Here is a 57,671-nt window from a genome sequence, read left to right as displayed (position 1 = left end):
ATGCCAAATGCTTTAAAATTGATACATCTCTCCACCTATGTTATCAAGCCAATACAAGCAATCACATTTACACCTAATTAATGCTATTGCAGCTCCGATTATTCAACTCACAGCAAAGGCGGCTCCTCCTGTTGTGGACTATGACTACGTCAGAATTCCAAACTAATAAACCCCCGACATGGATCATGCTGATCCATGTCGGGGGTTCGTTATGTCAACTTAACTGATCAAATGATCGACGATCATGCTCGTCGGTTAGTGCGGATAAGCCGTATCGAAGTCAATTCCGCAAGGGCCGCCGTCCGTATTGATCTCCAAATCAACAGGTGTGCCATCCTGCCGAAAGAGCGGACGGTAGTGATTGCTAATATGAGTTGCTGATGCATTAGCATAATGGCAAATGAACGCACGACGGAATTGATCCTTCGTTTTATTTCTGTAAGAGCCGTGGATCAGATTCCCGTTGAAAAATAAAACGTCTCCCTTATCCATAATAACCGGCATCGCCTTCTGATCCTTCGGTGGCTTAACGTAATGTGTCGTGAATGATTCAGAAGAATCTGCAAGCTCAGGGCAGCTAATCTCATGCTCACTCGTCTTCGGAACGACAAGCAAGCTGCCGTTCTCCTCATTCGCCGCATCGATTGCAGTCCATGCCGCTATGCAATTGCCCGGCTCCACCTGCAAATAAAAGTTATCCTGATGCAAAGCCTGACCGCGTGAACCTGGTGGCTTGTAATAAAACATACTTTGAGCTGCAAGCGCCTCTTCACCATAAAGATCAGCTAATACGTCCATGACTGGCTGATGCAGCAAATATTTTTTGGACGTCTCATTAAAACGATGGGGATGCATGACGCGTGGAAACCGTTTTAACGGATCATCTGTCGATCCTGACAGATCCGGCTCGAAATATCCCGGTACCGTTCTATGACTCATTTCCTCGAATGTATCCTCAATGGCTCGAATGTCCTCTTGTGAGAAAAGATCTTTTATAATAATAAAGCCCTCTGTACGAAATTGATGAATCTGCTCCTCCGTTAGTGCATTCAATACTCTAGTCATCTTGCAGCACTCCCTTACTGAAATATTCGTTACTCTTGACATAATCATAGAGCTTTCGTTATTTTAAAGGAAGAATGATTAATGCTAAAAAGTACTTGTATTATGCTAAGTGACTTTCAAGGAGTGTGCTGATATGCTTCCAGATAATAATACCGAAACGGCAATTGAAACGAATGGAGGCATATTTTTAAGCGGTCTTTTTGATGCATCCGACTCCTACCGATGCCGCAGGCCAAATGGCATCAGTGATTGGCTCATCTTTTATACATTAGAAGGTGAGGGCTATTTACGCACACCTGCAGGAGAAAAACGCTGCACCAGCGGGCAAATCGTACTGCTGCAATCCGGCATTCCCCATGAGTACGGGACGGTCTCAGGTGGCAGTTGGCTTTTTTATTGGACTCATTTTCAGAAACTACCTGAAATCGACTATTTACCCAAAGAAGAAATCATCGTAATAACGATACCAGATAGCAATATGCGAAGCAGAGTGCAGCAAATCTTCGATCATATTATAAATGATTCTAGAGAGCAGGCAAGCTTCTGGCATATGTTATGTGAGAACGCGCTGCGCCAAGTAATTCTGCTCACAGCCCAGCAGTTCGATAAACGGCTTGATCCTCGCATCGAGCTTGCTCTTCAGTATTTATCGCGGCATATGGCTCAATCGATCCGTCTTGAAGAATTAGCCAGCTCGGTTGGCTTATCTCTCTCACGGCTATCCCATCTTTTCAAGCAGGAAACGGGAACAACTGTGGTCGAGCATCTAAATCGATTACGACTCCAGCAAGCAGCTCTATTAATGGAGCATATGGGCCGCACGGCTACCGAAGCCGCGCTCGATGTCGGCTTTAACAATTACAATCATTTTGCCGCTTTATTTCGCAAGGCGTATGGAGCAAGCCCGAGAACGTACAAAAAGGACAAAGCTGCTCTTAGGGAGTAGCTTTGTCCTTTAGAACTATCTATTTCGTTACGACGCTTATTAAACCTTCTGTACAGTTAGATCAAGAAAGCTCATCTCTTCCTTGGTCAATGAAATGAGTGAACCCTCATCGCAGGAATGAAGCTCTTCCGCTGATTGCGCACCGATCAAAGCACAGGTCGGAAACGGCTGATTAAGCACATAGGCGAGAGCAATTTGAATAGCGCTAACGTTTTTCTCAGCCGCCAGCTGCTTAGCACGTTCAAACCTCTCCCAGTTATCATCACTGTAGAACACACGTACCAAGTCTGCATTGTCACGAACCTCAGGGGAGAATCTACCCGTGAAGAAACCTCTTGCTTGTGATGACCAAGATAGCAGCGGCAGCTGTTCTTCCTCATGCCATGCACACGTTTCTTCATCCGCAGATACGCAGCCGGACCAGAACGGCTCATTCGCTTTCGCCAGACTAAGATTTGGACTGCTAAACGAAAAGCCAACGAGTCCATTCGCTGCTGCATATTCATTCGCTTCCTTAATCCGCTGCCATGACCAGTTTGATACACCTATCGCTCTGACCGTGCCTGATTGCACATATTCATTAAGAATATCGATAGCTACTGTTACAGGAATCGAAGGGTCATCTCGGTGCAGCGCATAAAGATCGATATAGTCAGTCTGAAGGCGCTTAAGGCTTGCCTCCAAATCCTCGCGTATCGCCTCCTTGTTCACCCGTGGACCGTTATGATCATGATGGGCACCCTTAGTCAAAATGACTAGTTGCTCCCGATTTCCTCGTTCCTGCATGTAACGGCCGATAACTTCCTCACTTTGTCCGCCGCAATAAATATGTGCCGTGTCTAAAGAATTACCGCCAATTGCTAGAAAAGCATCAAGATTAGCTGCAGCTTTCTCATAGGAATCATGGAAAAAATAATCCGTGCCCTTCATTAAGCGAGATACCTGCTTGGGAGAACCTTCTATTTGAATGTATTCCACCGTCATATTCCTCCATAGGTTTATTTTGTTATTAGATCACAACTCGTGTACGTTCATGAGCGGAGAGCAGACAAGCGTCAATAACCTTCATATTATTTACAGCATCAGTTCCGCCGAACTGCAGCTGTGTTCCATTGTTAATCGCCTGAGCAAAATGATCAGCCTGAGCCGTATAAGCGTTTACATGTGGAACCTCAACCTCTCGGCGTTCTCCTTTTGCATTTACGAAGAAATTACCACTGCCCGGAGCACCAGTCACAAATGCAGATGGAACCTCGATAATACCATCCGTACCTAGAACCTCAAGCGGGTTCCGGAACGCTGCCCACATGCCGCAATCGAATGTCAGTGATACTGCTCCTTCAAACTCTATTAATCCAGATGCCATCATATCGACATGATCATGCTCTGGTGAGAATAATGCCTGAACCGTAACAGCTTCAGGTTCCTTCCCAAGCAGCAGCCGAGCGGCATTAATTGGATAACAGCCCACATCGTAAATCGAGCCGCCTCCCCATTCCTTACGGTATCTCACATTCTCTTTATGTCCCGCATTGTTGAAGGTAAAAGCGCTGCGAATGCCGCGAACTTCACCGATATCTCCAGCATCAATAATTTTCTTAATCATGTCATACCTTGGGTGATATCTGTACATAAAGGCTTCTGACAACAATACGCCTGCTTTCGCAGCTGCTTCTACCATCTCGGCTGCTTCTTTCTCGGTCAAAGCAAGCGGCTTCTCGCACAAAATATGCTTTCCCGCTTCAGCCGCTCGAATCGTCCACTCTCTATGCAAATGATTTGGGAGCGGAATGTACACGACATCAATAGAAGCATCTTCCAGCAATTCTTCATAGCTGCCGTAAGCAGTCGGTATATTTAGCTCTTCTGCCGTCTTCTTGGCTTTATCTCCATTTCGGCTGGCAATCGCTGCCACCTCATTTAGTTCAGAAAGATGAAGGCCTGGTATAACTGCCCCTTTTGCAATTCCAGCGCAGCCCAAGATGCCCCATTTCAATTTTTTCATCGTCATCCCATTCGTCACCTCAACAATAATTTTTATTAATATATTGTGATTAAAAACTGAAATATGTAGCACCATCAGTTCTAATCAGAACTTCTAAATCGCGAGTTGAGAATTATCAAAACCCGATTATCGTGTACTTGCCTATAGTTTAAAGTAGAATACTCAAAAATAAAATGATATTATTTTGTTATACATTAAAACAATATTGTCATTGAGGTGAATGAATTGAAAAGGCAAAGCCTCCTGCTTACATTACCGGATAATCCCTTCTTTTGTTTTCCTGAATCAGTCGGCAATTATTGGGACGACCCAGAGCATTACACGTTGCGGCTCGCTGGAGCACTGAACAATTTCAATATCCATTACGTTGTTTCAGGCAAAGGCTACGTGGAATGGGATGGGGAGGTTCATACGCTTGAGGCTGGGGAGGCCGTTCTTTATTTCCCTCTGCAGCGACAGCATTATTACAGCAGCAATGAAGATCCGTGGGACATTAGATGGGTTCATTTCTATGGCAGCGGACTTCAGGACTATATGATTGAAAGAGGCTTTCACAAAAGCCAACTCTGGACAATTCGACAACCATCCGCATGGAAACAGGTACACGAGGAGCTGCTAGTTGAGGCTGAAACTCATCGTATGCTGCGTCCAACCAAACTTTCTGCGCTAACCTATGCCATACTCGCAGTATTTATCGAGCAGGCTGTTCCGATATCAGGAAGCAAAGCAAGCACGGCTGGCAATCGCATATTGAATCTGCTCCCTCTAATGCAGCAGGACGCGGCTAAGCCATTTATCCTTGAACATTGGGCCGAGCAGGCTGGAGTCAGCCCATACTATTTCTGCAAATTGTTCCGAAACGTCATGGAAATGACACCCATGGACTTCATTACACGCTGCCGGCTACAGATGGCGAAGCAATGGCTTCTGGAACGCAAGGATCTCAACATTGGCCAAATTGCCAGCGATGCCGGCTATCCAAGCGTCAGCTACTTCAACAAAAGATTTATGGAACATGAAGGGATGACGCCAACTGTATATCGTCAGCTGTACGGAGTGTGAATTAGAAGTTACCTTCAGCGCTGTAAGAACACATATGTGCTTAATTCCCTCTTTCGCGGGTAACCAATCTGACTTGGGACTCTGTAAGAACCTATGTGTTCTAACAGCCACTCGGGGATGTTACTTTCGGCGCTGTAAGAACACATATGTGCTTAATTCCCTCTTTCGCGGGTAAGCAATCTGACTTGGGGCTCTGTAAGAACACATATGCGCTTAACTCCCTCTTTCGCGGGTAAGCAATCTGACTTGGAGGCTCTGTAAGAACCTATGTGTTCTTACAGCCACTCGGGGATGTTACTTTCAGCGCTGTAAGAACACATATGCGCTTAATGCACTCTTTCGCGGGTAACCAACCTGCCTTGGGGCTCTGTAAGAACCTATGGGTTCTTACAGCCACTTGATTAGGTTACTTTCAGCGCTGTAAGAACACATACGTGCTTAGCTCCCTCTTTCGCCAGTAACCAACTTGCGCTTCGGGCTCTGTAAGAACCTATGGGTTCTTACAGCCACTTGAGAATGTTACTTTTGGTGCTGTAAGAACACATATGTGCTTAATTCCCTCTTTCGCCAGTAACCAACCTGCCTTGGGGCTCTGTAAGAACCTATGGGTTCTTACAGCCACTTGATTAGGTTACTTTCGGCGCTGTAAGAACACATATGCGCTTAATGCACTCTTTCGCGGGTAAGCAATCTGACTTGGGGCTCTGTAAGAACACATGTGTTCTTACAGCCACTTGATTAGGTTACTTTCGGCGCTGTAAGAACAAATATGCGCTTAATGCACTCATTCGCGGGTAACCAACCTGCCTTGGGACTCTGTAAGAACACATGTGTTCTTACAGCCACTTGAGAATGTTACTTTTGGTGCTGTAAGAACAGATATGCGCTTAATTCCCTCTTTCGGCAGTAACTAACCTGCCTTCGGGCTCTATAAGAACCTATAGGTTCTTATAGCTACTTGATTAGGTTACTTTTGTCGCTTGGCGACGGCGAAAAGCTTATTGAACGTTTTGATCGAGTAGGCAAGGTCGAGGAGATGGAAGGTTTTCTTGGACTTGAGGTACTTCTCACGCAAAATCTAAAAGAATATGATGAGGTTTCTATCGTTACAAGGTGGCAATCAAGAGATGATTTCAACAACTGGACGAAAAGCGAAGCGTTCCGTGAATCTCATTCACACCGTAAAACACCAGAATACATTTTGAACAACAAAATTATGTTTCAGGAAGTCAAGGTAAAGCGAACCCCTCTCCCCGCTGCTCAATAATAATTATCTCTTCCATAACAAACAAGCAAGACAGCAATCGCCCCTATCAATCGGGTCCTTGCCGTCTTGCTCTTTTCTGTTAAATTCCGTCTATAATGTTACGAAAGTTCCGCCTTCATTTGCGGAGCGAAGCTCAGCTTCGATAATTTCGAGCGTTCCAACAGCACTTTCCGGCAAGCAGACCGATACTGGCTTCCCTGCATGAACGGATTCAATGAAATATTTAATTTGGTGATAATAACCCATGTCTTCCGACAATTCGACGATAAAACCTGGCTCATTATTTGGGTTCACTTTCAGCTGTCCATTTTCGAATACAAGATTGCCGCCTTCAAAATTAACACGATACGTCATAGAGAAGCCGTAATCTCCTTCTAGCGTCCAATCCGCTTGTGCGTTCAGCACTTTGCCATCGGGATAAACATAGTGAGTAGATACGACATCATAACCGCTGCCAGGAATGACGTTGCGTGCAAGCGTCGACACCTTATCCGGTTTGCCGAACAGCCAGTGCACCATATCCACATCATGAATATGCATATCTAGCAGACAGCCTCCGCTTTTGCTTCCATCTAGGAACCAGCCCTTTGGCGCACCTGAGCCTCTGTAGAAATAACCGCCCGTCACTGCTCCATAACGGTTATCCTCAACGCAAGCCTTCAAGTATTCATATGCTGGCCAGAAGCGCAAGCATTGACCGATCATTAAAGTCTTCCCTGTACGCTCTGCTGTTTTTGCCATGCGCCAGCCATCCTCTGAACTGCCTGCTACAGGCTTCTCACACAAGACATGCATACCTTTCTCCAGCATCGAGCACGTAAGGTCAGCATGCAAATAAGTAGGCAACGTAATATCGACAATATCTAGTTCTTCATTTTCAAGCATCGCATCAATATTATCGTACAAACGATATGGCGTAAGATCATACACGTCCTGCTCTGTAGCGATGTTGCCAGACGCCTTGCCTTCCTTCAGCTCTTGAATCAATAGATCGCAGATTGCTACAAGCTGAATCGGCGCTCCCTCTGCCGCAAGGCGAACATAATTGTCAAAGTGCATGCGTCCCATAAATCCAAAACCGATTAATCCAACCTTCAACATTTAAATAACCTCCTAGTCATTTTAAAAAAAGATATATTTTAACGGCCTAATATAGCATCCATAGCTTTTGATGTATTGAAAATAATTTGTTCCGAATGGTGATTGTAAGGCGGGATCATTTCTCCCGTAACATAGTTGTTGTACCCAATCGCGCGAAGCGCCTGCATTACAGCTGGATAATCAACGTCTCCTGCCAAAAGATCAACAAAGCCGTGCAAGCCGCCAGCTTGACGACGATAATCCTTGAAATGCACTTTCTTAATGCGATCACCCAAAATGCGAATCCATTGCTCCGGATAACCGTTATGCAGCGTGTTGCCCACGTCAAAGTAAGAGCCTACATAACTCGAACCATGTGCATCGATAAAGGAACGCATCTCAAGCGGAGATAATAAAAACTTGTTCCAAACGTTCTCAATACCAATCGAGACACCTGCACTCTCCGCAAACGGAACAAGCTTCCCGATCGCTTCAAGCGCTCTGTCATAAGCATACTCGTAGTCGGTTACTTCACTGCCTGGTATAAAGTCAACGCCAACAGCGCCTGGAATGACCAAAATCGTGTCCACGCCAAGCGCGGAAGCAAGCTCTAGCTGCTTTTTGCAAACATCGATTGCTTTCTCACGCGTTTCAGCATTTTCACTCGTCATCGGATATGACCAATACAAGCCTGTCGCGAGACCCGCAATTTCAAGATCCGCATCTTCGAGCCTATTTTTAATTTCTTGAATCTCCTTGTCGGATGCCGCAAGACTAAGCTCACCCGTTTCATTCAATGAAAGCTCAATCCCGTCGAAACCAGCTTTCTTTGCAGTAGAAATACAATCTGCAATCGTCGAATCACCTTTAAAAGACCAAATATTAATTCCCTTTTTCATTGAAATAACCTCCAATATATATGTTTTAAATAAATAAAAGCCTGCCAAATTTACGGGGAAGATGAAAGTTTACCGCTTTAGTGGCCTGCCAAGCCTGATACTCGCGGTTACCGCTCGTGTCCTCATCAATTCGGTAAAAATTCACTCTCCAGCTTAAACCCTGCTCAAAGGGGCGCTTGAAATTTTCAACGGGAATGTGCACAAAGTATACTCTTCTAGCTTCGCCATCCATTTCAACACCCGTTTGAAGACCTTCAAACCTCCATGCTAAGTCTGTTGCTGTTATTGAAGCCTCACCATCATTTTCAATCAATGCATCAAAAACAACATTATTCGGACTAACTTCAAGCTCTAAATAACGAGTTCCAGTACCATCCTCATCGATAAACAGTTCCACGACATCTTGCTCGTAAAGCGGCTCATCACGCACAGTGAAATCAGATGCAACATGTGAATCCTCGCATAGATATCGAATATGCAAATATTTCGGACTCCAGCATGCTCGTACTTCTGTACGTTCCTTAGGCTGCTTGCCAGTGACAGTCTCTACCAGCTCAATCGCGTCGAAGCTGTCCCAATGGATCGTACCAAAGTCGACGTCTTCTTGACTGCTCGGCACTTGTCTGCAAAGATAAGTTTTGCTCTCTTGAAATGCAGCGCCCTCCATTTGTCCAAACTCCTTTTTAGATAATTACGTTATATTGAATTTGCAGCTGTAACATGTGATAATACGTTTATAATAAACGATTCATCCGACAATTTATTTAGCTAGAAAAGCTATTTTTTGGACAATTCCGTTCTCTTTTATTCTTTTCATTGGAAGGAGCCTACCGCATGGAAAAGTCTGAATCCCTCTATCCACGCATCCGTTCAACTCCATTTCGTGAATGGTCGCCCAGCGTGCATTACGCACAGTTCCAGCGTATGCCAACCGGTGTTCTGCCAAGGCGCAGATTATATGATTACGAGCTGCTGTATGTTTATCAAGGCGAAGCGGCTACAACGATGCAAGGACAGCGTTACAAGCTTGAAGCTGGTCAACTTATCTTTTTATCTTCCGGGGTCTATCACCAAAACGAAGTCGTTTCCAGCCCAAACGCTCGATTTTTAGGTATTCATTTTGATTTTTTTGATGAGCTTGATATCCAGACTGAGGCTGATATGGTCGTGAACGAGGCTTCTGTTTTGCCGCATAAATTTACTTATGAGCCTTATGTGGAAGGTTTGGCTCCTCTGTCCGAGCTTCCAGTCTATACTCCGCCGCTCGTATGCGTTCAATTAATGGAGCAGCTAGTCCATGAATTCACGATGCGCCCGCTCGGATATGAGCTAGTCTGTAGAGCGTTAATGCTCCAAATATTGACTCATTTACTGCGATCTCCATCGTCCCGCTCCAACGGACAAGCCTCTCTTCATGGCAGCAAAATTGCCGAATTAATGGAGGAAATTGAAGCTTCACCGTCTACCCATTGGACAAACACAACGATTGCAAAAAAATTAAACTTGAGCATCGATCATACAGCGAAGCTATTTAAACAAATCGCAGGCATGCCTCCTAGTGAATATGTCCAGTCTATCCGTCACCGAGAAGCAAGAAGATTGCTGCGGGAATCCGAGCTGACAATAGAGAACGTCGGCAGCGTCGTCGGCTATTCCGATATTCATTACTTCAGCCGTATATTTCGTCGGCATGAAGGTATTTCTCCACGTGAATACCGGAAGTTATCCAAAATTTTATAATTGGCTGGATCATGGAAGCCGGATACCTCCAGTGGTATTCGGCTTTCTTTCGTTTCGATAACAGCAAATTTCCGAGCATAGTAGAACAGTATTTTTAGCTTTTCCACTTTGTTTGGACAAACTTTAAAACACTTCTTTAATTTGTCCATTGAGTAAGGCATGAGTATCTATTAGGATTGTATTTATCGATAATGATTATCATTATCTTAGAACATCTTTTGGAGGAGAACCAATATGTATCGAGGAACAAGATCAGTAGCTCTTTTGGCTACATTCACCCTAATGGGAGCATTATTGCTTGCCTGCGGCAGCAATTCAGGAAATGCAGTGAAGCCCACTGATGAAGCAACACAAGCTCCTGCTGCTACGGAGCAAGCAGCAGAAACTTCGCGTACCTTCACCGACTGGACAAAACATGAGGTCGAAGTGCCAGTTACTCCACAGCGAGTTATCTATCATGGAGAAACAACGGGAGATTTACTTGCCCTTGGCGTCAAGCCGATTGGCGTTTTAAAAAGCGGTATTCTAGGAACGGTTTATGAGGATCAGCTCACTGATGTCGAAGATGCTGGTTTTCCGATTAGCGTAGAAAAAACGTTAACGATGAATGCTGATCTCATCATTTTTTCCAATTCAGATGAACAGCAGTACGAGACAATCGCTAAGGTTGCCCCCACTGTTACCTTCAACACCTTTGCTAGTCTTGAGGAGCGGATGCGTACGTTAGGCGACCTTCTGAATAAGAAACAAGAAGCAGAAGATTGGCTTGCCCAGCATAAAGCCAAAACATCTGAAATGTGGAAAAATCTGCATGAAAATGTGATGAAAGAAGGAGAAACTGCCTCTGTTTTCACCATGTATCCTGGCAACCGGCTATTTATTATGGCTGGAGCAGGACTGCCGCAATTTTTGTATGAGGAAGGTGGATTCAAACCTACACCTATCATTCAAGAAATTATTGATAGAGAAGAAGGTTTTGTAGAAATATCTGCAGAACTGCTTCCGCAATATGCGGGTGACCGTATTTTCATCTTGAATGCTGTAGATCCTGCCGCGCAGCAATCAACCAATGATCTACTTAAAAGCGAGATCTGGAAAAAGCTCCCCGCCGTACAAAGCGGACAAGTTTACAACTTAGATATACAAAAAGCAGCCAGCGACGCGACTTCGAGAGAATGGCTCGTAGAAGAACTGCCGAGAGTACTTACTCAAAAATAACTGCAGCCTAAAGCAAACAGGAAGAAGCTCTTCAACTCATGTTGAAAAGCTTCTTCTATTTAATTATAATGAAATCTATTGATAACGATTCTCAATATAGAAATGAGGCTATAGCCATGTCTGAAATTACGCATCCGACTTTACCGCTTCGTTCCTTGAGCTTTCATTTTGTCGATATGTTGCTGCACAGCCATTCAGCAGGTGAAGTTTTGGCGGAGGAAATAACTTCCTCTTACACGATAATTATTTTCAAGAGCGGCAATGGAAGGCTTTATACGGATAATCAGAGCTCCCTATTCTCGTCATACAGCTCTTTCCTTCTTTCACCTCACACCGCCTATCAATTCGAAAATATAAACGACAGCAGATTGGAATACTACAAGATTTCCTTCCACATCGTTCACTTTCAAAATAGTATACCCGTGCAATATTGCGAGCAGCTATTTCCAAACCGTCTAGAGCTTCGTGTCTATCCACTTGCGCAATGGATCGATTTGCTGAACCAGCTTTATACCGGTATGACGAGCTGTGATAACATCGAAGCGTTTCGGCAGCAAATGCATTTCCAGAAGCTCATCGTATTTCTTCTTGAACACAACTTGCAATTAGACCGCATAACCAGCTCCACGCAAACAGTTGAACAAACGATTCAATATATGCAAAATCATTTCCAGAACACGATAACCGTCAAACAGCTAGTCAAAATGGCTAACGTTCCCGCTTGGCAGTTCACCTCCATCTTCAAGGAGCTGACTGGCAAGAAGCCGCTTGACTATTTGACTGAGCTTCGAATCAATCGATCCAAGGACTGGCTTATACATACCGATAACACGCTGCGCGATATAGCAGAACGTGTCGGTTTTACCGATGAGTATTATTTCAGCCGCCGCTTTCGTCTCATGACAGGCTTCTCACCAAGGCAATATGCTACTTCGATGCGCCAAAACATACTCGTTAAGGATTGGGACGGACATGAGGTCAGCATTCCCGCCAAGCCAAATCGCATCCTATATTGCGGAGAATGTACTGGAGATATGAAGACGCTTGGCATCCAGCTTATAGGAAGTCATATATTTAGCAAAGGTGACACCATTAGTTCGGAACAAGCTTCTGCTCTAACGCCTGATATCATTATTTTTGACCATTCCGATGAAAGATTGTACGCACAAATGTCTGAGCTTGCCCCTACGCTCACCTATAATTCACGAGGCACGCTGGAAGAAAGGCTGCTCATGCTTGGTGAGTGGTTTGGCAAAAAAAAAGAAGCCCAGCAATGGCTTCTTCATTATAATAGCAATACATTGTTGATGTGGCAGCAGCTTCAAACACTCATTGGACCAAATGAAACTGCTTCTGTATTTGTCTATCATCGAGGGGAACGTTTATTTGTGATGGGCAGCATCGGCTTATCTTCAATACTGTACCATCCTGACGGCTTCCTTCCCGCAGGCAAGGTGAAGGACGTTTTAAAGTCTGGTAGGCTTTATAAGGAAATTACAGAAAAAACGATTCATGAATACGCTGGCGATCGTGTATTCATGATGCTGCCAGAAAGCCCCGATTCAAGAGCGGCCATGGAGAAATTGATGAGCAGCCCGATCTGGAGAAACCTTTCTGCCGTCAAAAATGGCTACAGTTATTTGCTCGATGAACGCGACTGGAATCAGCAGGACGCTTCAACAAGGGACAAGCTGCTCTCACTGCTCCCCGAGCTGCTGAAGCAATCCTCGTAAATTACATTATGCGCCGAATTGAGCTTGGTGAAGCCTGCTGTAAGCGCCGCGTGCATGCAGCAATTCATCATGATTGCCCTGCTCGGCGATCCCTTGCTCCGCTACTACAACGATGCGATCAGCGTTTTTGATCGTGGCGAGTCGATGGGCGATTACAAGCGTCGTGCGGCCGCGGGACAGCGCGGCAAGCGCAACCTGAATTGCCGCTTCTGTCTCGGTATCAAGCGCTGAGGTTGCCTCGTCCAATATGAGAATCGGCGGGTTTTTCAGAAACATCCGGGCAATCGATAGCCGCTGCTTCTGGCCTCCAGAAAGCTTTACACCTCTCTCGCCTATCAGTGTATCCAATCCTTCAGGCTGCGATAATACGAGCTCCTCTAGCTGTGCCTGACGAGCTGCATACATAATCTCTTCCTCCGACGCTCCGAGTTTGCCGTAAGCAATATTTTCTCGAATGGATCCATCGAAGAGAAACACATCCTGCTGGACAATCCCGATGTTGGAGCGAAGCGATTCAAGGGTCATCTCGCGCAAATCAATGTTGTCGATCGTAATCGACCCTTCATCCACATCATAGAAGCGTGGGAGCAAGCTGCATAACGTTGTTTTCCCAGCTCCCGATGGACCAACGAGAGCTACGGTCTCTCCTGCACGTATTGATAAGCTGAGTCCCTGTAGAACTTTCTCTTTATTCTCATAGCCAAATGTTACTTTGTTAAACTGAATATTACCTTTGAGATTGCTGATCGCTTTCGCATTTGGCGCATCATCAATATCAGGTGCTGTCTCAAGCAGTTCCAAAAAACGTTTGAAGCCGGCAATTCCTTTCGGATAGGTCTCAATGACAGAATTAATCTGTTTAATTGGACCTAAAAATACGTTCGAAAGCATGACGAACGCGATGAACTCGCCATAACTCATGTCGCCTTGAATAACAAACCAAGTACCGCATACGAGTACGAATAAAGAAATTAGCTTCATTAGAATAAAGCTGATCGATGAGTTCCATGCCATAACGCGATAGGCAATCAGCTTCGTCAAACGGAAACGGCCATTATTTTCGGCAAAACGTGCCATTTCATGTTTTTCATTCGCAAACGCTTGAACGACACGAATGCCGCTTACATTATTTTCAACGCGTGCATTGTAGTCGGCAATATCAGAGAACATCCGATTAAAGGCTGCTGACATTTTACGGCTGAAGTATAGCGACAAATAAATCATAAGCGGAATGATGACAAAGGTCATTAAAGCTAGTTGATAATTAATGCTCAGCATGATACCGAACGCTCCAGTGAGCGTCATTATGGCAATGAACAAATCTTCTGGTCCATGATGAGCGATCTCACCAATATCCATCAAGTCATTTGTCATGCGTGAAACCAAATGGCCCGTCTTGTTATTGTCGAAGAAACGGAAGCTCAGCTTCTGCACACGATCAAACAGCTGTTTGCGCATATCAGACTCGATGTTGATTCCCAGCTTGTGGCCCCAATATGTCACGACATAATGTAATGCAGAGCTGAACACATAGATGACTAATAGTCCAATACACGCATACAAAATCCATTTCCAATTGCCGCTCGGCAGCAAATCATCCACGACCCGATTCACAGCAAGCGGAAAAGCAAGCTCTAGCAATGCAGCCAAAATGGCACATGAAAAATCTAAAATAAAGAGCTTCTTGTAAGGCTTGTAATAAGCAAAAAAACGACGCAGCATGTCCAGTCTCTCTCCTAACTTATCTTGATTTCGCAGTAACTGATAACAATTATCAATTATTACTTTGTTATCGTAGAACAAAAGTAATAGAGGAGACAATGGACAAATAAGAGCATTTTATTGTACGAAATGAAACGATCTGTAAATTCATGCCGATGTCACGATATTGTAGTAAACATGTCCTTTTCTCACCGTTTCATGCCTATTAGAGCTGTGCTAAAGTAGAAGCAATACGATGAAAAGAGGGAATTCGAAATGACGAGAACGATCCGAATTGGAATTATCGGAAGCGGCGGAATTGCTAGAGCGCACGCTTCAGCTTATAAAAAAATGCCTCATCAAGTTGAAATTGTGGCGGTTGCAGACAGCATTGCAGGAAAAGCACAAGCCTTTATCGACCAAGAGGAGCTTGTTAATGCAGTCGCTTACGATGATCATAAGAAACTGCTAGAGCTTGATCTTGACGGAGTCAGCATCTGTACACCAAACTTTGCTCATTCAGAGACTTCTATCAACGCTCTAAATGCTGGCAAGCATGTACTAGTAGAAAAACCGATGTCCGTTACACTACAACAGTCCATTGACATGGTCGAAGCTGCTGAACGCAGCGGAAAAATGCTCTCAGTAGGCTTTCAACCACGGTATGATCCCAATATGTCTTTAATTCAAGAAATTGTGCAATCAGGCACACTGGGTAAAGTGTATTTTGTAGAAACAGGCGGCGGAAGAAGACGGGGCATGCCTGGCGGCACCTTTATTAGCAAGGAGCTTGCAGGTGCAGGCGCTATGGCCGATATTGGTTGTTATTCACTCGACATGGCGCTTAATGCGCTCGGATATCCTAAACCGCTTACTGTATCCGCTTATACCTCCAATCATTTTGGAACGAATCCGAAATATCATCCTGAAGCAGAAAAGTTTGAGGTTGAGGATTTTGGCGTGGCAATGATTCGTCTTGAGGGAGATATTGTTCTCAATTACAAAATCAGCTGGGCTATGCACATGGATTCATTAGGAGCAACGATGTTCCTTGGTACAGATGGCGGGCTAAAAGTTACACCAGCAGGCACTGGGCCTTGGAGCGGCGTATGGGACGGAAGCGTCGGCAGTATGACTCTTTACAACGATGTTGCAAATCAGCATATTCAATCAACCATTCCTGTTATTCAGCACGGACTAAATTTATTTGATGAGAAAGTAAGGGACTTTGTCGCAGCGATTTCAGATAATCGTCCTGCTCCTATCCCTGGTGCGGAAATTTTGTATAACCAAGCGATTATCGACGGCGTGCTCCGTTCGGCAGCAAGCAAACGCGAGGTTACAATAGAGCTGCCATAATGCAGTTGTACTGTGCCTTGAGCACAACTATAATCTTCACAAAAAATGGCGGTGCAAGATATAATCTTGCCCGCCATTTTTTTGTATACCTTGATTTACCGCTGTCTACAAGAAGATAGTCGAAGCAAGAATTACGAAGCCACTAATTCCATACATTAAATTATACCCTTTTAAATGGAAGGAGACTGCAATGTACGGTAATCCCATCTATTACGCGCCTGCCCCTGTTCCCTGCAAAAGTATGTCTACGATTGAAGTTTTCGGTGAAGGAACCATTTCTGCTGCTCCAGACAGAGCCTTGATCACTCTTGGAGCCGTAACCGAAGGAACAGACCTGCAATCGGTCCAATCCGAAAATGCACAAATAATGACGGACATTATTCAATCTCTCCTAGAGCTAAACATTCCCCGAGAGCATATCCAAACGAACGATTATCGAATCGAAATGGTGTATGAATTTCCAGATGGCACACAAGTTTTTAAAGGCTACAAAGTGACCCATCTTCTGCAAATCACCATCGATCAAGTGGAGCAAACTGGCGCTGTTGTAGATACCGCTGTTTCTCACGGTGCCAATACGGTCACTTCCATTCAATTCACAATTTCGCAAAGAGAAAGATTTGAGAATGAAGCATTGTCACTTGCTGTTCAGAACGCCCGGCTGAAAGCCACTGTAATTTCAAATACGCTTGGATCGTCCCTTCTGCCCTTCCCGAACAAAGTACAAGAGCTGTCTCATATATCTGAGCCCATCCCCCTCCAGCGAGCCCTTCAATCGGGGGTTTCAGTTACACCAATCCAGCCTGGGCAACTAACAATCTATGCTTCAGTACGTGTGTGGTATGGATTTGTTACTTGAAAACAAAAAGCCGCTCATTCAGAGCGGCTTTAACAAAAAACACTTAAAATTAAACAGATGAAATGATGCCGCGGTTACTATTTTTTGCAAAGTTGATAATGGACTCATACTGTGTCTTAGCAATGCGACGGTCAGACATGGGAAGCTGAGGATTTTTTACAATTTCGGCTAGCTTCTTGAGCTCACACATTTCCTCAGTAGTCACTTTGACCGTTTTTTTCCCCACACGCTCCACCCTCCTTAGTTTTTTGCTAAAAAATCGATGAACAACCATTTGGTTAATCAGCTATGGTCATTATACGCAAAACTTAAGTAAACTTGCATATTAATTCGTTGGATTTCGCGGATTTGGGTCGTCCATTTCTTCAGGAAACAAATCTGCAAGCTCTTTGTTCTGCTTGCCCTTCAAATAAGATAAGCCTGCATAACCCGCCAATAATGAACTGCTCACGACAGCAAAATCGTCTGACGTATTCGCCATCGAGAGCGCTGTCTTTGCTAAAATCCCAGTTCCGATTGCTATTAACAGATCACCCAGAAAACCAAGATCAAAAAAAATCTTTTTCTTAGCGTTGCTGTGATCCCTAAAACCGATGACAAAAATTAAGAAAAAATAAATTCGTTGAATCCATTTTACAAGCCAGTTTGATGAGAGCGTCAATCCCTCTTCATCATATTCTATGACAAGTTTTGGCAATTCGATAATGCCATTTTTGACAAAATGACCAATTAATCCGCCTACTAAGCTCATGGAGATTGATAAGCCAAACACCTGAATAAACGATTGAATGTTTGAAATTATCATTGATGCATGACCACCTTTCAACAAAAACAAAGTTTAGCAGCACTTATTTGCACTACTTTCACTTTATGTCGCTGTTGAAAGGTTCACGACTATTTTTTTCTCGGACCATCCTCAAATAGTCCAAGCAGCATACCCTGAAACAAGCCGTTCTTATTGTTTATGATCAGTTGGAGCATCTCATCACCAAGATCATTCTCACGTTCATCCTTGATCGCTTCTATCTCGTTATGAAGCCGCTCCATCTTCTGATCCAATTCGGACGCAGAATCCGCTGCCTCCTTAAGCTCATTCAGTAGGTGCGGCGGTATTGCCTGCTTATATTTATAATAAATTTTGTGCTCAAGGCTAGCCCAAAAATCCATCGCTATCGTCCTAATTTGAATCTCTACACACACATTTTCAACTCGATCCGATATGAAAACCGGCACTTCAATGAGAAGATGTAGACTTTGATAGCCGTTTGGCTTCGGATTTTTTATATAATCTTTGACCTCTATAAGAGTCAAATCACTCTGGTTTTTTAGCATGTCGCTAACTCTGTAAATATCAGAAATAAAGGAACAGGTTATTCGTAACCCCGCGATATCCTTAATATCATTTCTAATGCTGGCAAAGGTTAGATCACTTTGTTTGCGATAAATCTTTTCAACAATACTCTTAGGCGATTTCAAACGTGAACTTGTATGTTCAATGGGATTATATTCATGTAATAGTTGGAATTCTTCCTTTAGAATTTCTATCTTCGTTTCCAGCTCTTGAATTGCAAATTTGTACATCATTAAAAAACGAGTAATCTGCTGCTTTATGTCTTTCATTTTTTGCATTTGATCCATACCCATGTTTCCTTATGCCCCTTCCACTTAGTGCGGCTAAAATGTGTCGATTTGAATCCGCTGCAATTACTGCTCATCAAGCTTCGTAACGATTCTTCGCAAATGCTCCAAATCTTCTTGTGAAATCCGCTCACTCATATAACGTATAATCGCATCATCGTTTTCATTAAACGACTCGACATATCGCTTGCCCTCATCTGTAATTTCTAGATTAACGACACGCTTATCATCGTCACTGCGACTTCTGCGAATAAGCTCTCTTTCAACGAGCTTGTCTCCTATAAGTGTAACTCCGCCTGCTGTAATTAACAATAACTCGGCTATGTCCGTTGACTTCATTGGGCTTTGCTTATCTAGTATTTGAAGCATTCTCGTTTGATTAATCGAGAAGCTGCAGTCTACACCTTTATACCATTCGACTTTTAATTTTTTATATGTGCCCTTTAACAGTGGAAAAAGTTCCTTCCATTGTTCATAGTTGTTCATATTCCACCTCATTTCTGCTATTTTGTTGACTTTATGAAACGTTAATTACTATAATTGCGAAGGTAACCTAATCAATATATCAAATAAATTCACCGAGGTGAATCGAATGGGCTCAGATAAATATGAAAATGCCACAGAGTTATCCAAAGTTTTCCAAAAGTTCGCAAGAGCTGACTGGCGTAAAAAAACGATGTGGGGCGAACTGAAGGCCAGTGAAATTAGAATGCTTATTTGTATCAAAAAAAGTAATGATTTGGGCTCAACAGGGACAACCGTTACTGAAATTAGTAAAACTCTGCAAGTTACATCCCCCACCGTTACGCAGATGCTCAATAGTTTAATTAATGCGGGATATGTGATTCGCACCTCTGATCAAACCGATCGCAGAATAAATGAAATTACATTAACGGATGTCGGAGAAGAGCTTGCCCAAAAGGCAATCGAGCGATATCAAGCATTGTTTAATGGAATGATCGATCACTTAGGCAAGGAGCAAAGTGATCAGCTCGTTGTTTTGCTGAATCAGGTTTTTGACTATCTAGAGTCTGCCAAAAGAAATGAAGACCATGAATAAACAAAGAGGATTTCGCGTCCTGCAGATGCTGCTTGACGCGAAATCCCTCCTATAAGAGCCGCTCTTATCATTTATTGAAGAGCAGGCTCTTTTTTCAATTTCGTTGCTTGCTCTGGGATAGCTTGTTCCTTCTTATCCGATGTGCGAAGCGGAATTTCTTTCAAGAAGAACACGAGTACGAATGCAACGATCAATAAGGACATACCGAATAAGAACACAACGCTCAGAGAGTCACTCAGTACCGAACGTACCATTTCAATGATGTGAATGAATAACGGTTGAACTTGTTCCGGCAGCGTCGCATGCAGCTCCTTAAGCTTCGGTTGATCGAGCAGCATTTGCGGGTTAAGGAAGCTCGACAACTGCTCTGCTGTAGCCGCATCTACTTTGTTAAGATCCGGCCCCTCGCCTGCTGCGACAGCAGCCTCCAGTTTTTTGGTTAGCGTCGAGTTCATGACTGTTCCCATTACTGCAATACCAATCGTACCACCAAGGTTACGGAACAAGGTTGCTGTTCCCGTTGCTACGCCTAGCTGCGAAGGTTCCACTGCATTTTGAACTGTAAGTGTAAATACTGGCATTGAAATACCAAGACCGATACCGAAGACGATCATCGCTGCAACCGCCACGCCAACGTTATTCATAAATGCCATCATCAGCATTCCTGCCACCATAAATGGCATACCTATAAGGGCAAATCGTTTGTACTTACCTGATTTAGAAATCCAACGACCAGTCATTGCACTCAGGAAAATCATTGCAATCGACATCGGCATATTTACGAAGCCCGAGTTCGTCGGTGAAATACCAAGCACACCCTGAACGAAGAAGGGCAGGTACATCATAGCGCCCATCATGCCGGCATTCATGAGGAAACCGACGGAGTTGGAAATCGTTACAATACTGTTCTTAAACATAGACAAAGGCAATACTGGGCTTTTTGCTTTACGTTCTACAAGAATCAATAGAACTAACAATACCGCTGCTGCTGAGAACATCCCAATAATTTGAGGTGAGCCCCAGTCATATTTCGTGCCTGCCCATGAGAAGCCAAGGAGCAATGCAACAAGCATAGCGGAAAGCAATATAGAACCCGGATAATCAATCGATTCCGTTGTTTTACGCGCTGTTTTTGGAAACATTAACCAAATCATTCCGAATGCAATAATACCGAGGGGAAGGAAAATCCAGAAGATCCATTTCCATGCGATATGATCGACCATGAAGCCGCCTAATGTTGGTCCAATGACGCTGGAGAAACCGAAGATAGCCATCATTAATCCGGTCCATTTCGCCCGTTCCCGAGGAGCGAACAAATCACCAACCGCCGTAACAGTGGCCGACATAAGAATACCGCCGCCTATACCTTGAATACCTCGATAAGTAATAAGCTGGAATACTGTGGTTGAAGTACCGCAGAGAAAGGCTCCGATAATAAATAATACAATACCGACTAACAAAAACGGTTTCCTTCCATAGATATCAGAAAGCTTTCCTACAAGTACAGTAGCGATCGTTGATGTGAGCATATAGATGGTAATTACCCATGTGTAATACTCGATACCGCCTAAGATGGCAATGATGCGCGGCATTGCCGTGCTTACGATTGTCTGATTGATAGCTGCGAAAAACATTGCTGCCATCAGAGCAATCATGATTGTTAATTTTTTCTTCTGATTCAACTGCTCCATAAACTGTGCACTCCTAAACATTATTATTTATTATGGCCCATTTGCTGCCAAACTACTTCGCGAAATAGTTAGGTTGCCTACCTATTTAACAATGATACAATAAGTTTAGTACTAAAACAACTGCCAATTCATTGGCTCATTGGAAACATAAAAAACAGGTCAGGGACATTCATCCAAGACCTGTTTTTCAGTCATCTATATTAATCGCCTAGCGGAAACCAGCCTGGCGTATGAACGATAGCCTGCCAAAGCGGAGTAGGAACTGCCAAACGTTGTTGGTCATCCTTGCTGATCATTGTTTTGATATCTGACTCGCGTCCTTCTGCAACTTTCTCAACCCAGTCCGGTTCTACAATGAGTTCACGGCCAATTGCAACAAGTGGAATGCCAATATCTAATGCCTTCACTGCATCATCCGGTGTATGAATGGACCCAACACCAATTAAAGGCACCAAATGACCGATACGGTCGTTTATCCACTTCATACGTGTTTTGGTTTCATCAGCACCTCGTTTTGGCAATGACCAGAAATCCATCAACGACACATGAAGATAATCAAGATCCTTGCTTGTTAATTCATCAACAAGTCTGAAGGTATCCTCCATTGTAATACCTGGTGTTGTCGCTTCTTCGGGAGAAAAGCGGTAGCCGACTAAAAAAGGCTGCTTTGCGTGTTCTGCTGCTGCTCGCTTCACTTCATCGACCACTGCTAAAGGGAAGCGCAGTCGATTCTCAATGCTTCCACCCCATTTGTCCTCACGTCTATTTGAATGCGGTGAGAAAAACTGCTGCATAAGGTAACCGTTAGCACCGTGAATTTCTACACCGTCAAACCCCGCTTCAATAGCTCTTCTTGTCGTTTCACCAAAATCACGAATAATGGCTTCTATTTCCTCGTCTAACAATGCTCTAGGCACGACATTGGGGTTCTGCTCCGATGCAACTGCGCTCGCGCTAACTACATCACCTTCAGGCACGAGACTGGGCGGGCATTCCCTCCCGCCATGAAAGATTTGAAGCACGGCTTTAGCGCCTTTTCCCTTGATCGTTGCAGCAAGGCGTTGTAAGCTTGGAATCATATCATCGCTATCGCTTGCAAATTCCCCATGAAATCCTTTCCCACTCAGTGAAACATATACACAAGCTGTTATAACAAGACCAACACCACCCGATCGACGGCTATAATATTCCAACTCGACATCCGATACTGTTCCGTCTTCATTCGAAGAAAAATTCGTCATCGGTGCCATCACAATCCGATTTTTTAATTGAACGCCGTTTTTGAAAATCATTTGTTCGAACAATGGCAAATAAGTTGATTTCATTTATTTCATCTCTCCCGTTATCTTGAATCACATTTCATAACTGTAACTTTTTAATATACTGTAATAGTATTTCATACAGATGATGATGTCAAGCAACAATAAAAAAGCTCCCGTTAACCAAATACATACCAGCTTTACCTGTCGTAAAAGGTTATCGGAAGCTATGTAGCCTAATAGCTTCGCTATTAGGCTGTTGTAGAGGACGATTTCCGCTTATCCAGCTCAGAGCTCATACTCACCTTATCTCGGGTAGTTCTGAATAAGAAATAATAAAGGCTAACTATAATCGCAGCTAGAATAGCTAAGGCAAAAAAGATATTGCTGTATAAATAAGCCCCGCTATGAATTGCGTACGGATTAAAATGGACTGTAGTTTCCTTCGTATCAAGTACCTTGCCGATGATGCTTGTTGTCATTGCACCCGAAATAAAGTTAAGCAAGGACATGAGTCCCATTCCTACGCCGATCTGCTCCTTCGTCAGCGTTCTTGAGATGGTGTTGGACATCGCAATTTGCATAAATGTCTGACCAATATTCCCGAATACCAACAAGAATAAGATCAAATACGGCGATAACCCTACAAATATAGAGAGCAAGACGAAACAGGTAAAACTAAGCGTAATGGCAACATAAACTAAGAAAGAATTGCCCTTCTCATCCGCAAGCCTGCCACCGCGGCGTCCAAGCATAGCAGAGGTAATCGCTGCTGGAAACATAACAAATCCGATAATCGCTGGCGACAGCTCATTCAAACCAGCCAAAAACTGCGGCGTAACAAACGGCATACCAAAGCTTAACGACGTTGCGAGAAAGGTCATGATTAAACCAAAAGTATATTTTTTGTTACTGAACAGCTTGGGCTGAATGAATGGCTCTGACGCTGTTCGGATACGAACAATGAATAAAAGAAGCATTACGACACCGCCGAGAGCAATCCACACACTCGCTAATGAAATGGACATTAGCAATAATGCAACAGCACTCCCAAGTAATATGCCGCCCAAATAATCTATTTTCTGAGCTTTCCCTCTATCATTGTCTAGAAACTTTCTGAATAAAGGCAGTGCCAACAGCGGAATTACTGATATCAAGAAAAGAAATCTCCAGTTGATGAAGCTGGTTACTAATCCAGACACGATTGGTGCAAGAGCTGTTCCCAGCGCTAGACCTGCCGCAACCGTACCTAACGCTCTCCCACGCTTTTCAGGAGAGAAATAACGTACGGGAACGATCATCGCTGTAGCCGGAATGACGGCTGCACCGCTTGCTTGAAGTACTCGTCCAAGCACAATCATCCAATACTCTGAAGCGAGCAAACCTACAATCGAGCCAAGTGCGAAGACAATTAATCCAAAGGTTAATAAATCCTTTAAACGATATTTATCTGCAAGTTTGCCGTATGTAACGGAGCCTACTGCAAACACGATCATATATCCGGTAATCAGCCAGCTTACTTGCGAGGGAGTTATGCCAAATTCTTTGCTGATAACTGGCATAACTACATTAAACATAGAAGCATTCATAATCGAGAAGACTAATGTAAATGCTAAAATAGGCATCAGCTTTTCACCGATTTTTTGTTTGTCCGTAACTTCCATTTTCCTAAACGCCCTTTCTTGTATAGATCAACATTGTTTGAATTCAAACGATATGTTCAAAAAAAGACAACCTTCACGCGAACTCCCTTACTCGTACGCCATAATTATTTTTCGGAGTAAAGCATGAAGGTGCTTAGTTTCATCCGCTGTTAACAGTTGGTTCGATTTATTTTTTGCTTGTTCAACAGCACTGGAAGCTTTCTGATACATCTCTACACCCTGATCAGTCATATAAATTCTTCTCATTCTTGCATCCGAATCATGAGCGCGCCGAACGACCCAACCGCGTTTCACCATCCCATTTATCAAGCTGGTTACACTCGATTTGTCTATAAAAAGAAGCTTCTCTAAATCAGCGTTCATTGCACCAGGCTTTACCGACAGCAAATGGAGAGACTGTGATTGCTGAGGTGTTAGTCCCAGCGGTCGAAGCGCAGTTTCAATCTCACGCCGTATCGAAGTAAAAGCCATCTTAATAAGCAAAGTACTGCTATCCTCTTGCTCCCAAGGAAACCGAGTATTGTAATGATCTTTCCCCATATAGAGCACACCGCCTCAAACTAGTTTGAATTCAAACTAATAATACGACCGTGGAGCAACTTTTGTCAATTTTAAAAATAAGGCAAAGCAAAATGCAAGCTTGCTAACAAATAAAAGCAAAGCCTCTGTCCTCACAGGGGCTTTGCTTTTATTTAGTAAGCTATCTCGTTAGTTGATACTTCCTACAAGCTTCATAACCGCATCTCGTGTCAGCTTATTCCCGCCAACAGCGATTAGATTAATGGTAGCATGCGCCAGCGTAAGCGGGATTTTGCAAAATTCAAGAGCAGGTCCGCCCTTTAAATCTAATATATAAGAGTCCGCCAGCTTTAAATTACGGCGCGTATACTTAATCATTTCTTTCGATCCCCAGCCATCAGGGTAAAAGTCAACGCCCCGTTCCAAATCCTCTTTGCGGTTCCGCAAAATATTTACAGCTTGTAAGCCTCTGCCGAAAGCAACTGCTTTTATTCGGTCTGATTTCGTACCATCATGCCAAAACCATATGTCAGACAGCATTTCCCCTACCATACCGGCAACACTATAGGTGTAGTTATCCAAATCCTCTTCTGTACGAATACTCCATTTCTCATGAACCCAATCTGCCATCTGCTTAGACATTTTCGCCGTATTATGAAAAACGACATCTCTGACAGTCGGAGGACAAAGCGCAGCCCATTCATGGATTTGCATCGTAACATCCGGTAGTTGATCTCGATAAGGCGAAAGTAGCTTTTGCGATTCGTTAATAGCATCATTGGATTGAAACGCATCATGAACTCCAAGCAATAATTCCACTTTCAAATCATCTGATAGTGTTTCATGATCTTCAATTTCATCAATTGCCCTCATACACAAGTAAGCGGATGCAACCGCTTCTTTCAAACCTGCCTTCAACCGGCTGATGGGAATATAAAAAGTACGACTCGTTTGCTTTAACATGATCATCGCATCATTCAAAATAAAAACTCCTTCATTATGGCAGCTTTACTTTTAGCTTGTTTTACTCGTTAATAATATAATACCATACATAGTTTTAGATGTGCACCGCAACTGCGATTTAACCGTTTAATTTAGGCAGAACCTGTATCCTCATCCTTAATATTGGAGGCAAATGGCGTAATTATACAACTATTCGAGTGATTTCTATACTTAAACACAAAATGCCCGAATGATAACACTCTAATCTGAGCGTTATCATTTGGGCAGCCGTGTAAATCCATTAAGAATTATGGAGTATCTATTAATTGGTACGATCGGTTATCATTCAGTTATTCACATATTTTCTTCTAAATTCACGAGGCGACTTCTCATACTTCTTTTTAAACGCTCTTTCAAAGTTAGGCAAAGTATTGAAGCCAGCGGCATAGCATACTTCTGTAATAGGTAAAATGGAACTGCTGAGCAACGCAGAAGCGAACTGAAGTCTTTTTCCTTGAAGATGCTCTTGAAAGGATATGCCCATATATTTCCGAAAGCATTCACTAAAATAATTAGCGGAAATGCCAGCATATTTAGCTATTTCATCTAACGAAATCGGTTCACGAAAGTGATGTTGAATATATATGATCGATTTTCTTATGGAAGAAGGGATCGTGCTTATCGTCGCATAATCGTCCAGTAACGGCTGGTGACCCGTATTTCTATAAAGCTGAATGAGTATTCTTTCGAAGCTTCCTTGAACGAGCATGCTGCTTCCTAACTGCCACATCTGCGATTCATTCCAAATACGACTGAACTCAGTCTCAATCTCATAGGCGCTATCACCATGATAAGTATGTAGACGTAGTGATACTTGTTCAAATAACATTTCTGTCAGCTCGAGACGAATGAATGACTCTTCGAAAATAAGATTAAACAAATGGATCGTTTGACCCTCATCCGGAATGATTTCATGGAAATCAGCGGTTGTCAGCAGAAAAGTCATACCTCTCTCTAAAGGAAATGACTGTCCGTTTATGACATGTGTTCCTGTGCCCGATACAACAAAACCCATTTCAAAAAAATCATGCCAATGGGTAGCAATTTTACTGTCAATGACATGTTTATAAATCTGATAAGGGGAAGACAAGGACATAAAGTTTTTGCCTAATAGCCTCTCAGGAGTTAATTCATACTTCATGCTAGCTCCCCCCATCTTGAATTGAGTCGTATTCGTTAAACCAATCCTGTCATTCTGTTAGTCTATTATACATTGACGAATGGATTGCCGGCTAAATCTTTTCCGCGAGCAAGCCAGACTTTGTGGTTCTCATTTTTTTCCGTAATTACCTGCGCCTCCGTGGAGAAGTAACGCATCGTATAGCCGCAGCGACGGAACTCGCTCTTGTTCGCAGCTGCTCCATGAATAATACGAGAATCGTGTAAGGAGCACTCACCTGGCTCAAGCTCGAAATAAACGGCCTTGGAGTCATCCTGATTGCGTATTTCCGTATCAAAAATATTGGCATTGCCATCGACTTGCTCGTATTCGGAGAAACCATTGTTATGCGTTCCCGGGATAACGCGCATACATCCATTTTCTTTGGAGCTGCGATCAATAGCAAGCCACACTGTCACAATGTTATCGAAGCGGCTAAGTCTTCCTTTCCAATAGGCAGAATCTTCATGCCATGGCGTTTGTCTGCCGATCAACGGCTCTTTACAGATGAAATGGCTGGACCAAAGACCAATATTAGGACCAATCAACGGCTCTACAAGATCCAATACTTCGTCGCTTAAAAGAAACTTGAGCAGCCGTTCATCCCGAAAATGGGGTGTATCCAGCTCGCTGTTTAGCCTCCTGCCAACCAATTCCCATTGCTCCTCAAAAATATTCGTCAACTCACTCATCATCTCGAGGCTAAATATTTGTTTTTTATGAAGCGCATAACCATTGCTCTTATAAAATTCAACCTCTTGCTCCGTTAATGTACTAATCGACATTTAAATCCCCTCCGCTAAATAAGGTTTATTCCTCTGAAATGATCATAACGGAGGGAGAATAAACTTACTTCTTATCCTATCGGAAAAAGTATGCATATCTTCAGATCTTATGGTGCCAGACTTTCTTTGTTCATCCTGCTATGCTCGAAACGTCTTTTTGCATCATTAGCTTCCTCTTTCTCGCTGGAATCCGGATGTGAACCGTTGTTCCAATGCCGATACGGCTAAATATCGAAACACCATAGCTTCCTGCTCAATAATCGTAAGAGGCACCTCAGCTATTAATGTCCAATTTTGCTGAGGCAGTGTATCTTCTATATGTTTGTGTTTATCATCTATCGTTACATTTTTATTTATTTTTGAAGTGCTCTTTTTCTGAGTTTCCGGAGGCTCACCCGAAGAGAAAATAACTTTACCAGTCGAGTCGGCGAATCATCGATAGCCTTTCTTCTCTCGCATCCTCTTCTACCTGTTCACACCATTGTCACGCTGTAATCTTCTTCAGGAAGTGCTTTATACCAAGCTTCAGGAAGCCGTTCAAGCGTTTCCAAACATCCGCTGGTATTGTGACCTTGTGCAAATTTATCGATTACCACGGTGTTTTGAGGGAAATTCTTATAATGTCTTTATTATGAATTTTGCAATTAATTCAATGAAGTATTCGTCAAGTGATTAAATAATCCTCCCTCTATGGAGAATCACTTACCTCTTAAAATTAGCCTCATAAGCAAATGCCCCTCCGTTTGAAAGAGGGGCATTTATTTATACTATTTATTTCGTAATCGTGACTTCAACAGGCTCAGACACAATATGCCATTCCTTCCCGAGCATTTGGAACGTATGCTTCGCAAACACATACACCGTTCCAGGCTCAATAGCCTGAATGGTATTGCCTTCGATTTTTACCTTAGTTTCTCCACTGATCACAAATAGAGTCGTCGGGATTTTTTCCGTTTTGTCCACACGATAGCTCACACGGGATTTCACATGAATTTCCGCCGATTTTCCGACTTTCAGATTCACTTTTTTATTCGGGATTTCAAGACGTATCGGCGCTTCCGTCAGCCACTGCGTGTAGTCCGTGATCGGTCCGATAACGCCGGCCTCCAAGGCTTCTCCAAATGAATTCTCGTCTCTGAACGTCCAGTGCATATTCAGGAACCCGCGCTGGCGCATGTACTGAATGAATTCCGGATACAGACTACCGTAGTTCGCGTTCAATGTCGCGTTCATGGTGGCGCCGTACTGCATCATTTGCTGGGCCTTTTTCAGCTTGCTGTCTATCGTAGACGGGACGCCTGCCGAGTAAAGAAAACCGGTGCCTACTTCACGATTGAGACTGCGGATGTTCCTGATATGATTGGCATCAAAGCTTTGAATCACTACGTTATCGATCATTCCAGCTTGCTCGATTTCCTGCATCACTTGCTTCTCTAGGCCGCTCGCTTTCAATTCAACAAGCAGAACGACATCTTTTCCCTTAAACTCATATAAATACTCTTCAAAGGTAGGCACCTTTTCACCTTGGAATTCAGAACTGAATTTGATGCCGGCATCCAATGCACGGATCTGTTCAAGCGTTAAATCTTTTACATAGCCCGATCCGTTCGTTGTCCGATCCACAGTATAGTCATGCATGATGATCAGCTTGCCGTCCTTCGTCAATTGTAAGTCTGTCTCGATCATATCCGCACCTAATTCATAAGCCTTCCGATAAGATGCCATCGTATTTTCAGGCACAAGGGATGGTACGCCGCGATGCGCCGCAACGACCGGACGCTGCACAAGCGTGTTTTCCGGATATTGACCGAGTGCATCGATAGAGGCTGATGGCTTTTCTGTTACGATTCCATCCACACCGAAATGAATAAGCGCATGGGCGGCTTGTATATCCTCTGCGCCGCTTCCCCAAACAGAGATCGCTCGGCTATGCAAATAATGGACCGCATCAGGGCTCAGATTTTTTTGCGGCACTACCGCAACCATCGCATCACTATCATGAATGTCACGTACGAATGCGGCCATATCATTCTTATTGAAGGATGATTTGTTATAAAGAAGGGCGCCGCGAGCAGTTCTAATGAAGCTGCGCATTTCTTTCACGATGGCGAGATTGCTCGATAAAATCTGGAAATCCTGCGTCTGTGTTTCTTTCATGATATTCGCGAGATCTTCAATATTCGCATGTTCTTCCACCTGAATAACGGGGATGAATTTGCCCTTTAGGCTTTCCAAAGCTTGTTCAATAGGTGCCTCGTCAACAGTCCATTGTCCCTGACCGTTGCGCTTCGCCTGCAGCATAATCGAAGATACCCCTTCTTGTGCAGCGGATTGCGAAATGATCGTGGGAGGGTTCACAATATTCGTTGTTGCTTCTTTCGGAAGAAAAGCATTCGTTTGCGCTAAAGGCGGAAGCTCATTCGGATTTGAATTTACCTTTACATTATCGAATTGAACCGTCACTCCGCTTGCTTGAAATCCAACATCTCCGTTTGCCCATTTCCCGGCTTGATCCGTATCGATCACAAGCTGTCCGTCGATAAACTGCTGGACACGATTGCTGCTTGCAATCACTTTGACATGATATGTTTTATTGAAAGCCATATTTTCCGGATAAAAATTCGTTTCCGGCACGACCCATTGATTGCTTTCATTGCGAATGGCAAACTCTATCCCGTTCATCGCCGTTGTACCTCTGCGCATGGCAGATTGATAATACGGATAAGAATTAGGCTGTACTCGGTACATCAACGAAGCCCATCGGCTGTCTTCAACAGCGCTTTGAAATGTCATATCGGCTTCAAAAACGTAATTTCCCGATTGATTTCCTAAAGGAATCACCACTCTGGCAGGAGTGGCGGAAGAAAGGGAAGTTAACACAAGTTTGCCGTCCGCAACTTTGGCATCTCCCTGTACAAGCTTCCAGCCGGCAGGCAGCGACCCGTTGGCGATTTGATTGAAATTCTCCTCTGTGATAGCCTGCTCCGCGGCATGAACCTTTGTTAAACTGTCAACCGGAGTCATCCATATACTTCCAAAAATACTTGCCGATACTAGAACAGCTGCAACTTTCTTTGACTTTCCCGTGAATGTCTGAGTCATTACTAGTCTCCTTTATAATGTAATTCATAAATGCGTTTCCTATGAAAATAGTAAACTAATGCAGTTATTCGTAGGACTGGTACACAACCTTTGATATCGCGATGCTGATTTCGTACAGAAAGAACAGAGGTACGGTTACCACCAGAACGGATAAAATATCCGGTGGCGTAATCGTGTTCCACTATATTCATCTGTGTATTGCTGTCCGAACCCATGCTACTAGTTAACCTCTACAGACGACTTCGAAGACTCCATATCGCTCTTCTTCTCATCCTCCGTATCGCCGTTAACGAGTCCGCGCGTCGCACCCTTAAATTCATTCAATGTGCGACCGAATGCTTTTCCCAACTCCGGAAGCTTGGAAGGTCCAAAAATAATCAGTGCGATCATCAAGATCAAAATCAAACCGCCGATTCCAATGTTACCGAAAGGCATATCCGTGACTCCTTCGTGGATAGAATTCAGCCACGGCTTAACCCGTGGCTGATCATTTTATATAGGTTACGCGTGTTTCATATTATTTGTACAGACTAACCATTTATCGGCTGGACCAAAAGTGTATCTCCCGGTTGTACACCCACACGGCCGTTTTCCACGATAAACTGCTGGAACGTGGAGATGGTGGAGCCGACCGGCCGGAGAACGTCGGACACGAGTCGCAGTTCGGTTAGCATGCGTTCTCGGTTTACGTCGAAAATGAAGTAGCCGCGTTGATTGTCAATGAATTTCCAATGCGGGCTCTCCGCTTTGATCGGATCGTACGTTTTGTGGAAATCCGCCGGATTCCCATTGCCGCCGGACGTCATCGACGTTACGGTGAACTCCGAACCGACGGTCGGCGAATCCGGATTGTAGAAATCCGTTTTGAGATCGCTGACCCAGGTGCAGTGCCGGTCTCCGGTCAATACGATCGGGTTGGAAATGCGCCGTTCATGCAAAAAGTTCAGTATGCGGCTCCGCTGAACCCGGTAACCGTCCCAGTTGTCCAAATCGAATCTCTCTTCCGGACCAGCAACGCGGTCGTTCTGCGCGATCATGACCTGTTGGGCAATCACATTCCAGCGGGCGCGCGACGCAGTCAGACCGGCCAGAAGCCACTGCTCCTGCGCTTCACCGGTCAACGAGGCGGCCGGATCATTAGCCCCTTCAATGGTACTCGGCTGATCGGTACGGTATTGGCGGGTGTCCAGTACGTTCATTTCCAGCAGGTCGCCGAACGCAAATCTGCGGTAAAGCAGCATGTCCGGGCCACTCGGCAAGGCGGACCGTCTCAGCGGCATATGTTCATAATAAGCCTGCAAGGCGGCGATCCGGCGTTCCAGAAAGGCTTCCATGGTTTGGCGATCGGGATCCTGCGGAATCTCATCCGCCCAGTTATTGTCGATTTCATGATCGTCCAGCGTCACGATCCACGGACAAGCCGCATGAGCGGTCTGCAAGTTCGGATCGGTGCGGTACTGCGCGTGCCGATTGCGATATTCCGCCAAGGTAAACGGCTCGCCCGTTCCTTCATGGGTGCGGACGGCTGTGGTCCTCGGCGGGCTTTCATAGATGTAGTCGCCCAGGAAGACGACAAACGCGACGTCTTCCTCGGCCAGGTGCCGGTGCGCGTTAAAGTAACCGTCCTGCCAGTTCTGACAAGATGCGACCGCAAAACGCAGCCGTTCAGGCGAAGAGTCGGCTACCGGCAGTGTCTTAGTTTTACCGACCGGACTGATTTCTTTGCCGGCCATGAAACGGTAGTAATACCAACGATCCGGCTTTAGCCCCTTAACCTCGGCATGGACGGAATGTGCAAGCTCCGGAGTTGCGACTTCGTTACCCCGTTTCACGACATGATGGAACTCTTCGTCGGAAGCCACCTCCCATTTTACATGGAAATTGCGGCCGGGCATTCCTCCGCCTGCAATCGGGTCGGGGGCAAGACGGGTCCACAAGACGACACCGTCCGGAAGCGGATCTCCGGAAGCGACACCGAGCGTAAACGGATAGGATGAAAATTGCGGCGCGGCTTCAACCTTGCCGGTCGGCAGTGAACCGGTAATCGCCAATCCCGCGGCGACCGCGGCGAATGTACCTGCCTTTTGTAAAAAACCGCGGCGATCCATCTTGCCTTCCAGCAAGCGTTTTTCCAGATCATTGAATAGTTGTTCCTTGTCCAATTTTATCGACTCCTTTTAATTTGGGTCTATTAAATCGATTTGTGATCTATTCTATTAAATCGTTTATGTATTAAACTAGTGTCAACCCCGTACTAAGCTATAATGAAGAAATATGAAAATAAATTCCAGATACTTTTGGTATTTTATGGATTTATTTCGAAATTAATTGTATGTATATGAGGGAGAGAATCAAAAATTTAGGCATTTTGTCGGTCTATGTAACTACTGTGACAACTTTTCGAGCAGGTGGAGAATGGTTCAAATGACATAAAGGGACCTATAAAGCGTTGAAAAAATATGGCCGTTTTCTTTCACCAATATTTACAAAACATACATTAGAAGTCGCTAGATTGTTAGCCCTACTCATAATGTTTCGGCTCTCCTTCCCAATACAAATCACGGCTGCTTAACAGCTCGATAGTCTTCCCGCATCGGAGTGATCGCTTTCACAGGCTTTTATGATAATTTCGATCATTTTATTAATTTTTACAAACAAAAAAAGACACATCTCAATGAGACGTGTCCTTCTTCACTATATTTTCACTCCGCCTAAGCTAGCTCCTTTGACAAATAATCGCTCAATGTTCTTCTCGACCGAAGGATCTGGTATCAAAGGAGGAGCCTGATGCGGTTTACTGCGAGCATCAATAATTACATTATCACAAGCCCAATGCTTGTTCTCATAATGGCTGTTCACGCCATACATATCATGTGACGGATTGCTGCGAGTGAAGGTAACCCAAAGGAAGTTCTTCATTGTCTCACTTATAAATCTACTATCATCACCAATGATGATCATCGGACATGAAGGAATAGGACCCTTATCTTGAATTGCTTCACATAGCGCTTGCATTTCCTGTTTTGCAACAGCATAGCTATTAAATTTAGGACCTTGAATAACTACAATGCCGGGCATTACTAGCCGGGCATGCTCAAATCCACGCAATCCCCTTAATTCCTCAGGCACTTCAGTGCATAATTCCCTCTTCTTATCACCATAAGCTGCGATAACGACCTTACTGCCGCTGTTTAATCCCGTACCGGAATAATCAAGAGTATCGATAGTCGTATTGGTATAAAAATGAATGTCGCGATGAAGATCGATACGCTCAAGTATGTAGCTCAAAAACTCTACTTCATGATGCGTATCCAAAGGTATATTATCTTCTGCAGTAATAAATAAATATTTGGCTAAACTGAGCTGTCCCGTGCCTAAAATACGATTGGCGATCGTTAACAATTCAGCAGGCTGCTTAACCTGTTGATATGGCGTGTAGCGTTCGCTTCCTATTGCAAATAGCAATGGATGCACACCCGCAGCATCTACAGCATGAACCTCTTTTACACCTGGAATCTCTTGTTTAATCGCGTCGCCTGTCAATTCATGAATAAGGTCTCCAAATGCCGTATCCTCCTGCGGCGGCCGACCGACAACAGTAAACGGCCATATCGCATTAGGCTTCGCATACACTTTATGCACCTTCATTAACGGAAAGGGATGGGTAAGGCTATAATAGCCTAGATGATCTCCAAATGGACCCTCCGGTTTAGTCTCGCCTTGGTGGATTTCTCCTGTAATTACAAAATCAGCATCATTACTGATGCAGAAACCATCGACATAGCTGTAGCGGAAACGATGTCCGGAAAGCAAGCCAGCAATGGTCATCTCCGACAGTCCTTCCGGCAACGGCATTACAGCTGCCAAGGTATGTGCAGGAGGCCCGCCTACAAAACAGCTTACTTTTAGAGGGACACCTTTTTTGTTCGTTTTGTCCTGATGAACTCCAATTCCGCGATGAATCTGATAATGCACGCCAATCTCTTTATTCAATTCATAATCGTTGCCGCTCAGCTGAACACGGTACATGCCCAAATTAGAATTCATAATACCCGGCTTGTCCGGATCTTCTGTATACACCTGCGGCAGTGTGACGAAGGCACCGCCATCCATTGGCCAGCTTTGAATAAGCGGAAGATCCGAGATTTGAATTTCCTGTGCGGTAACGGGTAAGCTTCCCGATTTCTTAATCGGCAGAGCTCTCATTGCTGCCAAACCGTTTCCGATATTTTTAAGAGGATTTTTTAATGCCTTCATCGGATCGTTCCGCAAAGCCATTACACTCTGCACCGAATCCCATGTCTGACGAAAAATAAACTTGCTGCGTTCTACCGTGCCAAAGAGATTAGATACAGCCCGGAATTTCGAGCCTTTTACATTCTCGAACAACAAAGCAGGACCGCCAGCCTCATAAACCTTCATATGAATAGCAGCCATTTCAAGATAGGGATCCACTTCTTCTTTTATACGAACCAAATGACCGTTTTTCTCCAAATCAATAACACATTGTTCTAAATTTCGATACATTTGAATAGCTCCAATCTTCAACTAATAGGTTGTTCAAACTTCAACAAAAGCTTAAGTCAATTTACCGTTATGCTTTCGCAAATAAAATAAAAAAACGCCATAAATGGCGTATTTTAATGGACTTATTAAAAAAGTTTATGTAATGATTATATACTTTCTCAACTATAAAAGTATAGCTGGACAGCCATTTGTTTGTTCGCAGTTCAACAAACATTCGGTTCATACCAATGAATTGCTCCTCTATATAGTGAAAAAAGGAAAAAAGGCCTTGCATCTCAACTTCCGTTGAAATACATGGCCTTTTTCATTATTATTTGGCAGAGTAAAGTACCGGCCAAGCTTCGCCCGAATATGCTTCTCCTTCTCTTCCATTCATCATTTGTGCATTAAAATGAAAGTTGCCTTTAGCATCATATTTGTAGCGGGTATCACCCGTCATAAGATGAACCGCCATCGAGCGGCGTGCTTGATCCGTTGAATTGGGCCCGCTTCCGTGAATAGTGAGGGCATGATGGAAGCTGACCTGTCCGGCTTTCATTATTATAGGCTCTGTTGTAAACTTTTCGTTTTCCGGGATGTCCATTGCTTCCTGCTGCTTCTCTAAATTTTGCTCAAAGAAATCATTCACGTTCAACAAGCCCCATCTGTGACTCCGCGGTACCATCTGTATACAACCATTTGATACATCCACATCCGTGAACGCTACCCAAGCTGTAATCAGAGTTGGGCCTGCGCAGCATTGCCAGTAAGCGTAGTCCTGGTGCCATCCCACATTTGCTGTTTCTTTTCCTGTACCTCTTCCCGGCTTATACAGCAGTTGATCATGAAATAACTTAATTGTATCCGTTTGCATCAGTGACGCGGCAATGCCGCCAATCGTTGGATTTACAGCTACATTGCGCAGCGTGTTGTCTGACCAATGTGAATTGTCCGTTTTCCTCAAAGCCCGCGGATTATCCTTTCCCTCTAGCCAGTTGCATACTGGCTCTCTACCAGTCTCAAATTCACCGCGATATAATTGATCCTGATGAGCGATTATTTCCGCAAGCTCATCTTGAGAAAAGATAATAGGAGAAAGCCAATACCCATTTTCAGCAAAAAATTTAATATCTTCCTGTTTAGGAAGGCATTCTTCTTTTAGTTGACCATTAATAGACATATGGAGCACCTCTTACAATCATATTTTAAATATAGGCTCATTATAGTCCTGTTAATATACGATGTATTTCTCGAATATGCGCATAGATTTAAATTTTTTGATCATCTTCACATTTTGAAATTTATAATTGGAGAGGTATAATCAAAGAAAATCGTTTTGAAGTTGAGAAGAGGGATTCAATTGATGGAAAATCAATCTTTAAAAAATGAAGCGCCCAAACAGCATCTTGTTACTGATAACGACGGAGAGTTCCGAATTGATTTGCCCTTCGATTCTGAAGCTAGCCATATCTACTATCTTGGCGTTAACTATTATGAAAACTGGAGTACGTCAATCCATTATCATGATCATTTCGAATTGTGTTACGTAGATGAAGGATTCAGTCAATACAAAATCGATAAAACACTTTACGAGGTCCAGAAAGGCCAGCTTCTTCTAACGAAACCCGACGAAATCCACTTTGGATTAGCAGGAAAGCAGCTGCCCTTTAAGCTGTATTACATCGGGTTTAATCTGGAGAGGCTGCATCATTTGTATCCTGAGTTTTATCGAATTGGACTGCAACGAATCGCACATGATCAGGATGGCAGAGTAAAAGCATTATTCGAGGATATGATAACCGAAATTAAAAATAAAGCATATTTAAGCTTGCCCATGGTCGAAGGTTTGTTTCAGCAGCTGCTAGTAACGGCATTGCGAAATTTTCTTGATCCGTCGTTATTAGCAGAGGCCCCTCCTCGTCCGCTTAACAATGCTATTACTGCGATTATAAATCAGCTGCATCGAGAAGTTCGCTATGACTATGATCCTGAGCAGCTTGCCAAGTCTATTCATATTAGCCGCTCGCATCTCGCAAGAGAATTCAAAAATTCCGTAGGTATTCCGCTTGGAGAATATGTGCGTCATCTATGTTTGGATAAAGCGAAGTCCGAGCTTCGAAACACTTCCAAAGCAATCTCACAAATCGCTGATGAGCTTCAGTTTTCTTCCATTCATACCTTTAGTATTTTTTTCAAACGTTTTACAGGTCAAACGCCGACCATCTACCGTCAATCAACAAAATCTAATGTTGAAAATAATACCTAAGCTTATTTCAATCTCACACTATAAAACCTCATCGCTTTAGGAACTCCCTTGATTTCTAATTTCCCTGAGTAGATGAGGTGCCGCAATCTATATTCAAAATATTGATCTCCGATGTATTGTTCGCAGTAGCCAAGTGCCTCGCCTACCACTCTTGCAGCTTTAATAAATTCGCCATCCGGTTTATTTTGCAGAAGCTTCTCTACCGTTTCTAATAAATAGCTGTCCAAATAATCTTCTTGAACGCAGACCATCTTGTTCTCGATCCAAATACGCAGCACCTCATGCTGCTCGGCAAGCTCTAACCATTCACGCTGCAGCAGCTCCCTTGTTTCGATGGTTAATGGACCACTCTCCACCGATTCGCCAAAAACAGCCTGCAGCTTCTCTACTGGAATTTCTCCTAAATGCACATAATCGATAAACAAATCCGGAGTATTGAACCTTTTGCTGCAAGCATCCTCTGCATTAAATACAAAAACGTTATTTAAGCAATGTCTGAGCAAATACATCGTATAGCACAAACCAACATAATCATGAGCATTGTTGCCAACCCATAATACGATGGATGCTTGCGCTGGAATTTTTGCAATCAAGCTTTGAGGAGAGGCTTCCTCATCAAGATCATCATCTAAACTTTCGCAGCCATCATTAATATGATTCCTTAACCATTCGTATCTTTTCTTTCTCCCCTCTTCCTCATGAAGATGCCAAATTGGGCCTATAGCATATCTTTCGTTAAATGAGACGACTTTATTCGTATCCGCTATTCCCATTTGCTTTATCGCATATTTCAAGCTTCCAGCCGCAGATTCGCCATACATAATATGAACCGTATTGACGTCAGCATTCAGTTCTCCAGTATTCTCTTTTTTATGAGCAAGCAGTAAACCATTATATAATTCTTTCAAGCTGTGGAAGAGCTTCTCTTCCAATTGTTTATTATCCATGGCTGCATCAATTTGGTACATAATTAATCTAAGAGCTGACCTCATCTCCTCTGAAGACAGCTCATCAATCGCTTTGCGTATCTCCAACATTTTATCCATATCGATTCATCCTCTCTTTTCTTTAAGCTGTAAGCCATTCTAAAAACTCAAGACGATTCCCAAATGGATCGTTTAAATAAAATCTCTTCACACCTTCATCTATCCTTGCTTCATCATCAATGACTTGAATGTTATTTTCACGCAAATAATGACGTAATTCATCTATGTTCTGTACGTGAAATGCGGGGTGGGCTTTTGCAGCGGGAACAAAATCCTTTTGTACTCCGATGTGTATTTGGTGAGTGCCGCACTGAAACCACACGCCGCCGCGCTTCTTTAAAATTTCAGGTTTTGGAATCTCTGTCCAACCCAATACGCCGTTAAAAAAATGCCGAGCCTCTGTTTCGCATCCTTCCGGAGCCGCCAGTTGAACATGATCAATACCGTAGAAATTATAAGCCATATCGCTTCCACTCCTTATAGTTTCATTTGATGAAACACAGTTTCAAATTATAGTTCCATTTTATAGTAAAAAAGATAAGATATCCATCGCTTTTTTTGTATTCTTAAAATGACGATATTTCGGACGATGGGATAGCCCCTTGCTAACAAATTTGGTTCACAAATTCCTACGCAGTCGAATGTTCTTCCGATCGCTGTTGTTCGCGGATTCCTAGAATGAATTGGCTGAGGAAGGAATCCGCGAACAGAGGCCACCGCTGGCGCTTCTCCAGAATCATTCGACCTGCTCCGTTTGGTTGAACCTTGAAAATTTTAAAGCAAAAGAAACCTGCCCTTGTTAGAATGGGAGTACTACCAACCATTTCTAAATAAAGAGAGGTTTCTTATGTACATCGAATGTACTATGGATCAGTTATCCTTGCCAATGGATCTCCAAGGAGACATTCCCTTTCATCATCAATTAAACCTTGCCGAGAAAGCGCCAGAAGTTCTGATTCAACATATCATCCAAATCCCTTTTAATTTCCTCTTCCTTAACAGTCCAACCACTTAGGAGCAGCTTTTCATATTTTTCAGCAAGCACATTGCCAATAATTTTTCTAGAATGCTCCCATTTATAGATCAATTGCTCGAATACACGGCAGTCTGAATGCTGTGGAATCATTGAAGTACCTAGAAGCTCTAGGCGAAATCTCGTCATTTCCTCTACCATAGATTCAATGTGAAGGAACCACCAGCAGCCAAAAATCATCAAATTACGGAATTTACGGGCGAGTACCGTCAGTTCGTGCTGATTTTCTCTAGCCAGCATCGTGATGAGAAACTTCTGCTCTGGATAGCGGCGGCATAATGCTTCTACTGCCGATACGTCAGACAGCATGCTCATGTCTCCTGCCAGCCCAAGTGAAGGATTCACCTTTCGACGAACACCGATCATTAGTGCAAAAGGAATGCTTTTCTCTTGGCATACTGGAATCATAACCTCATCAATCATCCTGCTTCGATGATCGTCAGCTGGATATTTGAAATCGCCAGGCATAGATACAGCAAGATAAAGAGCGTCCATGCGAGTAATCCATTCGGAGAGAAAACGCCTTGTTTCCTCCTTCGTCCGCTCGGTCCACTCTGCCAATACATCATAACCTAAGCTTTGCAATTCACCCACAGCATGCTGCCAATCATTCAGTAATGCATCAACACGCAGCGCCGCATAAAAACGCGAATCTGTTTTCCCTTTGCCTGACTGCCAAATCGGACGCTCAACCGGATCAAACGGGTCGTTCGTCATCACAATTTTCTCGATTCCAGCAATTTGCATCACCTTGTCTACTTGCTCTTCTACGGTACGTTTCTCGAGTGCCTGACGGTAATCGTCTAAATTACGAGAGGATACATCGAGTCCAAGACGATCCAGAATCGTAATGAATCCGCTTGCCGCCTCACTTACAGGTGAATGATCTATGAATAATAGCTTCCATATCCAATCCGCTTGTTCACGCTTCGTCATAGACCAGAAATGGCTGTACTCCTCCTCTGACCATCTGAACGACTCTGAAATCAAATAATGATAGGTCAGCAGATCATCAATACCCCACAGGAGCAAATCGCCAAATTCCGGAGCATATAAATGTGTATGCATATCGGTAACAGGCATACTTCGTGCTAAGCGATCAACTGTTTCTTTAAGGTTTGCCATACTTACAACCGTTTGAGCTTGAGTTTGAGTTTCCATTTTCATTTCCTCCTCTTCATTGTTTCATGGATTGTAATAGCTTCAAGCCTTTTCATTTGAAATTAGTTAGAATAACATTCGTTTAAATGTTTATATACTTCGCGATACACGGTCTCAAGCGGAACGCCGAAAGCTCTTGCAGCATGAGCTGCATCCTCGAATTCTGGAGATTGACGAATAATTTTTTCCCCATCAATCGCTTGCTTCACTCTTAAAGAGCCGTATACAGTTTGCACATGAATCCACTTTCTCTCAAGTGCCTTGCGCTGCCACTCGCTGCGACGAACGCCGAAGGTTGACGTCTCCGCGAGCAGCGTCTCCTCGCAGCGTTTGCTGGCAGCTGGGTAGCATAATACGCTAACGAGCACACCCGGACGATTTTTCTTCATATACACTGGAGTATAATAAACATCTAACGCCCCAGCTTCGAACAGCTTTTCCATCGCAAAACCAAGCGTCTCACCCGTTGAATCGTCCACTTGAGCCTCTAATACAATGATAGTCTCATTGGATCCTTCAGCTTGTTCCTTCTCATATAAGACAGCTCGTACAACGTTTGGATGGTCGAAATTTTTGGTCCCAGCGCCATATCCAATTCGATCAATCGTACCAGCAGGCAATGTGCCAAATTCAGTTGCCAGCGCTTTCACAATGCCAGCGCCTGTTGGTGTTGTTAATTCCCCTTGGGCAGTGAACGCGGATAACGGTATGCCGCGAAGCAGCTCCGCTGTAGCAGGAGCAGGAATCGGATATAAACCATGGGCCATACGGAGACGTCCTGTTCCTGTTGGTACAGGTGATACCACGATTTTGCCGACATCGAGACTCTCAAGCGCTAAGCAAACCCCAATAACATCTATAATGGAATCCATTGCTCCCACTTCGTGAAAATGAACCTCAGCAGGGTCCATGCCATGAATTTTACCTTCCACCTGCGCAATCAAACCAAAGATAGATAAACTCCGCTTTTTCACGCGTTCAGGCAACTGTGATCCCTCGATCATATGAATAATGTCAGCAGCTTTTCTATGCTCGTGTGAGTGACCATCGCTGTGGTCATGGCTATGGCTGTGAGTATGCCCGTGATCGTGACTGTGAGTATGGCTATGTGCATGACTGTGATCGTGACTGTGTTCATGACTATGTCCGTGATCATGGCTATGCTCGTGACTATGAGTATGGCTATGTTTATGACTATGTTCATGGCTATGAGCATGACTGTGAGTATGGCTATGAGAATGACTATGATCGTGACTATGAGTATGGCTGTGAGTATGAGTATGACCATGCTCATGATCATCATTGCTATCGAAGGTTAATTTCAGCCAATTGGCTGTAATCCCCCTCCGATCCACTTTTACAAATTCCATTGTGAAAGGGTCAATCGGCAGCTTCCTCAAATGGTTGATGATATAGTCAGGTTCAGCACCAATATCCACCAGTGCGGACAATGCCATATCTCCTGCAATACCTGAAATACAATCCAAATAAATTGTTCTCATGTTACGCGCCCTCCGCTACCAGTTGTAAAATCATTGCCGCTTGAAACCCTGCACCGAAGCCATTATCAATGTTAACGACGGTTACGCCAGCTGCGCAGGAGGTCATCATGGCCAAAAGTGTTGTTACACCTTGCAGGTTTGCGCCGTATCCTACTGAAGTAGGCACAGCAATAACCGGCCTGCGTACAAGTCCTCCGACCACACTAACCAAAGCGCCCTCCATTCCTGCGACACCAATCACAACAGACGCTTCTCTGATGCGTTCCTTCTGACTAAGCAGCCGATCAATTCCTGCAACTCCCACATCATAGATACGATCAACCTCGCACCCCATCCATTCAGCTGTCCCTGCCGCTTCCTCCGCTACCGGAATGTCTGATGTCCCACCGGTCAGCACTGCTACTTTTCCAGGCAGCCTCCGCGTGGATTTACCCAATGAAATAAGTCGTGATACTTCGTCATAACGAGCATCTGGGAACTTAGCGACCACACGCTCCCCCATCTCAGCTGTAGCCCGTGTAACTAGCGCTCTGCCGTGAACCTCAACGAGCCGTGAGAAGATCGTTTCAACCTGATCCGTCGTTTTTCCCTGTCCAAATACAACCTCTGGATGTCCCGTCCGTTCATTGCGTCCGACATCAAGCTTACAGAATCCTAGATCCTCAAACTCGTTCATAGCGCCAAACCTCCGCGTTCAAGCACTTTATTCATACTTCCGCTGCGATAGCCGGAAAGATCCATAGCTACATAGACATAGCCTAGCTCTTTCAACTTATTTGAAATTTGCGATGCATGCTCAATCAATTGCGGCATTGCAGCAGGCTCCACTTCAATTCTAGCGATATCACCGTGACTTCTAACTCTCACTTGGCCAAAACCAAGCGTACGAATATAACGTTCAGATTCACCAACACGTCCAAGCTTTTCTATCGTAATGGTTTCACCATATGCGATTCGGGAGGAAAGGCAAGCAAATGATGGTTTATTCCAAGTTGGAAGTCCATGCTCGTTAGATAAATCTCGGATTTCCTCTTTATATAAACCCGCTTCCTGCAAGGGTCCACGTACACCTCGTTCTTTGGCAGCTTGAACACCAGGTCTATGCTCATTCATATCATCTGCGATGAGACCGTAGATGATATGGCGATAAGCGCCGTCCTTCACGAAGGGCTCTAAATGCTCGAATAGACTTTTTTTACAAAAGTAACAACGGTTTGCATTATTCTCTTTGTATCCTGGAATGCTTAGTTCAGACGTCTCGATTACTTTATGAGCAGCCCCAAGACTTTTCGCCAGCCGAATCGCTGCTTCGAGCTCTTCTGTCGGATAGGTCTCTGAATCAGCTGTCACCGCTAGAACTCGTTCACTTCCAAGTGTTTTCAAAGCGACTTCAAGCAGAAAAGTACTGTCAACGCCTCCCGAGAACGCGACTACTACGGATTCCATTTCTAATAGTATCTCTTGCAGCTTGCTATATTTATCATGCATGTTAATGGAACCCTCCTCTTCAGCTAAACTAAACCAGACTGTGTAGGCTGCAGCTTCGATATTTCTCTCATCGGCTCTTTCAATCGATCGTATATGCTTAAATAGAGCGGAAGCAATCCTTGATACACGCTATGATTAGTCTCATTCGGTTCATAGAGGCTGCCCTCCGTTTCTTTCCACCGCAGCAGCGGACCGCTGCAACCCTCCATCGCATACAAACCAAGCTGTGCTGCTCCAAGACCTGAGCTTTCTACTGATTCTGGAACGCGGACAGGCACGCCAAGCATGTCTGCCATCATTTGGCACCATAATGTGGAGCGAGCAAAACCGCCCGACGCTCGAACTTCATTAATCATTCCACCGGCTTGTTCCATTAAGGAAACGATAGCCGTAATTTGGAACAGAACACCTTCCAGCGCAGCGCGAAGCATATCCGTCTCACTATGCGCTAGCGTCAAGCCGAACATAACTCCTTTAGCTTGAGCATCCCAGAAGGGAGCACGTTCTCCCGATAGGAGGGGGAGAAAGAGAAGGCCATTCGATCCTGGAGGCACGGAAGCTGCTAGAGGAATGACCTCGTCTAAATGTTTTCCTGGGTAAAGTCGATCTGAAATCCATTTCGCTACAATAGCACCATTATTAGAAGGTCCGCCTACAATCCAATGATCACTCGTCAACGCGTAGCAGAAGAGTCTTCCATCTGGATCTAAGGTTGGACGATTAACAGCCGTTCGAACAGCACCACTCGTGCCAATCGTTACTGCAACCACTCCTTCTTCTACTGCACCGATACCTAGGTTGGCAAGCACACCATCTTGCGCTCCGAGGATGAATGGCGTATCGAGACTTAGTCCCATCCGTTCTGCCGCTTCACTCTTCAGGCCTTCAATGCTTTCCGTAGTCGGGACTAACCGAGGCAGCTGCTCTTCACGAACACCTGCTAGAATCAATGCTTCGCTGTCCCATGTCAATGATTCCAAATTGAACATTCCAGTAGCGCTTGCGAGCGAGTAATCCGTAACCATTATTCCGAATAGCTTATTGAAAATATAATCTTTAATACCGACAAAATATTGTGCTGATTGGAATAGTTCCGGTCGTTCTTCTCTCATCCATATCAACTTTACGAGCGGCGACATTGGATGAATGGGAGTACCCGTTCGCAAATAGATAGGCAGCCCTGTGCCATCCTGCAGCAAACGCTCGGCCTGCAGCGCACTGCGCTGATCCGCCCAAGTAATACTTGGAGTAAGCGGCAGACCATTCTCATCTAGTAGAATAAGGCTGTGATTGGCTGAACTAAATGTCACACATAAAATATCAGTCGCTTTGTATCCGCCTTTGCTCATGACATAAGCGACTCCATCTACTACAGCCTCATAAATGACATCTGGATCTTGCTCAGCAAAACCGGGATAAGGCGTATGAAGCGGATATTCAATGGAATGGCTTCTATGAATATTTCCAGACGGATCAACAACCAGCGTCTTCGTGCTCGTCGTTCCGATATCTACGGCTAATATTAGCTTTGTATCCACACTCATTTGGCTAAAAATCCTTCCTCGTCGAACGTCCACTCGTAAGGACCGTCCAAAATCTCAATTCGCGGATTATTTCTTGCTTCTTCTAACAAAGATTCAGAGATTTCAATCGTGCCAAGATGAAGCGTATCGCGAATGCGAAGCAATCTGCATGTTGAATAGTCGAGAATATTACACGTTTTGATCCCGGCTTTTATGGCATCACGATCATTGGCAAGCGTTGTCGCCTGCTTAGTTGGCGCACAAACCGTAGATGTCAGCCCATTCGCATACGTACTTGGCCAATCTGTCTTGCCCACTAAACGACTTGTCGTGAAATCCGCTGTCCCTACTCCATTTGCATTGCCCTGAGACTCTGGCGTCAAATCGAGGACGACCATCTTGTTTACTTCAGGTCCCCCGTGTGCATACGGCGTTGGGTATCTGCCAGTAATATTGGGATCGGCTCCATCACCGCTAATATTTTTGCCGATATAATCAATTACGAGCACATCCAGTTCAGAGAATAGAATTTGCGGGAGACGGCTCTTCGCTTCTACGAGCAGCTCCTTCTCTCTTTCCTCCATAATATCGGTTCCAAGAACCTCGATGCGACAAATTTGATCGTAAGCATTCTCAACAATCGCCACGCCAAAGCGGATCGGAAGCTTGTCGATCATTACCCGTGCCATAGCCGGTACATTCTCCGCCATATATTTAAAGCCGAGCTGATGACAAGCCTCAGCTCCCTTTTGCTTGCCAAGACCAATCGAAATCATCTTGAACATGCCGCTTTCAATTGTCCCGCGAAAAGCTGTGTGCGGTTTAATTCGATTAATTACGATAATAGCATCCGCTTCTGTAGCTGCGATCTTGTCACAATAGACCGGCAAGCCATTCGGCAGCGAATCCAGAAGCACAACCTCCATCGAAGACCGAACCGGGCAATCCATACGTTCCTCATCGATGCCAAGATGGGCAAGCACTTCCGTCTGCCCTTCCGCTGTCGCTCCTCCATGGCTTCCCATACAAGGAACAATAAAGGGCTCTGCCCCTATCCTCTTCAGCTCGTCGATTACGGTTTTCGTAAGCTCATCAATTCGAGAAATGCCTCGGCTTCCAACAGCTACCGCAACCTTCTGGCCTGCTGTAATTTCTGACATCGATTTGTCTGCACGCAGGCTGTTAATGAGCTGCCCCATCGGATCCTCAAGAACCGTATCATCAAATGTTTGACGAATCCGAACCATCTTTGGTATCGGTGTGTTCTCAACTAGTTTTGTCAGTATATCGGTCATATCGTCATCGCTCCAAATCCACCATCAACTCTTAAAAAAGTACCTGTAACGAATGAAGAAGCTTTTGGCGAAGCCAAGTACACGACAGCGCCCTTCAGCTCATCCGGATTTCCGAAACGATTCATCGGAGTATGCTGCATAATAGATGCCACGCGTTCCGTTGACAGAATTTTTTTGTTCTGCTCAGCTGGGAAGAAGCCTGGGATAATCGCGTTAACCCTAACTTGGTTTGGAGCAAATTCCCTTGCCAAAAACTGAGTAATGCTATTCACGCCCGCCTTCGATGCCGAGTATGTAAATACGCGGGAAAGAGGTGGATCAGAGGAAACTGAAGATATATTAATAATGGAACCGCCGGTTCCCTGTTCAATCATTCTTTTACCAAAAACCTGGCATGCCAGCACGACACTTTTCAAGTTAACGTCCATAATTCTATCCCATTCTTCCATTTCCAAATCAAAGAATGGTGTTGGACTATTCGTACCAGAGGCGTTGATTAGCGTATCCACTTTACCTCCCCACAGCAACACTTGATCCAATACAGATTCTAGTTCATCTTTCTTTGTAGCATCCGCTTGGAAGGAAATCGCCGTACCGCCGCCGCTATTAATTTGATCACATACCAATTTAGCTTTCTCCATATCACGGCCAACGATAGCTACCTTGGATCCCGCTTCGGCTAATGCAGAGGCCATCGCGCTGCCTAAAACACCATTTCCTCCGATAACAACAGATACGGTATCTTGTAAGTTAAACATTAGAAAACCACCTTATAATCAAATTAACAACGTTGTTATTTTTATAATATCGTAATATCATTATACTGTCCACATCATTTATACCGCTTTCATTTGTGAAAAAATTATACTATGATATGATGTATTCCTTATGTTAATACTCGTAAATGTTCCTTTCGGAGGGAAACCATGGTAACGATCAAAGATGTTGCAGAACGAGCAGGTGTAAGCTTCTCCACCGTCTCGAAGGCGCTTAGAGACAGCCCGCTCGTACAAAATAAAACGAAACAGCATATCCTTTCTATCGCAAAAGAAATGGGCTATCAACCCAATATAGCAGCTCGAAGTCTTGTCTCTAGAAAAAGCGGGGCGATTGGCATCGTATGGCCATCCATCGAGCGCACTGCCCTCTCTTCTCTTCTTACTAGGCTTAACGAGGAAATCGAGAAGTATGGCTATATCACTTTACTATCCATTAGCAATATCGAATCGGCGATTGACACCTTCCGCCGCTACCAAGTCGATGCGATACTCGCTTTTGGAGATCGGGACAGTATTCCCAGCATCGAGGATACCAATCCTTTGAAAATACCGATCCTTACATACGGAGCTGCTGGCTATACATCATATTCCGCAGTTGACGTTAACCGCGGACAAGCCATTCGTCTAGCTGTGCGTCATTTGGTAAGCTTGGGCCATAAAGAAATTGCCTATATAGGGGAGCCCCAGTCGTATGATCCTTTGCAGGCTGTGAAGATTGCAGCATTTAAGGAGGAAATCGAGGGCCATGGTCTTCAATTCAAAGAAGATTCCGTTCTGCATATGCATGGCTTAGAATTTCATGACGGTTATGCGGCGGCCCGTACGATGCTGGATAAACCGTGTCGCCCAACCGCTGTCATTAGCGGCGGTATCGATTTGACTCGAGGTATCCTTCGAGCTGTCACTGAGCAAGGTCTGTCTGTACCGCAAAATATATCGGTGGTGAGCTACGATAACCTGCCTCAAATGGATAAGCTGGAAATTCCAATGACTGTAGTAGGCGTTGCAATCTCTTCGATAACGTCTGTTATTGCCAAAACCATTCTTGAGCTTATCGAAGCTCCTAATGTAATTAAAACCGTTCACTTAGAGCCCGAACTTGTTATACGTGCTTCCACGTCTAAACCATCATAAAATAACAATATATTCGTACGGTTAGGAGGGGAGTTATTTTGCCATCTGCAAAAAAATACGCCGGTAGAAGAGTTCTATTCTCTCTGCCGGCGTATTCATTTGCTCCAACTAACTACATCTAAAATCATAGCTTTACCTGATTGTTCACGATTGCTTTCTTATGAATCTTCAGTGAATCACGGTATTCTACCTTATTGATTTCACAATTTTCACCGATGATTACATGCTCACCCCTAACGATATCGGCTTTTGTGTTCTGAAGCTCAATACTGTCCCCTTCGATCAGACCAGCCTTGAATATATCCCCTTCCTTCAATTTCATCAGATTCAACACTGTTCCCACTTTGCTGATGTTGATTCTAATCTTGCTGCCTCCGACCTCTTTGGCCCAGCTTGGTCCATATAATTTTAGGTCCAGATTGTCTGAGCTCAGTAATCCATCGACCTGAACTGTACCCGATAACTTTAGTTCTTCCGCTTCACAATCACCTTTTACATCCACATTTCCAGTGAATCTAAGACGATCAACTCTGAGCCCTTCCGTCGTCTTCATTTCACCGCTCCCTCGCAACGAAAGTCCGTCAAAACTCCCTTTAACGGCACAAGAACCTGTAATATGGATATCTTTCACTCGGAGACTTCCAGCAACCTTGGTGTCCCCAGTCAATCGCAACCTTTCGCAATGCAAATCACCGTTAAATTGACACTCTCCTGTTATATTCACATTTTTATAAAATCCGCCCGCTGATGTTGTCGTGCCTAATATTTTCAAATCATTACGGCTTAGCTCAGTCACTGACCTTCTCCTCCTTCATAACGGCTACACCGGGACATACGGTTAGTGTTGTGCGATATTCAATACTTCCGATTGAACAGCCTTTACCGATGATGACAATATTGCCTCTAACAATGTCCGCAGTCGTATATTCAAGATCAATATAATCACCCTCAATGATTCCAACATGAAGCTGAGGATTTAGTTTCGGAATTATTCCGCCTAATAACTTACTCCAAACCCCTTTCCCCGCTTGTCGGATGACTATGCTTTCTACTCCAATCTCACTTGCTTTCCCTTGACCATAGAGATTAATGTCTACTTTGCCTGCACTTAACAATCCGCCTATCGTGAAGCCGCCGTTGCCAGTAAAATTTTCAAGCTCACAATCGCCCTTAATAGTCATCATTCCGTTTAAAATACAGCTATCGCCACTTAGTGCTTCTCCGATAGTTAGCATGCCATCCGCTTTCATTTTTCGAAAGTGTAGATTGCCCCTCACATTTATCGTACCATTACACTCCATTTCCTCTGCCGTAACATCCCCTTTCAGCTGTATATGCCCGTTCCCTTTAAAACTACGTGCTACAATTGAGCCATTGACTTTGCCAACACCATCTATTGTAACGTTATCGTAGGTTCCTCCTGAGGCGCCGCTAACCCCGTTTATTTTCAAATCCGACAATTGATATTTCTCCATAACCATTCCCTCCATTAAGAAAGCTTGCCTTTTAATTGTTCGATCAAATCTCCAAGACTTAGTTTGGCTATAAGACGGACACCTTCATCGAATATTAAGTCTGTTGGTGAAAGCGCAAGAACAAAGGAAGTGACCCCCATTTTTCGAACAAAAAATAAATCCCAGCTCTTCCCCTCAAATCTCTTGGCCTTCTCATTCAAAGTTTGAAAGAGCAGGTCAGCTTCCTCCAGACTCAATTCTCCTCGACTTAGGAGGTAGTCAATCGTAAACAAATGAACAAGCTGATCGAAGGTATATTCTTTTTCTACACCTGACAATTCGCCGAACCTCTTCAAGGTCACTGACGAAACAATGTTACGACCTTCTGCTTCTTCAGCTGTGAGCGTGGTTCGATTAATAGCTGACATATCAGATAACTTGCCCGCTAGGTCATCTAATGAAAGATCATCCTTCATATTAATAATGTTATGGATACGTGCTAGTATCGTTTGTTTAGGGAAAAAGGTTTCTTGCCCAGTAAAGGTTGATTTACGAATAAACCATTCCTCCGGAATAAGCTTCTTTCGCTTCCAACGATACAATTGTCCATACGAAATACCGGTTAAATCGAGTAGCTCCTTCTTTGAAATTAAATCTTGATCCACTACAATCACCTCTTGAAAATATCGTAACATAACACTGTTACGTTGTAAATGAGAATGTCTTAAGCTAAATGTAACTAAATAAAAAAAACGCAACCCTTAGCAGGTTGCGTGATTTTCCATATGCATTTTAGTCCAAGCCATGCTCACTGCGGATGTTGTACAAACCTTGAATCAACAGCTCACTTGGATCCCGGTTTAATTGCAAATGTGTCAAAAGCATCTGCAAAGGAATAGCACATACATTATTGCCGTTTACAATCGCTGGAAATCCGGCTTCAAATACCGGGCCGTGGTCTTCATTCCATGCTAGACCCGCATGTATCTTATCCAGAGGAAACTCTTCAGTTATAGCTTGTATACATTGCGGAACAAGTATTTTATCAATTATCGTTTTAGCCTCTTCTTCGCTTGAAGCTGGCTTAGGAAGAGCTTTCCCTCCCTCAGTCTCCATAAGATCAACGAAGAAGGAAGCCATCCATACGTCAGGCTCATTGCCTGATTGGAATCTTGCGATTAACTCGCGTAGGAAGAAACCACAAGAATATACACTTTCCGATTCATCTTTCACATGGAATACAAAAACCGGACCGTAATCTTTGAGATTCAACACTTGTGCTTCAACGTCGGTAAAGTGCATTCTTAAAGATACAAGGCCATTATGGTGAACAGCTTTAATCAGCTCCGCCCAATTTTCTTGTGTCATTTCGTTACTGTTTGTTTCCTCGTTAGTTGTCTCATTGTTTGTTGTCTCATTGTTTGTTGTCATAGTCCCACTCGTCTCCTATCATACCATCATCTTGTGAAGCAGGCTTTTTTTACGTGCATAGCACACGGCAAGCTGTCTGCAACTCTACTATAGATAAACCACAACTGGTTACATATATTATAGGCATGAGTCCGTCAGACTAGCAATCACCATACTATAGCAAATTTGAAAAAATTCGCATAGTTATCTTTTCGGTAGAAGCAGCAGAAAGAGGGCTGAACGAATTTGGGCCAACGAGTGCGAATTTCATTTTGACAAGGTATGATAACTAAAAGCGATCATATCGTCCTAGTTATACCGCTTTTTCCGTTGATACGTGGAAAACACAACTCCGCCTACAATGAACAACGACCCTAAAATCTCTACTCCAGAAATCGGTTTGTATAGTAATATTAATCCCATAATCATGGCTACAAATGGCTCCAAATTAGATAAAATGGATGCCTTCGAAGCATCAACATGTCGGATATTGTTATTCCATATAAGCGTAGCTATACCATGTACAACTACGGCTGTTCCGATTAACAATGCCCAATCAGAAATATCAGTACTTATTCGTATAGTAGTGTCTAGTGTAAAAGCAAATGGAATGGACACAATAAATCCTACAATATTCGAATATAAAGTAATCGTGAGCGCATCGACTCTTCGCGAGAGTACCCGAGTCATAACAATCATAACCGCGAATGTTATCATCGTTACAACAATCCACAATAAGCCCTTATCCAGATGTACAGCAGATAAACTGCCTTTCGCTACAACAAAATAAATGCCTAATATGGCAACAATGGATCCTAACAACATACGTACAGTTAATTTTTCTTTCAAAAAAATAGCTGCTAAAAAGCCCGTTAAAATAGGAGTCGTTGCTAAAATTAACGCAGATGTCGTCGGATCGGCGGTTTGTAAACCGGCAAAAAAGGACCATTGATTTATAAACACACCAATAACACCTAGCAATATAATTGAAAGTATATCTGTTTTATTCACTGGTTTGAACTGTTTTTTATAAGATGTTAAGCCAACTAAAAAGATTACAATAAATAAAAGTCTTAGCGATGTTAGCAGGGATGGAGAGAAATCTTGAACTAAAATCTTTCCAAATACAAAATTACTTCCCCATACCACTACACATAAGGTGAGCCAGATATAAGCTTTTAGCATTAATAATTACCCTCTCTTACTTTGAAGTGTTTGAAATGTCTATTGTGCTGAGGGAGGACAACCATCCAGTATGCTATTATAGCTTCATTCCATCTTACATGCAAAAAGGAGAGCGGACTGAACCCCGAGGTTCGCTCCATCACACTACAAAAAACCATGACCTCTTGCGGTCATGGTTTTCCGAGTTATGACACTAACTTAAATGGATGCACACTGGTGACATACATTGTCTAAAATCATTATTTTAGCGAAGAAACTCCGCAACATTATGGTTGCCTTGTTTGACTGCCAGGGATAACGCGGTATCGCCCTCTGCAGTCTTAGCATTTACATCGGCTCCATGCTCAATTAATAAACGAATAATGTCTATATTATCATCATGAAACGCTGCAGTATGTAAACAGGTGTGACCATTACTGTCGAGTATTTGGGTATCGGCCTTGTGAGTCAGCAGCATTTGGATAACTTCCATACTTCTTTCCCCTGCGATCGCCGCATGTAACGCTGTATTAGACGGAATGAAGGAAATTTTGGAATGAGATACCGCATTTATGCCGGCACCATGGTCTAACAAAGTCTGCACCACTTCTTTATTTCCAAAATGCGCTGCGAACCCGAGAGGCGTAAGTCCATCGTTATTTTCCATATTGGCAAGGTTAGATTCAGACTCCAACAAGGTATTTAACCGCGAAACATCACCTGCTTGTATAGCCTGAAATACATCGACAATCGTTTGAGTGGCATCCATTGGTTTGGCCTCCATTTAAACTGGTTTGTTTTCATAATATTACCAAACCTTAACAGACTTCTACAATCCTTTTCGAGTTTTCTTTCTAAACTATTCCGGGTATTCACACTAGAACAATCCCGAAGCAAATAAGAACAGCCGGCACCTTCGCTTTATCCAATCATTTTTGGTAGAATCGAAGTGTTATTTGAGATACTCATATCCAATTAATCGTTATGTGAAGGGGTTTAATTATGCCTTATCAAACCTATAGAAGAGTGAACGCGCTTCTCAATCAACATATATCAGAAATTATAAATGATCAGGTTTCATTTCGTATACATTATTGGGGATTTATGCCGGAACATTATAACAATTCTGTTCATCGGCATTCATTCTTTGAAGTGTGTTATGTGCTGCAAGGAAGTGGCAGCTACCAGGATGACGGAACTGTATACCCGCTAGAGGATGGAACCTTGTTTTGCTCAAGACCCGGCATATGGCATCAAATTCGCAGCCAGGAAGGGCTTGTATTGTTTTTTGTCGCCTTTGAAGTCGATGAGAAACGAACAGCTGAAGCCTATAGCCGTAATTTCCGAAGTATGATCCATCATGGTAAAATCGTAGCCGATCCTTTAGACGCCAGCATCTCTGCCCAAATATGGCAAGCCATCTTCAGCCTAGGTGAAAGCAAGAAGCCCGCTTCCAAAGATATGTTCAAACATCTCAGTCTGTCTTTGCTTCTGTCTTTCCTGCAGGGACTGTCGCCAGATCTGGATCAAGACCTTGAATCCTTAGAGGAAGATACAGAAGAACACCGCCAGCTTACGCGGGCCAAGCTATATATTGAGGACAATTTGTCTTCCGCCTTGACTGTCGAACATATCGCTCAAGAGCTGAGTATTTCCACACGTCATTTATCGAGAATCTTCCATTCTCAATTAGGGCAAACGCTCGTGCATTACATCCAAGAACGAAGAGTGCAAAAAGCAAAAGAGAAGCTGCTTAACAGTGACCTCGCCATTAAAGAAATTGCTAGGCTTACCGGCTTTGAATCCGTTCATTATTTTACCCGTGTGTTCACTAAAAAGTTAGGTGTAGCCCCTGCTAGATTTCGGAAATCTCAATTTGCGGATGGCAGACAGAATGTACAAAAAAATTGACCTCACCTCACTCTAATTCAGTGTATCTTCAATGTATCTTTAGATAAATGTCCGATTTGTACAAAAAATAGTGTTATGTTTCTAAATAATTAAACTTTGAAACTACTTACAATGAGGATAATCAACTTCTAGGAGAGTGAAATAACATGTTCGAGAAAAGACCTGTCAATCCTATTCGTTTTCAACATCATATTCAGCCAGGTACGGATGCACCGTTTGCTCAATCAGGTTTGCAACAAGGATTTGAAGCCATTACTGCTCCGCTTATTCGTTTAGCCGAAGCGAATGAAACTAATCTGATCCGCGTTGCCTTTGATGGAACTCATGGTGCTCATTTTCAACCTGTTCTTCAAAAAACGATTGAGACGCTTGAAAAAAAAGGCTGCCGTGTAGTCATCCTAGGTACGAATAGTTTTGTAAAAACGAGCGAGGAACTGCGGAAGCAGTTTAATGATAATATTACAGACAACCGTGCATTCGGGTATTTTGTAGATGGAACGATCGAAGATTATTTTAAACAAGGTGCTGCGCTGGCTGCTTCTAAATATATCGATGATGCAGTTTCAACTGAACAACAATCTGATTTACCGACATTCGTCATTACCTTTGGCCCGGGTGCTTACTGGCTTGGCGGCGGACAATACGATATTACGTATTTCCTTGACGTCTCTCGTGAATATCAGCAGGTTGAACATAAGCAGCATCTGCTTAATTTCGGTTTTAATTGGAATCGTGATGATGTGGAGAAATATAAAATATCCCTTTTCGTGGAATGGCCGATTCTCGAAACGTACCGTAAGCAAACGTTAGAGCAGATCCATTATTATATTGATATGAACCAACCGAAATTACCAGTGCTGACAACTACCCACGCGCTGCGTCAAATGATTACTGAAATCGCCAAATCACCAATGCGTGTCAAACCGTTTTTTGCACCCGGCATTTGGGGAGGACAATTCCTTAAAGAATTCGCAGATTTGCCGAAGGACTGGGTCAATTGTGCGTGGGGTTTCGAGCCAATAGCGCCTGAAAACTCAATTCTGATCGAATATGCAGGCAGCCAAATTGAGCTCCCATTCCTTACAGTGATGCATTATGAACACCCGAATATTTTGGGCGATCGACTTGTCAGCCTGTTCGGCGATTATTTTCCAATTCGCTTCGATTATCTCGATACGATTGACGGCGATAACTTATCTTGTCAGGTGCATCCGAAACAAGAATACATCCGTGAACATTTCAACGAGTTTATGGCGCAGCAGGAATCCTATTATATTATGGAGAAAAAAGGCGATTCCAAAGTTTACTTGGGCTTAACTGATCAATGCACGAAAGAAAGCTTTTACGAAGCCGTTCAAACTGCTCAAGAAACAGGCGTCCCCCTTGAATTAACGGATTATGTGAACTGTTATGAAGCAAATAAAGGCGACTTGTATCTCATTCCGACAGGGACCGTGCATACATCTGGTAAAGATAATTTAGTGCTCGAAATCTCATCTACTACTTGGTGGTTTACATTTAAAATTTATGATTTTCTTCGTAAAGGCTTGGATGGCAAACCGAGACCGATTAACATCGATCATGCCTTTGACAATATTGATTTCCATAAGACGACAGATTGGGTGCAAGAAAATCTTATTCCAGAACCAGCACTCCTTCACGCACAAGGTGAAAATGAGGAATATGTGTTAGGCCAACGTGATGATTTGCTGTTCTATGTGCATCGAGTACACTTAAAAGATACTTGGAATGACAATACCAACGGCGAAATGGTCATGTACAACTTGGTTGAAGGTGAACAAGTACGGATCGTTTCATGTGCGGATGAATCGATTTACGTGGAATTTAGATACGCTGAGTCTTATATTCTTCCAGCTATTTTCGGTGAGTACAAAATTGTTAACCTGACTGAAACACCATGCAAATTAATTAAAGCAGGCGTATCCAAAACTTGGGATGTGAGTCTCCTTGAAGGTTAATACCGTCATTGCATTAGATGTAGGCGGAACGTTCATAAAGACCTGCATTGTGGAGAATGGCATTCCAATGGCTGCAAGCCGCAAGCAATTCCCTGCCCTTGCAGATCAGGATGCCAATACAATCTTCGAGCAATTTATGACTATTTTCAAGGAACAATACGAGTTCTATTATTCACAATTAACGGGAAATGATACAGCGAACCAATGGCATATCGGAATTGCCTTCCCGGGCCCTTTCGATTATGAGCAAGGCATTTGTTATATCCAAGGACTGAGCAAATTCGAGGCCATTTACGGAGTGAATTTAAAAAAAGAATTTTACGAGCGCTTTGAAAAAACTACCGAAAAATGGGCCGAGCAGCTGTTCAACGCCGAAATCCGTTTTGAGAATGATGCCCGATTATTTGCATTAGGATTAAGTGTACAATTTCCACAAGATCGCTTTATTTCATTAACGCTAGGTACTGGACTCGGTTCTGCTTTTATTGATCAGTCACAAATTATCGTTGACGGTTCAGGTGTCCCTGCGAATGGTTGGTTATACAATCAGGTATATCGAGGCGGGATGATTGATGATGCTTTTTCTCGCAGAGGCATATTACAACTTGCTCAGGAGCTAGGAGCCCTCTCTCCTAATATGGATGTGAAGGAGCTTGCTGAAGCAGCTAGACTGGGCAGCATGCGTTGCAGAGAGGTTTTTGATGTATTTGGTACTCGTCTCGGAGAAATGCTGGTCCCTTATATTTCAGCTTATGAACCGAACATCATCATCTTAGGGGGACAGATTTCCAAGAGTTATGATCTATTCGGTCCAGCCCTGAGGCAGCACTTAGTATCACATCAAGTACAAATTCACACGTCGGAAGACTTACTGGAAAACACATTCATAGGTATTTCGCGTATGTTCGAACAAAGAGCAGTTCAGGGTTAATCTGAACTGCACCCCGTCAAGTAGACAGTACAAATAATAAAAATCAGTTAAGCGGCCTTGTTCCTAAATTCCATCGGACTAAGGCCGTTTAATTTTGCTTGTAATCGTTCGTTATTGTAAAAATGGATGTAGTTCTCGACGTCCTTCTTGAGATCCTGAAAGGTTTCGTACTTGTGTAAATAGTACTTCTCACATTTCAGAGTCCCCCAGAAGGATTCCATTGGGCCGTTATCGATGCATCGACCAACTCGAGACATGCTTTGAATCAGCTCATTTTTGTCCAAGAGCTTTTTGAAGTCCAACGATGTGTATTGAAATCCACGATCACTGTGAAGC

General features: G+C 43.7%; 53 protein-coding genes. 14 read left to right on the top strand and 39 right to left on the bottom strand.

The features are described from left to right. Nucleotides 1-255 precede the first annotated feature (255 nt). A complete protein-coding gene (locus AC0YN6_RS11265; RefSeq protein ID WP_475746928.1) occupies nucleotides 256-1,065 on the bottom strand; it encodes a phytanoyl-CoA dioxygenase family protein in 810 nt (269 codons plus the stop codon). Nucleotides 1,066-1,198: 133 nt separating this feature from the next. Between AC0YN6_RS11265 and AC0YN6_RS11260 the strand changes: the two genes are divergently transcribed. Next, entirely contained in the window at nucleotides 1,199-2,011 is an 813-nt protein-coding gene (locus AC0YN6_RS11260; protein ID WP_475746926.1) for a helix-turn-helix domain-containing protein, read from the top strand. Between the two features lie 39 nt (nucleotides 2,012-2,050). Here the strand turns inward: AC0YN6_RS11260 and AC0YN6_RS11255 are convergent, their stop codons facing one another. Together AC0YN6_RS11255 and AC0YN6_RS11250 are read right to left on the bottom strand one after the other, a co-directional pair. After that, nucleotides 2,051-2,989, bottom strand: a complete 939-nt coding sequence (locus AC0YN6_RS11255) for an aldo/keto reductase (protein WP_475746925.1) — start codon at nucleotides 2,987-2,989, stop codon at nucleotides 2,051-2,053. A 31-nt stretch (nucleotides 2,990-3,020) separates the two neighbouring features. After that, nucleotides 3,021-4,022, bottom strand: a complete 1,002-nt coding sequence (locus AC0YN6_RS11250) for a Gfo/Idh/MocA family protein (protein ID WP_475746924.1) — start codon at nucleotides 4,020-4,022, stop codon at nucleotides 3,021-3,023. A gap of 219 nt (nucleotides 4,023-4,241) precedes the next feature. Here AC0YN6_RS11250 and AC0YN6_RS11245 point away from each other — a divergent pair, with 219 nt between their 5' ends. Both AC0YN6_RS11245 and isdG read left to right on the top strand, forming a co-directional pair. Then, nucleotides 4,242-5,078 (top strand): helix-turn-helix transcriptional regulator, encoded by an 837-nt coding sequence (locus AC0YN6_RS11245; protein WP_475746923.1) that lies wholly within the window; start codon nucleotides 4,242-4,244, stop codon nucleotides 5,076-5,078. Nucleotides 5,079-6,036: 958 nt separating this feature from the next. Next, complete coding sequence (gene isdG, locus AC0YN6_RS11240; RefSeq protein WP_475746922.1) at nucleotides 6,037-6,345, top strand: heme oxygenase; 309 nt, start codon at nucleotides 6,037-6,039, stop codon at nucleotides 6,343-6,345. A 90-nt stretch (nucleotides 6,346-6,435) separates the two neighbouring features. Here isdG and AC0YN6_RS11235 read toward each other — a convergent pair whose 3' ends face one another. Genes AC0YN6_RS11235 through AC0YN6_RS11225 form a run of 3 tightly spaced genes read right to left on the bottom strand, consistent with a single transcriptional unit; the run spans nucleotide 6,436 to nucleotide 8,991 of the window. Then, entirely contained in the window at nucleotides 6,436-7,446 is a 1,011-nt protein-coding gene (locus tag AC0YN6_RS11235) for a Gfo/Idh/MocA family protein (RefSeq protein WP_475746921.1), read from the bottom strand. Nucleotides 7,447-7,484: 38 nt separating this feature from the next. After that, a complete protein-coding gene (locus AC0YN6_RS11230; RefSeq protein WP_475746920.1) occupies nucleotides 7,485-8,324 on the bottom strand; it encodes a sugar phosphate isomerase/epimerase family protein in 840 nt (279 codons plus the stop codon). A gap of 25 nt (nucleotides 8,325-8,349) precedes the next feature. Continuing rightward, nucleotides 8,350-8,991 (bottom strand): carbohydrate-binding family 9-like protein, encoded by a 642-nt coding sequence (locus AC0YN6_RS11225; protein WP_475746919.1) that lies wholly within the window; start codon nucleotides 8,989-8,991, stop codon nucleotides 8,350-8,352. Between the two features lie 167 nt (nucleotides 8,992-9,158). On the opposite strand from AC0YN6_RS11225, the gene AC0YN6_RS11220 reads away from it, so the two are divergent. The 3 genes from AC0YN6_RS11220 to AC0YN6_RS11210 all read left to right on the top strand — a co-directional run bounded on the left by AC0YN6_RS11220 (nucleotide 9,159) and on the right by AC0YN6_RS11210 (nucleotide 13,015). Then, on the top strand, nucleotides 9,159-10,064 hold the full coding sequence (locus AC0YN6_RS11220; RefSeq protein ID WP_475746918.1) for a helix-turn-helix domain-containing protein: 906 nt from the start codon (nucleotides 9,159-9,161) through the stop codon (nucleotides 10,062-10,064). A 234-nt stretch (nucleotides 10,065-10,298) separates the two neighbouring features. Continuing rightward, a complete protein-coding gene (locus tag AC0YN6_RS11215) occupies nucleotides 10,299-11,282 on the top strand; it encodes an ABC transporter substrate-binding protein (protein WP_475746917.1) in 984 nt (327 codons plus the stop codon). A 116-nt stretch (nucleotides 11,283-11,398) separates the two neighbouring features. Then, the gene (locus tag AC0YN6_RS11210; protein WP_475746915.1) at nucleotides 11,399-13,015 is read left to right on the top strand and encodes a helix-turn-helix domain-containing protein; all 1,617 of its coding nucleotides are present in this window, start codon (nucleotides 11,399-11,401) and stop codon (nucleotides 13,013-13,015) included. Nucleotides 13,016-13,021: 6 nt separating this feature from the next. On the opposite strand, the gene AC0YN6_RS11205 is transcribed toward AC0YN6_RS11210, so the two are convergent. Then, nucleotides 13,022-14,737, bottom strand: coding sequence for an ABC transporter ATP-binding protein (locus tag AC0YN6_RS11205; protein ID WP_475746914.1), 1,716 nt, complete (start codon nucleotides 14,735-14,737; stop codon nucleotides 13,022-13,024). 255 nt (nucleotides 14,738-14,992) lie between these two features. Between AC0YN6_RS11205 and AC0YN6_RS11200 the strand changes: the two genes are divergently transcribed. Next, the gene (locus AC0YN6_RS11200; RefSeq protein WP_475746912.1) at nucleotides 14,993-16,075 is read left to right on the top strand and encodes a Gfo/Idh/MocA family protein; all 1,083 of its coding nucleotides are present in this window, start codon (nucleotides 14,993-14,995) and stop codon (nucleotides 16,073-16,075) included. Nucleotides 16,076-16,265: 190 nt separating this feature from the next. Continuing rightward, entirely contained in the window at nucleotides 16,266-16,934 is a 669-nt protein-coding gene (locus AC0YN6_RS11195) for an SIMPL domain-containing protein (protein ID WP_475746911.1), read from the top strand. Between the two features lie 49 nt (nucleotides 16,935-16,983). On the opposite strand, the gene AC0YN6_RS11190 is transcribed toward AC0YN6_RS11195, so the two are convergent. From AC0YN6_RS11190 to AC0YN6_RS11175, 4 genes are all read right to left on the bottom strand, one after another. Beyond that, a complete protein-coding gene (locus AC0YN6_RS11190) occupies nucleotides 16,984-17,160 on the bottom strand; it encodes a hypothetical protein (protein WP_475746910.1) in 177 nt (58 codons plus the stop codon). Between the two features lie 99 nt (nucleotides 17,161-17,259). Continuing rightward, nucleotides 17,260-17,739: a hypothetical protein gene (locus AC0YN6_RS11185; RefSeq protein ID WP_475746909.1), complete on the bottom strand. Its 480-nt coding sequence runs from the start codon at nucleotides 17,737-17,739 to the stop codon at nucleotides 17,260-17,262. Nucleotides 17,740-17,828: 89 nt separating this feature from the next. Then, on the bottom strand, nucleotides 17,829-18,578 hold the full coding sequence (locus tag AC0YN6_RS11180; RefSeq protein WP_475746907.1) for a GTP pyrophosphokinase: 750 nt from the start codon (nucleotides 18,576-18,578) through the stop codon (nucleotides 17,829-17,831). Between the two features lie 60 nt (nucleotides 18,579-18,638). Continuing rightward, the gene (locus tag AC0YN6_RS11175) at nucleotides 18,639-19,058 is read right to left on the bottom strand and encodes a MarR family winged helix-turn-helix transcriptional regulator (protein ID WP_475746906.1); all 420 of its coding nucleotides are present in this window, start codon (nucleotides 19,056-19,058) and stop codon (nucleotides 18,639-18,641) included. A gap of 106 nt (nucleotides 19,059-19,164) precedes the next feature. Between AC0YN6_RS11175 and AC0YN6_RS11170 the strand changes: the two genes are divergently transcribed. Next, complete coding sequence (locus AC0YN6_RS11170) at nucleotides 19,165-19,632, top strand: MarR family winged helix-turn-helix transcriptional regulator (protein WP_475746905.1); 468 nt, start codon at nucleotides 19,165-19,167, stop codon at nucleotides 19,630-19,632. A 71-nt stretch (nucleotides 19,633-19,703) separates the two neighbouring features. Here AC0YN6_RS11170 and AC0YN6_RS11165 read toward each other — a convergent pair whose 3' ends face one another. The 12 genes from AC0YN6_RS11165 to AC0YN6_RS11110 all read right to left on the bottom strand — a co-directional run bounded on the left by AC0YN6_RS11165 (nucleotide 19,704) and on the right by AC0YN6_RS11110 (nucleotide 36,499). Then, nucleotides 19,704-21,323 (bottom strand): MDR family MFS transporter, encoded by a 1,620-nt coding sequence (locus AC0YN6_RS11165; RefSeq protein WP_475746904.1) that lies wholly within the window; start codon nucleotides 21,321-21,323, stop codon nucleotides 19,704-19,706. Between the two features lie 200 nt (nucleotides 21,324-21,523). Then, the gene (locus AC0YN6_RS11160; RefSeq protein WP_475746903.1) at nucleotides 21,524-22,648 is read right to left on the bottom strand and encodes an NADH-dependent flavin oxidoreductase; all 1,125 of its coding nucleotides are present in this window, start codon (nucleotides 22,646-22,648) and stop codon (nucleotides 21,524-21,526) included. Nucleotides 22,649-22,833: 185 nt separating this feature from the next. Continuing rightward, a complete protein-coding gene (locus AC0YN6_RS11155) occupies nucleotides 22,834-24,246 on the bottom strand; it encodes an MFS transporter (RefSeq protein ID WP_475746902.1) in 1,413 nt (470 codons plus the stop codon). An 87-nt stretch (nucleotides 24,247-24,333) separates the two neighbouring features. Further along, nucleotides 24,334-24,786, bottom strand: coding sequence for a MarR family winged helix-turn-helix transcriptional regulator (locus AC0YN6_RS11150; protein WP_475746901.1), 453 nt, complete (start codon nucleotides 24,784-24,786; stop codon nucleotides 24,334-24,336). A 168-nt stretch (nucleotides 24,787-24,954) separates the two neighbouring features. Continuing rightward, complete coding sequence (locus AC0YN6_RS11145; protein ID WP_475747462.1) at nucleotides 24,955-25,734, bottom strand: squalene/phytoene synthase family protein; 780 nt, start codon at nucleotides 25,732-25,734, stop codon at nucleotides 24,955-24,957. A 319-nt stretch (nucleotides 25,735-26,053) separates the two neighbouring features. Further along, nucleotides 26,054-26,908, bottom strand: coding sequence for a helix-turn-helix transcriptional regulator (locus tag AC0YN6_RS11140; protein WP_475746900.1), 855 nt, complete (start codon nucleotides 26,906-26,908; stop codon nucleotides 26,054-26,056). 65 nt (nucleotides 26,909-26,973) lie between these two features. After that, nucleotides 26,974-27,711 carry a phytanoyl-CoA dioxygenase family protein gene (locus tag AC0YN6_RS11135; RefSeq protein ID WP_475746899.1) on the bottom strand — a complete coding sequence of 246 codons (738 nt, stop codon included), beginning with the start codon at nucleotides 27,709-27,711 and terminating at the stop codon, nucleotides 26,974-26,976. Between the two features lie 771 nt (nucleotides 27,712-28,482). Next, nucleotides 28,483-30,813, bottom strand: a complete 2,331-nt coding sequence (locus AC0YN6_RS11130; RefSeq protein WP_475746897.1) for a glycerophosphodiester phosphodiesterase family protein — start codon at nucleotides 30,811-30,813, stop codon at nucleotides 28,483-28,485. 219 nt (nucleotides 30,814-31,032) lie between these two features. Beyond that, on the bottom strand, nucleotides 31,033-31,248 hold the full coding sequence (gene tatA / locus AC0YN6_RS11125; protein WP_475746896.1) for a twin-arginine translocase TatA/TatE family subunit: 216 nt from the start codon (nucleotides 31,246-31,248) through the stop codon (nucleotides 31,033-31,035). 95 nt (nucleotides 31,249-31,343) lie between these two features. Next, entirely contained in the window at nucleotides 31,344-32,975 is a 1,632-nt protein-coding gene (locus AC0YN6_RS11120; protein WP_475746895.1) for an alkaline phosphatase D family protein, read from the bottom strand. Between the two features lie 532 nt (nucleotides 32,976-33,507). Further along, nucleotides 33,508-35,340 (bottom strand): UbiD family decarboxylase, encoded by a 1,833-nt coding sequence (locus tag AC0YN6_RS11115; protein ID WP_475746894.1) that lies wholly within the window; start codon nucleotides 35,338-35,340, stop codon nucleotides 33,508-33,510. Between the two features lie 310 nt (nucleotides 35,341-35,650). Continuing rightward, nucleotides 35,651-36,499 (bottom strand): phytanoyl-CoA dioxygenase family protein, encoded by an 849-nt coding sequence (locus tag AC0YN6_RS11110; protein ID WP_475746893.1) that lies wholly within the window; start codon nucleotides 36,497-36,499, stop codon nucleotides 35,651-35,653. Nucleotides 36,500-36,682: 183 nt separating this feature from the next. Here AC0YN6_RS11110 and AC0YN6_RS11105 point away from each other — a divergent pair, with 183 nt between their 5' ends. Next, complete coding sequence (locus tag AC0YN6_RS11105; protein ID WP_475746892.1) at nucleotides 36,683-37,585, top strand: AraC family transcriptional regulator; 903 nt, start codon at nucleotides 36,683-36,685, stop codon at nucleotides 37,583-37,585. Nucleotides 37,586-37,587: 2 nt separating this feature from the next. Here the strand turns inward: AC0YN6_RS11105 and AC0YN6_RS11100 are convergent, their stop codons facing one another. The 9 genes from AC0YN6_RS11100 to AC0YN6_RS11060 form a co-directional block, all read right to left on the bottom strand. Further along, entirely contained in the window at nucleotides 37,588-38,631 is a 1,044-nt protein-coding gene (locus AC0YN6_RS11100; RefSeq protein ID WP_475746891.1) for a DUF1835 domain-containing protein, read from the bottom strand. Between the two features lie 22 nt (nucleotides 38,632-38,653). Then, entirely contained in the window at nucleotides 38,654-39,034 is a 381-nt protein-coding gene (locus AC0YN6_RS11095; protein WP_475746890.1) for a VOC family protein, read from the bottom strand. A gap of 459 nt (nucleotides 39,035-39,493) precedes the next feature. After that, nucleotides 39,494-40,765: a glucuronate isomerase gene (locus tag AC0YN6_RS11090; RefSeq protein WP_475746889.1), complete on the bottom strand. Its 1,272-nt coding sequence runs from the start codon at nucleotides 40,763-40,765 to the stop codon at nucleotides 39,494-39,496. A 62-nt stretch (nucleotides 40,766-40,827) separates the two neighbouring features. Next, a complete protein-coding gene (larC, locus tag AC0YN6_RS11085) occupies nucleotides 40,828-42,267 on the bottom strand; it encodes a nickel pincer cofactor biosynthesis protein LarC (protein ID WP_475746888.1) in 1,440 nt (479 codons plus the stop codon). A gap of 1 nt (nucleotide 42,268) precedes the next feature. Next, on the bottom strand, nucleotides 42,269-42,943 hold the full coding sequence (larB, locus tag AC0YN6_RS11080; RefSeq protein ID WP_475746886.1) for a nickel pincer cofactor biosynthesis protein LarB: 675 nt from the start codon (nucleotides 42,941-42,943) through the stop codon (nucleotides 42,269-42,271). Then, the gene (gene larE / locus AC0YN6_RS11075; RefSeq protein ID WP_475746885.1) at nucleotides 42,940-43,755 is read right to left on the bottom strand and encodes an ATP-dependent sacrificial sulfur transferase LarE; all 816 of its coding nucleotides are present in this window, start codon (nucleotides 43,753-43,755) and stop codon (nucleotides 42,940-42,942) included. The genes larB and larE overlap by 4 nt, the downstream gene beginning before the upstream one ends. A gap of 23 nt (nucleotides 43,756-43,778) precedes the next feature. Further along, entirely contained in the window at nucleotides 43,779-45,299 is a 1,521-nt protein-coding gene (locus tag AC0YN6_RS11070) for a gluconokinase (protein ID WP_475746883.1), read from the bottom strand. After that, nucleotides 45,296-46,573 (bottom strand): nickel pincer cofactor-dependent isomerase, group 22, encoded by a 1,278-nt coding sequence (locus AC0YN6_RS11065; RefSeq protein WP_475746882.1) that lies wholly within the window; start codon nucleotides 46,571-46,573, stop codon nucleotides 45,296-45,298. Before AC0YN6_RS11065 ends, AC0YN6_RS11070 begins: the two co-directional genes overlap by 4 nt. Continuing rightward, the gene (locus AC0YN6_RS11060; RefSeq protein WP_475746881.1) at nucleotides 46,570-47,331 is read right to left on the bottom strand and encodes an SDR family oxidoreductase; all 762 of its coding nucleotides are present in this window, start codon (nucleotides 47,329-47,331) and stop codon (nucleotides 46,570-46,572) included. The genes AC0YN6_RS11065 and AC0YN6_RS11060 overlap by 4 nt, the downstream gene beginning before the upstream one ends. Nucleotides 47,332-47,499: 168 nt before the next feature. Between AC0YN6_RS11060 and AC0YN6_RS11055 the strand changes: the two genes are divergently transcribed. Beyond that, on the top strand, nucleotides 47,500-48,486 hold the full coding sequence (locus AC0YN6_RS11055) for a LacI family DNA-binding transcriptional regulator (protein WP_475746880.1): 987 nt from the start codon (nucleotides 47,500-47,502) through the stop codon (nucleotides 48,484-48,486). A 124-nt stretch (nucleotides 48,487-48,610) separates the two neighbouring features. On the opposite strand, the gene AC0YN6_RS11050 is transcribed toward AC0YN6_RS11055, so the two are convergent. The 6 genes from AC0YN6_RS11050 to AC0YN6_RS11025 all read right to left on the bottom strand — a co-directional run bounded on the left by AC0YN6_RS11050 (nucleotide 48,611) and on the right by AC0YN6_RS11025 (nucleotide 53,283). Continuing rightward, on the bottom strand, nucleotides 48,611-49,282 hold the full coding sequence (locus tag AC0YN6_RS11050) for a hypothetical protein (RefSeq protein WP_475746879.1): 672 nt from the start codon (nucleotides 49,280-49,282) through the stop codon (nucleotides 48,611-48,613). Further along, nucleotides 49,275-49,961: a hypothetical protein gene (locus AC0YN6_RS11045; RefSeq protein ID WP_475746878.1), complete on the bottom strand. Its 687-nt coding sequence runs from the start codon at nucleotides 49,959-49,961 to the stop codon at nucleotides 49,275-49,277. Before AC0YN6_RS11045 ends, AC0YN6_RS11050 begins: the two co-directional genes overlap by 8 nt. A gap of 14 nt (nucleotides 49,962-49,975) precedes the next feature. Next, on the bottom strand, nucleotides 49,976-50,605 hold the full coding sequence (locus tag AC0YN6_RS11040) for a YhbD family protein (protein ID WP_475746877.1): 630 nt from the start codon (nucleotides 50,603-50,605) through the stop codon (nucleotides 49,976-49,978). Nucleotides 50,606-50,732: 127 nt separating this feature from the next. Then, complete coding sequence (locus AC0YN6_RS11035; protein WP_475746876.1) at nucleotides 50,733-51,371, bottom strand: hypothetical protein; 639 nt, start codon at nucleotides 51,369-51,371, stop codon at nucleotides 50,733-50,735. A gap of 288 nt (nucleotides 51,372-51,659) precedes the next feature. After that, nucleotides 51,660-52,535 carry a DMT family transporter gene (locus AC0YN6_RS11030; RefSeq protein WP_475746875.1) on the bottom strand — a complete coding sequence of 292 codons (876 nt, stop codon included), beginning with the start codon at nucleotides 52,533-52,535 and terminating at the stop codon, nucleotides 51,660-51,662. Between the two features lie 244 nt (nucleotides 52,536-52,779). Continuing rightward, entirely contained in the window at nucleotides 52,780-53,283 is a 504-nt protein-coding gene (locus AC0YN6_RS11025) for an ankyrin repeat domain-containing protein (RefSeq protein ID WP_475746874.1), read from the bottom strand. A 233-nt stretch (nucleotides 53,284-53,516) separates the two neighbouring features. Between AC0YN6_RS11025 and AC0YN6_RS11020 the strand changes: the two genes are divergently transcribed. The 3 genes from AC0YN6_RS11020 (at nucleotide 53,517) to AC0YN6_RS11010 (ending at nucleotide 57,335) form a co-directional block, all read left to right on the top strand. Beyond that, nucleotides 53,517-54,425, top strand: coding sequence for a helix-turn-helix domain-containing protein (locus tag AC0YN6_RS11020; protein WP_475746873.1), 909 nt, complete (start codon nucleotides 53,517-53,519; stop codon nucleotides 54,423-54,425). Between the two features lie 146 nt (nucleotides 54,426-54,571). Beyond that, nucleotides 54,572-56,404: a class I mannose-6-phosphate isomerase gene (locus AC0YN6_RS11015; protein ID WP_475746872.1), complete on the top strand. Its 1,833-nt coding sequence runs from the start codon at nucleotides 54,572-54,574 to the stop codon at nucleotides 56,402-56,404. Then, nucleotides 56,394-57,335 carry an ROK family protein gene (locus AC0YN6_RS11010; protein WP_475746871.1) on the top strand — a complete coding sequence of 314 codons (942 nt, stop codon included), beginning with the start codon at nucleotides 56,394-56,396 and terminating at the stop codon, nucleotides 57,333-57,335. Before AC0YN6_RS11015 ends, AC0YN6_RS11010 begins: the two co-directional genes overlap by 11 nt. A gap of 47 nt (nucleotides 57,336-57,382) precedes the next feature. On the opposite strand, the gene AC0YN6_RS11005 is transcribed toward AC0YN6_RS11010, so the two are convergent. Next, nucleotides 57,383-57,671: transposase (locus tag AC0YN6_RS11005; protein ID WP_475746870.1), on the bottom strand; the 289-nt coding region annotated here is incomplete at its 5' end.

This window comes from Paenibacillus sp. J22P15, from assembly GCF_056269345.1.
This window is presented reverse-complemented; position numbering and strand designations above follow the sequence as displayed.

Excerpts from the sequence above, each read along its gene's own strand:
- AC0YN6_RS11265 (WP_475746928.1), bottom strand. The coding sequence starts at position 1,065 with ATGACTAGAGTATTGAATGCACTAACGGAGGAGCAGATTCATCAATTT.
- AC0YN6_RS11260 (WP_475746926.1), top strand. The coding sequence starts at position 1,199 with ATGCTTCCAGATAATAATACCGAAACGGCAATTGAAACGAATGGAGGC.
- AC0YN6_RS11250 (WP_475746924.1), bottom strand. The coding sequence starts at position 4,022 with ATGACGATGAAAAAATTGAAATGGGGCATCTTGGGCTGCGCTGGAATT.
- AC0YN6_RS11235 (WP_475746921.1), bottom strand. The coding sequence starts at position 7,446 with ATGTTGAAGGTTGGATTAATCGGTTTTGGATTTATGGGACGCATGCAC.
- AC0YN6_RS11230 (WP_475746920.1), bottom strand. The coding sequence starts at position 8,324 with ATGAAAAAGGGAATTAATATTTGGTCTTTTAAAGGTGATTCGACGATT.
- AC0YN6_RS11225 (WP_475746919.1), bottom strand. The coding sequence starts at position 8,991 with ATGGAGGGCGCTGCATTTCAAGAGAGCAAAACTTATCTTTGCAGACAA.
- AC0YN6_RS11220 (WP_475746918.1), top strand. The coding sequence starts at position 9,159 with ATGGAAAAGTCTGAATCCCTCTATCCACGCATCCGTTCAACTCCATTT.
- AC0YN6_RS11215 (WP_475746917.1), top strand. The coding sequence starts at position 10,299 with ATGTATCGAGGAACAAGATCAGTAGCTCTTTTGGCTACATTCACCCTA.
- AC0YN6_RS11210 (WP_475746915.1), top strand. The coding sequence starts at position 11,399 with ATGTCTGAAATTACGCATCCGACTTTACCGCTTCGTTCCTTGAGCTTT.
- AC0YN6_RS11205 (WP_475746914.1), bottom strand. The coding sequence starts at position 14,737 with ATGCTGCGTCGTTTTTTTGCTTATTACAAGCCTTACAAGAAGCTCTTT.
- AC0YN6_RS11200 (WP_475746912.1), top strand. The coding sequence starts at position 14,993 with ATGACGAGAACGATCCGAATTGGAATTATCGGAAGCGGCGGAATTGCT.
- AC0YN6_RS11195 (WP_475746911.1), top strand. The coding sequence starts at position 16,266 with ATGTACGGTAATCCCATCTATTACGCGCCTGCCCCTGTTCCCTGCAAA.
- AC0YN6_RS11185 (WP_475746909.1), bottom strand. The coding sequence starts at position 17,739 with ATGATAATTTCAAACATTCAATCGTTTATTCAGGTGTTTGGCTTATCA.
- AC0YN6_RS11180 (WP_475746907.1), bottom strand. The coding sequence starts at position 18,578 with ATGGGTATGGATCAAATGCAAAAAATGAAAGACATAAAGCAGCAGATT.
- AC0YN6_RS11175 (WP_475746906.1), bottom strand. The coding sequence starts at position 19,058 with ATGAACAACTATGAACAATGGAAGGAACTTTTTCCACTGTTAAAGGGC.
- AC0YN6_RS11170 (WP_475746905.1), top strand. The coding sequence starts at position 19,165 with ATGGGCTCAGATAAATATGAAAATGCCACAGAGTTATCCAAAGTTTTC.
- AC0YN6_RS11165 (WP_475746904.1), bottom strand. The coding sequence starts at position 21,323 with ATGGAGCAGTTGAATCAGAAGAAAAAATTAACAATCATGATTGCTCTG.
- AC0YN6_RS11160 (WP_475746903.1), bottom strand. The coding sequence starts at position 22,648 with ATGAAATCAACTTATTTGCCATTGTTCGAACAAATGATTTTCAAAAAC.
- AC0YN6_RS11155 (WP_475746902.1), bottom strand. The coding sequence starts at position 24,246 with ATGGAAGTTACGGACAAACAAAAAATCGGTGAAAAGCTGATGCCTATT.
- AC0YN6_RS11150 (WP_475746901.1), bottom strand. The coding sequence starts at position 24,786 with ATGGGGAAAGATCATTACAATACTCGGTTTCCTTGGGAGCAAGAGGAT.
- AC0YN6_RS11145 (WP_475747462.1), bottom strand. The coding sequence starts at position 25,734 with ATGATCATGTTAAAGCAAACGAGTCGTACTTTTTATATTCCCATCAGC.
- AC0YN6_RS11140 (WP_475746900.1), bottom strand. The coding sequence starts at position 26,908 with ATGAAGTATGAATTAACTCCTGAGAGGCTATTAGGCAAAAACTTTATG.
- AC0YN6_RS11135 (WP_475746899.1), bottom strand. The coding sequence starts at position 27,711 with ATGTCGATTAGTACATTAACGGAGCAAGAGGTTGAATTTTATAAGAGC.
- AC0YN6_RS11130 (WP_475746897.1), bottom strand. The coding sequence starts at position 30,813 with ATGACTCAGACATTCACGGGAAAGTCAAAGAAAGTTGCAGCTGTTCTA.
- tatA (WP_475746896.1), bottom strand. The coding sequence starts at position 31,248 with ATGCCTTTCGGTAACATTGGAATCGGCGGTTTGATTTTGATCTTGATG.
- AC0YN6_RS11115 (WP_475746894.1), bottom strand. The coding sequence starts at position 35,340 with ATGTATCGAAATTTAGAACAATGTGTTATTGATTTGGAGAAAAACGGT.
- AC0YN6_RS11110 (WP_475746893.1), bottom strand. The coding sequence starts at position 36,499 with ATGTCTATTAATGGTCAACTAAAAGAAGAATGCCTTCCTAAACAGGAA.
- AC0YN6_RS11105 (WP_475746892.1), top strand. The coding sequence starts at position 36,683 with ATGGAAAATCAATCTTTAAAAAATGAAGCGCCCAAACAGCATCTTGTT.
- AC0YN6_RS11100 (WP_475746891.1), bottom strand. The coding sequence starts at position 38,631 with ATGGATAAAATGTTGGAGATACGCAAAGCGATTGATGAGCTGTCTTCA.
- AC0YN6_RS11095 (WP_475746890.1), bottom strand. The coding sequence starts at position 39,034 with ATGGCTTATAATTTCTACGGTATTGATCATGTTCAACTGGCGGCTCCG.
- AC0YN6_RS11090 (WP_475746889.1), bottom strand. The coding sequence starts at position 40,765 with ATGGAAACTCAAACTCAAGCTCAAACGGTTGTAAGTATGGCAAACCTT.
- larC (WP_475746888.1), bottom strand. The coding sequence starts at position 42,267 with ATGAGAACAATTTATTTGGATTGTATTTCAGGTATTGCAGGAGATATG.
- larB (WP_475746886.1), bottom strand. The coding sequence starts at position 42,943 with ATGAACGAGTTTGAGGATCTAGGATTCTGTAAGCTTGATGTCGGACGC.
- larE (WP_475746885.1), bottom strand. The coding sequence starts at position 43,755 with ATGCATGATAAATATAGCAAGCTGCAAGAGATACTATTAGAAATGGAA.
- AC0YN6_RS11070 (WP_475746883.1), bottom strand. The coding sequence starts at position 45,299 with ATGAGTGTGGATACAAAGCTAATATTAGCCGTAGATATCGGAACGACG.
- AC0YN6_RS11065 (WP_475746882.1), bottom strand. The coding sequence starts at position 46,573 with ATGACCGATATACTGACAAAACTAGTTGAGAACACACCGATACCAAAG.
- AC0YN6_RS11060 (WP_475746881.1), bottom strand. The coding sequence starts at position 47,331 with ATGTTTAACTTACAAGATACCGTATCTGTTGTTATCGGAGGAAATGGT.
- AC0YN6_RS11055 (WP_475746880.1), top strand. The coding sequence starts at position 47,500 with ATGGTAACGATCAAAGATGTTGCAGAACGAGCAGGTGTAAGCTTCTCC.
- AC0YN6_RS11045 (WP_475746878.1), bottom strand. The coding sequence starts at position 49,961 with ATGGAGAAATATCAATTGTCGGATTTGAAAATAAACGGGGTTAGCGGC.
- AC0YN6_RS11035 (WP_475746876.1), bottom strand. The coding sequence starts at position 51,371 with ATGACAACAAACAATGAGACAACAAACAATGAGACAACTAACGAGGAA.
- AC0YN6_RS11030 (WP_475746875.1), bottom strand. The coding sequence starts at position 52,535 with ATGCTAAAAGCTTATATCTGGCTCACCTTATGTGTAGTGGTATGGGGA.
- AC0YN6_RS11025 (WP_475746874.1), bottom strand. The coding sequence starts at position 53,283 with ATGGATGCCACTCAAACGATTGTCGATGTATTTCAGGCTATACAAGCA.
- AC0YN6_RS11020 (WP_475746873.1), top strand. The coding sequence starts at position 53,517 with ATGCCTTATCAAACCTATAGAAGAGTGAACGCGCTTCTCAATCAACAT.
- AC0YN6_RS11015 (WP_475746872.1), top strand. The coding sequence starts at position 54,572 with ATGTTCGAGAAAAGACCTGTCAATCCTATTCGTTTTCAACATCATATT.